This window comes from Alloyangia pacifica, from assembly GCF_003111685.1.
Taxonomy (GTDB): domain Bacteria; phylum Pseudomonadota; class Alphaproteobacteria; order Rhodobacterales; family Rhodobacteraceae; genus Salipiger; species Salipiger pacificus_A.
Map to the genome: position 1 here is coordinate 782,240 of NZ_CP022189.1, position 57,671 is coordinate 839,910.

Consider the following 57,671-nt stretch of genomic DNA (forward strand, 5'->3'; position numbering starts at 1 on the left):
GAAGTTGTCGACCATGCGGTTCAGCGTCAGCGTGCCGACGCGGCGCACCGGGACGACTTCCTCGGGGATCAGCTTGGTGGCGTCCAGCACGTCGAAATCGAAGCTGTCGGCGAAGTCCTCGTCGAAGACCTGCAGACCGAGATCCCACTGCGGATAGTCGCCCTTCTGGATCGCGTCCCAAAGATCGCGGCGGTGGAAATCGGGGTCGGCGCCGTTGATCTTGACCGCCTCGTCCCAGAGAACCGATTGCATGCCCAGCCGGGGCTTCCAGTGGAACTTGACGAAGCTCGACTTGCCCTCGGCGTTCACGAGCCGGAAGGTATGCACGCCAAACCCTTCCATGAAGCGGAAGGACCGCGGGATGGTTCGGTCCGACATGATCCAAAGCGCCATGTGCATGGCTTCCGGCATCAGCGAGATGAAGTCCCAGAAGTTATCATGCGCCGTCTGCGCCTGCGGGAACCCGCGGTCGGGCTCCTGCTTGGCGGCATGGATCAGGTCCGGGAACTTCATCGCGTCCTGGATGAAGAACACGGGGATGTTGTTGCCGACGAGGTCCCAGTTGCCTTCCTTGGTATAGAACTTCACCGCGAAGCCGCGAACGTCCCGGGCGAGGTCGGGGGACCCCTTGTTGCCGGCGACGGTGGAGAAGCGCACGAAGACCTCCGTCTTCTCGCCCACTTCGGTGAGCACCTTGGCGCGGGTGAGGTCCGAGAGGTCCTCGGTCAGTTCGAAGGTGCCGTGAGCGCCATAACCCCGGGCGTGCACGACCCGCTCGGGAATGCGCTCGTGGTCGAAGTGAAAGATCTTTTCGCGGAAGACCTGATCTTCGATGAGGTGCGGTCCGCGCTGTCCGACCTTGAGCGTGTTCTGGTCGTCCGAGATCGGCATGCCGACTTGCGTCGTCATTGTCTCGTTGCTGTCACCGGCCACCTGGTGGGTCTCGCCGCCGTTGCCTTTGCGGATATCATTTTCGTCTTTCATGGTCATTCCTTTGGGGCTCAGTCTTGCATTGCGTGAAGGCGGGGTCGGTCCGCCAGATCGGTGTTCAGCAGCGCCGCCCACTGGGCGGTCACCTGGGACAGCCGGAACTCTGCCCGTCCGGTGGCAAGGGGGCGGCGCCCGATGGCGCTGCGCCACTCGGCGATCCTTGCGGCGATGGCTTCCGGGTTGGCGGTGTCGATGCATTGCCCGGGGTCCGAGGCGACCTCGTCATTCGCGCCAAGGCCGCGCTGCAGGAGCGCCGGGCAGCCGACGGCATTGGCCTCTGCAATGACCAGTCCGAAGGTCTCGGCAAACTGGTCCTGCGGATAGAACAGGCACAGCGCCCGGCGCATCCAACTGACCAGCCGGGGCTTTTCGAGCCGCCCGAGCGGGATGACCCCGGTCGGGACAGGACCGGCCGGCCAGGCCAGATATCCGGGATCCGCCACGGCAAGGCGCAGAGAGGGGATGCGGTGCTTCAGCGCCTCGAACCGACGGAACACCTGACCCAGCCCCTTGTGGGGGGAGGAGGCGAAGAGCATCAGGCCCGGATCGCGGGGCGTGTCGTCCGGGACAAGATCATCGTTAATCGGGTTGTGGATATGGCCGATGGACGGCGCATCGGGCCCGAGAAAGGCGCGCAGCCAGTCGGCATGGGCGGCAGAGACGCATATCACCTCTACTCCGGCCTCGCGCAGGGCAGGGGCCAGCGCCCGGTTGTGACGGCCGGGAAAGACGTGCTGCCAGACGATGACCCGGGCTGCGGGATGCAGCCGTGCCAGCCGGGGCGCGATCTTCCAGGAGTTCACAACGACGATGGTCGCCGGCGCTTCGGGCAAGGGCCGCCTCACGTCGAAACCGGCGTAGCGGACGCGGCCGGACAGCTCGTCGTGCTCCTGTCGCGCGGATTGGCGCACGGTGACGCGGAGGCGGGGGGCCAGGCTTTCGGCGATGCGCACCAGGGTCGCTTCAGTTCCACCAAGCCCGGCCAGATGTCCCGGCATCCCGCTATAGGCACGCGGCGCGAGCACATCGACAAAGGTGATCCCGCCGCTCATGCCACCTGCTCCCGAAGGGGGGTCATCCCGCTCAGCGCAGCGCGGTCGCAGAGGGCGGGGTTGGTGCAGGACCGGATTGTGATGCCGGACAGATCAATGGGCACCGGATCGACCTCGCGCGTGGCGAACCAGCGGCCGACCGCGTCCCAGACCCGCTTGCGATCCGCGATGCGGCGCGGGCTGTCGTAATCCGTCGCACCCAGCTGGGTCAGGCTGTCGGGTGTCTCGATCTTGGTCAGCAGGATCTCGGGGATGACCCAGAGCACCTCTCCGGCCATGATCAGCCGGTTGCGGAATTCGCGGTCCTCCTCGATGCAGTCCAGAAAGCCGCCCAGCCGGTCGAAGACCGACCGATGGAACAGGCCTGAATTCACATGCGTCCAGTCCCCCGGCACCCCGGCGGCCATCTGCAAGTTCGGAAAGAAGTCGTCAACGAGGCTGAGGGTTCGGCGGATCTCGACTCGCTCGCCATCAGGCAGGATGAGTTCATGATGGGACAGCACGCCGCCCACCTGGATGCGCGTTTCAGGCTCGCGGCCCGCCAGGCGCCAGTTGAGGCAGGGATGCGCGCCGATGGTTTCGTTCCCGAGCACGCGCGCCTGCCGCATGACCTTGTCGCGGTGGGGCAGGTCATCGGAATCGTGAAAGGTGATGGCGTCCGTTGTGCTGAGCGCGATGCCCACGTTCTTTGCCTGCGCGGTGCCGATGTTGCCCGCAAGGCTGACGCCGACGAAACCGGGGTGATCCGCGTAGCGCGCGATGATCGCCCGGGTCTCGTCCTGCGATCCATCATCGACGACCATCACCGTGGTCTTGGGATGCGACTGCCCGAGCGCCGCCTCGATGGCCTGTGGCAGCACGAGGGCGCGATTGTAGGTCGGGATGACGATTGTGACGCTGGGTGTCATTGGGCGTTCCTCAGGCGGGGTGAAGGGCGGAGCGGTAGGCGATCAGGCGGCGGCGCGTGGCGAGAGCCAGCGGATAGGGCAGCGCCATCAGGACGGCGCCGAGCGCGGCGGCGGCAGGCAAATGCGCGATGGTCAGCAGGGCGCCACCGCAGAGGGCCAGCGCGGGCAGCATCGGCCCGACGGCATCGGAAGCCTGAGTGATGTCCTTCTCGGTCCGCTGGAAGCTGCCGGACCGGCCCATGAGGGCGTCCACCGTCCCGAGCGCCGAAGGCAGGATCATCGCGCCGCGCGCCGCCAGCGCCACCCCGAAGGCCTTGAACGGCGGGCGGCCACGCACGACCATAGCGATGACCATGGGCAGGCAGACCGACAGGTAAACCAGCACGAGGCCGATCCCCGACAGCGTGACCAGAAAGCGGCTTGCCTCGGCGTGGTGTCCCAACGACAACGCGGCGCCGCCGCCAATCAACGTGGCGGTACAGGGCAGCGCGAGGTTTGCCCACGCGGTGAGCTGCGCGAAGACCTGAAGCGTCGTGCGCGCCGGAAGCCCGCCGAATACACCCCGCGCCGTGTCCATGTTGCCGGCGGCCCAGCGATACCGTTGCAGGCTCAGGCCGCCAAGATCGAGGGGCAGCAGACCACGTCCGACGACCCTGTCCACGAACCGCCCGCGATACCCCGCACGGTGCAGGCGCAGCCCAAGCTCCGCATCTTCGGTGATGCTCCGCAAGCTCCATCCGCCGACAGCCTCGAGGGCGGGCCGACTTATGACGCTGAGTGTTCCGGTCAACAACATCGCCCGTGCCAGGTTCGCCTGCCGTGCGTGGCGCAGGAAATAGTCTGCCAGTTCAAGCGACAGCCCCTGCGCCGGGCCCGCGTCGCCATGATAGGCCTGCGGGAACTGGACGAAGTCGTCACCGCTGCGCTGTAGCTCCTGCGCCGCGATGGCGAGGAAATCCGGCGTGACCTCGTAGTCTGCATCGACGATGACCACGTGGGTGGCCGCGGGATTTGTGCGCGCGAGCGCGATGTTGAGCGCGCCTGCCTTGGCACCGGTGACGCCCTCTTCATGGTAGAAGCGAAACGCGGGGCCAAGTGCATCGCATAGCGCGGCGATCGGGCGCCAGAGTGCCGGATCGGCGGTATTGTTATCGAGCACGATGACCTCGAACTCAGGCGCATCAACCTGCAATGTGAAGGCGCGCAATGTGCGCGCGACGATGGCGGGAGGTTCGTCATGGATCGCCAGATGCACGGAGAAGTGCAGCCGCTGGGGTGTCACAAATCGCGACGGCGCATCGGTCCGTCGGCGCTTCAGGCCAAACCCGGCATGAAGGTTGAGCGCCCCGAGAACGACCTGGACCAGCATGGCCAACACAACCACCGGAATTGCCAGTGTCGGCAGCAGCATGGCAAGCGCCATCAGACCGAAAAAGGCGCTACGCCCGTCGGGTGGTGACATGGTTTGGTTCCTTGTGAGGCAGGCCACCGGCGAGTGCGGCGCTGTGATGAAAACAGCGGACGCGACCCGGGGTTCCGGCAACATTTGTTATCCCGCGCTGCTCTGCGTGCGATCCTTCGGCGTCGGCAGGGGTCTTTTAGCGTTGCGCGTCCCATCCGGTTTTCGGTGCCGTGACACGCTCGCAACGACTTTCCACTTGCGACGATCACAGCGGCGACCACGCCCTGAAATCGGGCGCCGGGAGGGTCTCTGCAAATTGGGCTGGCCGGCGACCTCCGCGGTGCTCAGCGCGCGCGGCGGATTTGGGGTGACCCGACTTGGTTGGCTATTTATTCAGCGCTTTGGCCGGTCAGCCAACGCGAGAACGTGCTCATCGCCGGTGTGGCTGGCCGGTCAGACGGCCAGGCGAGGTAGTAACGTCCGACCGAAACGGTGACCCCGAACGGCTGTGCCAGACGACCTTGCGTGATGTAACTCTCGAACATCGAGATTGGCAGCAGCGCCGCGCCGACGCCCGAGGTTGCTAGTTCGGCGAGCGCCACCGAGCTGTCGAAGACCGGCCCGGTGACGGGCGGGCAGGGCACGCCCGCGGCCTCGAACCAGCCCGGCCATTCGGCGCTTCGGTAGCTGCGCAGGAGTGTGACCTGCCCGAGGTCCGAAGGATGCAGGAGCCGTGACGCGAGGCTCGGCGCGCAGAGGGGCGCCATCGGTGCTTCTGCCAATGGGATCGCATCGTGTCCCGTCCAGCCTCCGGTGCCGAAGCGGATCGCCATGTCGAGCCCTTCGCGCAGGATCTCCACGCGGTTGTTGTTGGTCGAGATCCTGAGGTCGATCTCGGGATGGGCCTGCCGGAAGGCCTCGAGCCGCGGCATCAGCCAGCCCATTGCGAAGGTCGTGTTGACGCCGACCTTCAGCACCTCGATGTCGCGCCGTCCGCCGAGCCGGTCGAGCACCCGCGCCATCGCGTCGAAGCCATGTTCGAGCACGGGAAAGAGCAGGCGGCCCTCGTCGGTCGGCACCAGTCCTTGTGATGTCCTCAGGAACAGCGCCGCGCCCAGCAGGTCCTCGAGCCGCGCGACCTGGTGGCTGACGGCGGCTTGGGTGACGCGCAACTCGATCGCGGCCTTGGTGAAGCTGCCTTGGCGCATGGCAACCTCGAACACCCGGAGGGCATTGAGCGGCAGGTCAGGGCGATCCATGGCAGTACCTCAGCTAATGGAAGGTCATAAGATTTGTCGTTTGATGGCTGAGATCAAGCCGAAATATACAGGGCGTGTGACATCATGTGATGTCACACCCCAGGCGCCACTGGCGCAGATCCTGAAAGGAATTGTTTGATGCGGTTCACCGCTCCCGTCCTGTCGCGTGTCGCGACAGGGCTCGCTCTCGGCCTGTCCATGGCCACTGCCGCCTTCGCCGAGACGCCTGTCGAGGCGCTCTCGGACACCGTCGCCCGGATCGAGGAGCAGCTCGGAGCCCGCGTCGGCGTCTCGCTCGTGGACACCGGCTCAGGTTGGTCCTGGTTTCACCGCGGCGATGAACTCTTCCTCATGAACAGCACGGTGAAGGTGCCTGTCTGCGGCGCCATCCTCGCGCGCCGGGATGCGGGCACGCTGTCGCTCTCCGACGCGCTGCCGGTGCGCGAGGTCGAGCTGGTGCCCTACGCGCCCATCACGGAGACGCGGGTCGGCGGCACCATGACACTCGACGAACTCTGCCTCGCGGCGATCGACATGAGTGACAATGTGGCGGCGAACATCCTGATCGGGCATCTCGGCGGGCCGGAGGCTGTGACGCAGTTCTTCCGCAGCGTCGGCGACCCGACGAGCCGCCTCGACCGCCTCGAGCCCGAGCTGAACGTGTTCGCACCTGGCGATGCGCGGGACACCACGAGCCCGGCCGCCATGTCCGAGGCGCTGCGGGCGCTGCTGCTGGGCGACGCGCTGTCTCCGCAAGCGCGCGGGCAGTTGGCGGAATGGATGCGCCACGGCGGCGTGACCGGCGCATTGCTCCGCGCCGAGGCCGAGGACGATTGGCTGATCCTCGACAAGTCGGGCAGCGGACGCCATACGCGCAACCTCGTCGCGGTGATCCAGCCTGAAGGCGAGGCGCCCTGGATCGCGACGATGTTCGTCTCGGATACGGACGCGGAGTTCGAGGCTCGCAACGCGGCCCTGAAGGACCTGGGCGGGGCGGTGGTCGCTGTTGTTCGCGAGTGAAGCCTCTCCGGCGCGGCTACCGCTCTGAGCCAGAATGAGCGTTGGGGCGGGGGCGCGGCGCGACATCACGCGCTTGGGCAACTGCCAGTGCCGGAGGGGTGGCCATCAAGACCTGGTCAACCAGGGGCGCTCCATCACCTTCCTTCAAGCCACACCGCTGCGCTTCCACGGACCGCGTCCGGCAGCAGTTTCGAGGCATAGCGCGGCGGATGAAACTCTTACCTCGGTTCATCCCTACGGCCGCAGCACATGACCGTCCGGCGCCAGTTGGCGCTGGCGATGGCGCAGGAAACTTGCCAGCACTTTTCAGCGCCTCGACCACCGGGGCGCATCGAACAACTCAAAAAAGTCAGAATGGGACACGCTGCTCAGAGCTGGGCCGCGACACCCAAAATCAGTCGTTTCAGGGGGCGTCGCGCCCCTTGAATTCGTCGGCCTTCACCGCCCCGCGCTTCCCGCGCGGCATGTCCTTGCCGGTGGTGGTGTCGTGCCAGGTCTGTGCTTCCATTTCGGCGTTGATCTCGGCCCCCAAGAGGATCACATAAGCCGAAATCCACAACCAGAACAACAAGATGATAACACCAGCCAGGGATCCGAAAGTTTCTTGGTAGGACCCGAAATGCTCGGCATAGAGAGAGAAGGCGAGTGACCCGGCGAGCCAAAGCAGGCAGGCGACCAGGGCACCGGGGGTGATCCAAGCCCACTCCGCCGCCTTTCGGGAGGGGCCAAACCGGTAGATCAGCGCTATGCCGGAAACGACTAGGAAGAGCAGCACGCCCCAACGCACCCACGACGCAAAGGCTTCGAGCGCTGGACCAAACTGGAAAATCGCGAGAATGCCGGGCAGAACGACAAGCGCCCCGATGGCCAAGAGAAGTCCGGCAATCAGCAGCAGCGTGAGCGCCAGCGTGGTTAGCTTGAGGCGGATGAAGCCGCGCTCTTCTGTTTCGTCATAGGCGACGTTCAGCCCCTCGATCAGGTGGGCAACCCCTTGCGAGGCGGAGTAGAGCGCAAGTAGCAGACCCAAAACCGCCGCAAGACCAAGACCGCCACGCTGCGACCCCGCGACAGATTTGGCCTGCTCTATCAGGATCTCGGCTGCACGCTGCGGCAGCACCTCGGTAATCTGCTGGATCTGTGCAGTGACGTCGGCGGGGGTGATGAACAGCCCGGCGATCGCCATGAGGGCTGTGATTGCGGGGAAGATTGCCATCAGCGCATAGAATGCGACACCCGCCGAAACCAGGCTGATCCGGTCTGCAGCCAACTCGGATTTCACGCGCATCGCGATGGCTTTCCAGCCGGTCAAGCTGATCTGGCGTGGCCGTGTGGCAAAGGATCCGTCGTTTGGCATCCACTCATCCTTGATCATGTCAAATTCGCGCCGGTGCCACCCGGCACCGGCGCGAAGTCTCGGTCAGCTGATTTCAGCCCTGCTTCGGCGTATCCGATTTCGGCGTGTCCGAGATCACGTCCGGACGGCCCAGCTTCTGCGCCTCCGCTTCGTCCCGTACCCGATCCTCGAGGCGCTTGCCGGCCGATTTCGCGGCATCGGCAAGCGCGTGCTCGGCGGGCTTGTCGCCGGGGGTGCGCTCATCAGCCTCTGCGCGTGCCTCGCGGGCGATGCTTTGACCCTCGTCGAGGGCGGCATCGGCCACCGCTGCAAGCTTGTCTCGCTCCTCGTGGAAGATCGCTTCGGCCTCGGCGAACAACCCGTCGCTGTACTCGCCCATGAAGTCGTCCTCGGCCTTGGTGCGCGGTGCGGCTCCGCCAAGGGCGGCGCCGGCCGCGATGGCAAGGGCGCCAGCTACGAGGGGATGCTCGCCAAAGAAATCGGCGGCGCTGGCACCGGCACGTTGCACCTTCCGGCCCGCACGCTCGCGGGCGATCAGCGCACGTTCTCGTGCTTCGATGACCCTGCGCCGGGCGCTTTCCGACATGCGCTCGGTCCCCGAGGCGATACGGTTGTAGCCGTCTTCGAGCACCGACTGGGCCTGGGCCGACTTTGCCGAGATGGAGTCGCGGGCAGTGTGTCCAGCCTCGCCGGCCTTGGCGCGCGCTTCACCTGCGGTGGCGGCCGCGTTGTGACGCCCCTCCTCGAAGCCCGCCTTGAGGCGGGCTTGCGTCCGGGCGACGCGGTCACCGAAGGTGTCGCTCTCCTCCCCGTCGTCAAGGTGCAGATCGTCGTAGTAGCTGGGACGGTAGCTGGTGCCGTAGCCCGGTTTGCGCGCGGCCCAGTCGGATCCGGAAGGCGCGCGTTCGGTCGGCCCCGCGGCACGGCGCTTGCGGAGTTGGCGGCTCAGAGGATCCCCCGCGAGACGCTTGTCCTCCTCATCATAGGAGCGACCGAACACCATCCACGCGAGGCCGGCCGCGGTCAGCGTGAGCCCGATGGGGTTCTGCTTGGCCGACTTCGAGAACGCCTGTCCCATCTCGCTGCCATGGGTCTGCAGGTGGCGGCCCACTTGTGCCACGATCTCGTCCGCCGAAAAACGGCTCTGGAGTTCGGAGACGGAAGCGCTGAGGCCTTCGCGCTCGCGTTCGATCTCACGCTCGATTTCTGCCGCCGTCTTGCGATTAGCCATTGGTCGTCTCCCTGATTGCGGACACGTCACGACGGACGTTCTCGGTGGTGCGGGTCGGCGCAAGGCTGCTTGCCTTGAGCTTGCTCATCCCGCCCTTGATCATGATCAGCGCCGCAATGAGGGCGACGCCGCCGACGATCACGGCAGACCAGAAAGGATGAACGCCAGCTGCGGTCAGAGCGGCCACCAGCGCGGCGGCAATGACGTTGAGGCCAACGAGGGTGAAGACCACGCCGGCGACAATCACGCCCACCGCAGTCATGGCACCGTTGAGGTTCTCGCCCAGCTCGGCGCGCGCCAGTTCCATTTCCTTGCGCACCAAGGTGGTGACATGTCCGATGATGTTGCTCACCAGATTGGTGGTTCCCGTTGTCTGTTCGGTCGGCATCAGATGTCCTCCGGTTCCGGGCGGTGATAGGCTGGGGTGGCAGGGGTCGCCGCAGTCGGTGTCGGGGTGGGTTGCGCCGGGAAATCGCGGGCGCGGGCCGCATCCACGGGGCTGGTTGGCGGTGCGGGGCGCTGGGCGGGCTCCGGCGCCGGACCCGAACTGCCTCCGCTCTTGCCAGCCTTGGCGAAACGCGCGGCGGCAAGGCCGAGAACCGCGGCACCGCCGAGATAGGCGATCGGGTTGCGGCGCGCGAAGTCCGAAAGGCCGCTTGCCATTTCGCCCAGATCTTTGTCTCGGATCGACTCCGATGCATCAGCCAGCGTCGAGGCGATCTGCGACATGGTCCGTTCCTGCGGAGAGCCGCTGCGCATCTCCTCGGCGGCCTTGCGAAGCGCGTTCGACACGTCCGAGACCTCGTCTGCCATACGCCCGCGCTGCTGTTCCTCGAAGCCGCTGGCGCGCTCTTTCACTTCCTCTGCCGTGTCACGGGCCTTGGTTCGCAGATCATCACGCATCTCTCGCGCGGCACTTTCTGCGGCAGGTGTAGACGGAGTGTGTTGGGAAGGATCGGTCATCCTTGCCTCCTTCGGTTAGGTTGATCGGTGGCGCGCCGTCATTGCCTCACAACCCGCGACTGTTCGTCGCAGTTCCGTCATTTCCAATTATCTTCGCAGCACAGGTCCGAGCGGCTCCGGCGCAGCTTCTGCCGCGAGATTGATTGCCATCATGCCTGGGACATCATGCCCAAGGCGTTCGATGCGTCAGGTGAGCGCAGGGGTCTCAGGATCCCGATCCATCTAGTTTGATCGCCGAGTTTGATCGCACGGCGTGGCCCACCTTCGTCACACCCGAGCGATGGTTCGAGCGGCGGGCTCACGCGCGCGCCTCGGCTCTCTACGGGGTGCAACCGGCGTTCCGGGCGCGGCTTTGTGCGAGCCTTTAGCCCTCGCCATTCCTCTCGAGGATGTTGGCGCGGTGGGTCAGGCGGTCAAGCAGTGCTGTCAGAACCGGCGTCAGATCCAGGCGTCAGGTTCCGGCGCCGAAGTGGGCGATCACCCAGAGCAAGATTGCGGTGCCTGCCAGCAGTTCAAAGATCTGGGCCCTGCGCTGGCGCCGGGTGTTCTGGTGGCGCTCGCGTTCGATTTCGATCTTGGTCATGAAGCAATTCCTAAAAATGAGGTTTAAAAAAATATTTGGTCCGCGTGCGCGGAAGAAATCGGTGCGTCGGTAGATATTATATGATCTAATATATTGAGTTATTTAGAAAAACTATGAATACCTCTCTATTCGGATCGCTGCAATGGGTGATGGGCGAAGGGGCTCTGTTGCGACGTCCCATGCGTGGTCCACCGAAAGGGCCGCCCGCTCTCTGCGGTTGATCGGTCACGCAGGCCGGAGCGCTGCGTCGGCGAAGTGAGCGGCCCGCCCGGCGGTCAGTGGAGCGCGCGGGAGAGGGCGCGGCGCGATTCCGGCGTGGCCAGCTTGTCGTGGATGGCCTGAAACTCGACCCGGGCGCGGGCGCGCTGGCCAGAGTTGAGATAGGCATAGCCCCGCAGCAGCGCGATATCGCGCCGGACCACGCCGCTCAGCCGTTCGAGCTCGTCAAAATAGGCGATGGCGCGGCGGTAATCGTTGCGTTGGTAGGCGGAGACGCCGCGCTTGTCGAGGATCTGCGTCTCGACTTCCAGGCGTTGCTGATCCGAGAAATGGGTGGTGGCAGCGACGTTCGCGGCCTGGTCGACCATGTTCAGCTGCAGCATCACCAGCGCCATCCCGTAGCGGGCATCGCGTCGGCCTTCTGCCGTGGGCGACCGGCTTGCCGCAAGTTTGAAATCGTTCAAAGCCTGCATCGGACGCTTCGCGTTGAGCGCGCACCAGGCGCGCTGGGAGACGATCTCGGGGCTGGTGCCCTTGGCCGAGGCGGCGAGGCAGGTTGCCCAATCGGCACGTTGCGCGGCGGTGCGCGCCTGCGACAGCGCTGTTGAGGCGCCGCCGGACAGGGTGCGGCGCGGCGAGGGGGCAAGCGGAGGCTGCGCCGACGGTCGTTGGGTTTTGGTCGAGGAGAGTGCGCCAGCAGACGCATCGAAGGCGGCGGGGGCGCCGCTCGGCGTGGCGGAGGCAAGAGGGCGTGGCTGGGTCTGCAGCCCGGCGCGCAGACGGTTCTCGACCGAGGTCAGGCGCTGGGCGGAGCCCGGCGCGCCGGCGCGCGCCGCATCTGCCATGGCGGCGAGGTCATCGAGGCTGGCGACGGCCACGGATTTCTCAAGCGTGGCAACGAGGATGTTGGGATCGGAGCAGCTGCGGACGATGCCGTTGAGTGTCGTAAGGGCCAGCGCGGGCTCGCGCGCGGCCTGATACTGTTCGGCCAGAAGCCAAGCGTTGTTCACCCGCTCGCAGCGCAGCAGCTCGGGGGTGGCGCGTGCGATCCTGATGGCGGCCTCGGGCTCTCCTCGCGAGACCGCCTGATCGAAGCTCGACTGGGCTTCGGCGATCGACAGGGCCGCAAGCAACTCGGGCGAGTGGGCCCAGCCCGGGGTTGCGCGGCCGGTTTCCTCGATGAGGGTGCGGGCGCGAACGAAATTGCCCGAGCGGATCTCGCGGTAGATGCTGGCGACCGCCTCGTCGGGTGCGATCTGCTGCAGCGTGGCGAGATCCTCGGGAACCACCCAGTCGGGATAGCGAAGTTGCAGCCGGCGAACCTCGGAGCGGACGGCCAAGTCATTGGCCTCGTTCATGTAGAAGCGCAGCGCCTGGAGATCGCTGTCGGTGGGCGACTGGGCCTGAGCGGACAGCGCGCCGAGGGCTTGGGTCATGGCGAGAAGGGCGAGGGTAAAATGGAACTTTTTCATAACGGTACACACGTGGGTAGGGCTTCGGCCTGCGCGATCAGGGCGAAGAGTTGCAGGGTTGCCGGATAATAGGGGGCGCTTGGCGAGAAGGGCGGGATCCGCGAGCCGATCTCTTGGCTCGCGGAACAGGTCGCAAGCGCGGCGATGGCCCGGTATCCCGGCTCCGCGCTGGTCGTGAGAGCCTCTCCGGAGCCGCGGCTGAGCCGGGTGGCGGCGAGGCCCGGGGGGACGCGAGACTGGGCCTCGGCGAAGCGCAGCACCGCGGGGTGATCCCCCAGGCCCGACCAGATCAAATAGAGCGGCACGCGCATCGCCTCGTAGCCGGCATCGAAGGAGAACCCCTGGGCTGGCCCAAGGGCCTGCGGTGTCACCTCCACCCAGTCGGGGACAACGCCGTCGAGCGCGAGCTGGCGGGCCAGTTCAACCGCACCGCGGGCCGCCGCGGCGAGCACCGGTTGGTTGAACTCGGCCGCCAGCTCCTGCATCGCCAGCGGCATCGCGTAGCAGGGGTTGTAAAGGACCCCTGCCTCGGTCTCGAACCCACGGGCCGCGGGCAGCAGAAGCGGGTCGGCACCGGGACGGTGGACGATGCAGCTCCGGACGAGATCGAGCACGATGGCTTCCGCCGCGGTGCGGTACTCGGGGGCATCGAACCGCCGAGCCGCGCGCAGCAGGGCCCAAGCCCGGAAGAGGTCGCCGTCGCTGGCATTGTTTAGGTCGGGCACCCGTACCGGCGCGTCGGGAAGCCAGCGCCAGGCCATCAGGGCATCCTGCCGGATGGCGAGGTTGAGCCGGGTCCAGGCGTCCAGCCGCTCGAAGGTCGCCCGATCCCCCATCATCGCGGCCAGCAGCATGCCGTAGGCCTGCCCCTCGGAATGGCTCGACGTTTTCTGTAGCCGGTCGATCACGCGGCCGGTCGCGTCCATGTTGGCATCGCGCCAGGCCTCCCAGACATCGGAGAGGCTGCCCTCGAGGTTGGTTGAGGAGGTTCCGGCCAAGCCCGCCGCCGGCAGGGAAAGCGCGCCGAATAGGCCAGTTGCGGAAAGGGAGGCGAGAAGATCGCGTCGGTTCATTTCTTCCTCCGTCGCGTGATGATCATGACGCCCATTGCGAGGATCGCGGAGACCAGGGACAGCGCCAGCATGGGGACGATGAACAAGGGCGGTGCGAGGGAGGCGTAATTGCCGACCACCCTGCGCGCGTTGTCGAGGGTCAGCGGCTCGTGCAGCTTGAGCCTCCGTTTCGAGGAGTGCCAGCTCTGCCAGCCCGCGTCGGGCGTGAACAGCGACACCTGCCCGCGCGGGACGTCGAGACGCCCGCCACCGTCGATCAGAGACGCAACAAGCTTCTCGGGCGCGAGGTTGGGGCGGAGGATGAGCCAGATGTCCCCGGGGCGATCGAGGTCGGGCTGCAGCAGCATGGCGTCGGCGGCGCGCCCATCGAGCCAGGCGTCCAACTCGGATTGTGGGCCGCGCCAGATCGCGGCGAGCCGGTCGCGGAAGGCCCGGAGCGCCGTGCCAACCTTGTCAGTGTCGTGGAAAGCGCGCCACCAGCGCCCATTGTCGACCTTGGCCCAGGCGTCGAGCTCCTTCTCCTCGGGATGTGGCGCGATCAGCATCGCCTCCTGCAGCGTCGAGGTGGCGTCCTCGAGGATGGCCCCGCCGAGGGTCGACAGGTCGGAGGGGACGCCGATGGTCAGAGATGCGGCTCCCGGTGCCTTGGCACCATGGCCAACGAAGACCGAGGCCAGGCGCGGCAGAAGACCAAGCGGTAGGGCGTCTGCGGCGGCCTCGCTCAGCCGGACGCTTTCGGGGCTCAGCGCATCCAGCACCATGTCGAGCCGTGCGACGGACATGCTGGGCGCCGTGGGGATTTCCACCGTCGTCGTATCGAAGATTTCGAAGATCGGCGTGCTTCGCGGCGCGCAGGCCTCGTCCGGTGCATCGCCAGGAACCAGCGCCTCGAAGGTCAGCTGATTGACACCGGGGTCGAGCATGTTCGCCGCGAAGGGAATGCGCAGGGTCTCAACCCGTTGTCCTGCCTTGTCGTCCTCGTCGAGCGGAAGAAGGTGGACGGTCGCGTCGTTGATCTTCACCAGAAGCAGGGCACCCTTCGGCAGATCGCGGTCAAACCCATAGTCGAGCCGGAGCTCCGCACGCTGTGCCGATAGCACCAGCCAATCCCAGGGAAGCTGAAAGCGCACCGTCTCGCGGATGTAATTTCCCTGTCCGACCAGGCGCCCCGCGCCGAGGTCCGCTAGCGACCGTGGCACGCCGGGCTGAAGCAGCGGCACCGGGTTGGCGGGATGCCTGTCGCCGAAGGCGCTCAGCATCACCCCTGCGACCTGCTCGGGATGGGCGGCATTTGCCACAAGCACCAGCGCGCCATCTCCGCCACGGCGGAATTGCGGCAGGTCGGGAGGAGAGAATTCCTCGGGCAGCAGCGTCACCCGCGCCAGCGCCGGCGGGACCGTGGCAACCGCGTAGGGATCGGTGATCCGCATTTCCGGCGGCAGGCCTTCGAACAGGCTTTCGACCCGGGCCATGGCGGCGGCCATCGAAGCCACGTCGCCCGAGCCCCGGCTCTCCGCCACGACAAGCGGCTGTCCGCGCCCGAGTTGCGCCGCGACCGCTGCCAGGAAACCGGGGGCGTCCGCGCCGAAATCGCTCGGTGCGACCTTGATGCCGCTCTGCGACAGCAGGACATCGGTCCAGAGATCAAAGGCCGCGTCGGGGCCGCAAAACACGCGGTGAACCTGCTGGAAGCGCAGGGTCACGACGTTCCGCCCGGGCTTTAGTGCGCTGCCGGGAATGGCGAGGGCATCGGTCCCGAGCGCGTCGAAATTGTCGGGGATGACGGTGCCGATGGTGGTGCCGTTGACCTCGACCCGGATCTTTGACTGCTCTGGAAGAAGGTTGATCGAGCTGAGCGTGGTCAGCTCAAGCTCGGCGCCTTCCGCCTTGCGCGGCAGAAACAGGACGAAGCGCGCTTCGCCGAATTGCCCCTGCACGCGGTAGCCCTCGGTTTCGGCGCCTTGCGGCACCACCGGGCGCAGCGGCAGCAGGACCGGCAGCCCGTCGGCGTGCTCTTCTGCAATGGGCGCGGCGGCTGTCCAGTCCATCCTGGGGACCGCGCTCTGCGCAAGGCGCTCGGCCGGCGCAGCTGAAGCGTCCTGCGCCGGAAGCTCCGGCATGTCGTGCAGGAGAATCTGCTGGGCGCGGACAGCGTGCGCGAAGGCAGGTAGGAGCGCGGCGGCAAGAAGGGGAAGGATCCAGTGTTTCATGGCGTCACTCCTCGATCACAAGGTAATCTGCGGCACCGGCCACCGCGGCGGCCTCGAGCGGTGCCCGTGCCGGGCGGGGCTCCGGGCGGTCCATTGGCGCGACCACGAAGGCGGGTTCGCCACGCATGGCATCCTCGGTTGCTTCGCGGCGCCGGCGGGCTGGCTCGGTGAGAAAACCGATCACTGACTTCGGCACCGACATCAGGCTCTTGCCGGCGACGTAGGCGAGCCCGGCAATCAGTGTGCTTCCCTGGGGATAGACCTTGCGGAAGAAGTGCCACCGCAGGCTGTCGCCGTAGACCAGATGCGCGGTCAGCCGGCTTGCCGCGATCATCTGCGCGGGCGCGACGTCGAGCTCGATCAGCGTTCCTTCCACGTCGGAGCGCACGGCCTTCACCTTGAGAGGCAGGGGCGCTTCGAGCTCTGGGGCCTGCGGAAGGGTCGGTACGAGTTCGACCTTCAGGCCCGTCGAGGCCCCTTCGCGGAACACCCTCCCGTGGCGCGACCGCGTATCGTTGCCGAGATGCAGGGTAACGCTGCGGGGGGTGAAGGCGGCGATCTCGGCATGGACCTCCGCGGCCTGCTCGTCTTCGCCCGGCGCGGACTGGGACCAGCGCAGCATTGCCGGACTGGAGATCCCGCAGCGCGGCCGGTCGAGCTGATCCGGGCGTTCGAAGACCGCGCGCAGGGCGTAGGCGACCAGCAGGAAGTTGTAGAGGTTCCACGCGCCGACGATCTCGACCACCGCACGGTCGCCGGGGAAGGCGGCCCAGCGGTACGCCCCCGCAACCAGCCCCGCCAGCAGCAGCGCGGCGAGCGCCGCCAGCGGCGCATAGACTGGCGACAGGAAGGCGTGGTCCAGCGTCTCGTCCTTGGCGGTGACCTTGAAGGAGGCATCGCGCGGCCGCAGCACCGTATGCACCACCGCCTTGAGCAGATAGGGCGTCTGGGCGATCTCGTATACTTCCGAGATCTGCGGCCAGCGGACGCTGCCGAACAGCGCGTTCTGCACCATGAAGCCAATCAGCAGATAGGGCAGGATATAGGCCAGCACCTCCTGCGTCGTGACAACGTAGATTTCGAGACCGAAAAAGAGGTAAAGCAGCGGCATGAGGAGGAAGATCATGCGGATGGCCGGAAACAGCCAAAAGCTCATGGAGTTCAGGTAGCACAGGCGCTGCTTCAGTGAGAGACCGCTGCGGAAGATCGGGTTCTTCAGCATCAGCATCTGGATCATGCCGGTCGCCCAGCGACCGCGCTGCTGGATGAACGAGGCGAAGGTCTCGGGTTGCAGCCCGGCCACCATCGCGTGATCGAGATAGAGGCTCTCCCATCCGCGCGCGTGAATATCCAGCGCCGTCTCGGCATCCTCGGTGATGGTCTCGCCGGCGATGCCGCCGACCTCGTCCAGCGCCTGGCGCCGCAGCAGTGCCGCCGAGCCGCAGAAGAAAGCCCCGCCGAAGCGGTCGAGGCCCCGGTGGATCTGCGCGTAGAACATCTCGTTTTCGGAGGGCGAGGTCTCGGGCAACCCGAGATTGCGCTCGATCGGGTCGCGATTGGTGAAGAAATGCGGGGATTGCACGAGAAAGAGGCGTGGGTTCTCGACCATGTAGCCGACGGTGCGCGCCAGGAAGTCGCGGGTCGGTACGTGGTCCGCGTCGAGCACCAGCACCAGCTCGCCATCGAGGTGCTGCAGCGCGGCATTGAGGTTGCCGGCCTTGGCGCGCTCGTTGCGGGCGCGGGTGGTGTATTCGACGCCGAGTTCCTTGCAGAGCGCCTGAAGGCTCGCCCGCCGCTCGCGCGCCCGGCGGCGCGTCTCGAGGTCGGTGTGGTTGCAGCGCGCGTCGGTGCCACCGTCGTCGCAGAGCACGACCCGCTTCTTTTCCGCAGGGTAGTTGATCCGCGTCGCTGCCGCGAGGGTTACCGCAAGCAGCTCCTCGCTCTCGTTGTAGCTGGGGATGAGGATGTCGACCGTCGGCACATCTTCGAGGCGTACGGGGGCGGGCTTGGGCGGATCGACGGGATCGGAGTTGATCAGGGCGGTCAAAAAGAAGATGGCGACGGTGAAGCTCTCGGCCGCGAAGAGGACCAGCGCCGCGGCAAGCGAGACCGGGTCCTCGATGGCGGGCAGCGTTTCGAAGAGGCGCCACAGCCAGTAGCGGAGCACGAAGGTGCCAGCGATCGACAGGACGACGAAGCGCAGGGTCATGTTCGAGGTCACCCCGGGCTTCATCACGTAGATCAGACTGCAGGCCAGAAGCGACAGCAGCGCCTGCGTGGCGACGGAGGTCGGCACCGAGGCGAGGAACACCACCACGGCAAAAAGCGCGGCCCATGCGAAGGCGAGGGCCAAGGCCCCGGTTGCGGAAACGAGATCAAGGAGTTTCATGGCAGCGGTCCTGCGAGCGGCGACAACATCTTGGGGGCGGACTCTTCGGCGAGTCCCGTGGCGGCAAAGCTCGCGCCCTGCGGGGCAATCGGGGCGAGCGCCTCTTCCACGGTGCCGTAGACGCAATTGCGCATGGCGAGGTCCATGGCGCCTGCGCCGGCGGGAATGGTGCGGTTCGCCCCGTCGAAGCGGCGGAAGGCGAGCACACAGGTCAATCCTGAGTAATTGGTCCAGTGCGCCCAATCGATCTGGCCGAGCGCGTCGGTCTCCGTCGTCATGCCGCGGATTTCGGCGGCGGTGAACGGATAGGGGATGCCTCCGGCGGACTTCAGCAGTTCGAGCGGCTGGAACCGTCCGATGCTGGCGCGGCGGGTGCCATGCGAGCGGAGAAGAATGTAGTTCTCGCCCGAGATGGCGGTCGGGTTGGGCAGCAGGATGTGCTGTTCGTTGCGGCCGCGGAAACGTCGCTCCAAAACCACTTGGGCGCTTCGGGTCGACAGCCAGGCATCGGCCTGCGGTTGCAGCACGAAGGTCGCCTGCTGAAATTCCCTGTCGAACTCCGTCGGGGTGAGCGGGAAGGTATCGCAGGCTGCGATGAAGACCAGAGCGACGAACTCGAGTCGACATTTACGTCTCAATTGCGCAATGCGGCGCAACGATAGAAAATTGCCGGGCAAAACAAGGCACCCCTCAAACAAACACACCAATGTACTTCACAAATAGTCAGGTCAATATATGTCCGGAGGGTCAAAATACCCCGACGAGACGTTCACACTAAGAACACAATTCCCTGACGAATCCATGGGAAAAATTGGCGAGCAGCCAGATTTTTCCGAATGGTGCCCAAAGAACGAACACCCACGAGGGGCTGATCGGACAAATTATCGTCAAATTTGGTACAGCCTCGGGGCGGTGAGCGGACTGCCCGCTGCCGGTCGCTTCAAGCCGCCCTTAGGCGATTCGGCGGGGCGCCCCTGGGGCGACGCGCGGACTGGCCTCCCAGGCGGCTCAGTCCCGCCGCGCTGCGACCAGCTGTTCTAGTGGAAATAAATCGACGTGAGGATGACGAGCAACGTGGCCAGCGGAAGACCGAGCAGCAAGGGCAAGGGCAGGCGGTTGATCCGCGGAGTGGGCTGGTAGCAACTCCCGCACTCGACGGCGCCGAGGCGCATCTTGTGGCCGCAGGATCGGCAATTGAACAGGCGGCGGTTGCGTAGGCTCATGATGGCCCTCCAAGATACTCGTAAAAATAAGGAACAATTAAGGCGATTCTCGTCATGAGGTAGCGTCATCCGCATTGCAATGGCAAGCGAAATGCGCGGAAATAATCGGTTGCCGAAGAATGAAGGGATATCCCCTGTATTTCGGTCTCCGCAGCAGCGGCTTTCTGACCTGTGCGCGTCCTGCATAAATCGCGCACCCCAGCGCATTTCTGACCTCGCGCCCCGGGGTGGCGTGATCCGTGTCAAGGAATGTCGCGGCAATGCAGCTAGAGTCGCGGTGATCGAGGAGACATCGCCATGCCCCCAACGCCGCCGAAGCGGCGCGGCCTGCCGCCGCTTGCCCTTGCGCTCTGCTACGCCGCAGTGATCGCGCTGCCGCTGCTGCCGGCGTTGCTGACCGGACAGGGGCATGGCCAGGGCGCAATGCGGCTGGCGACCGGGGCAGGGGTGGTCGCTGCGGGGATGATCCTGTTGCAGATGATTACGAGCGGGCGCTTCGAGGCGATCTCGGGGCGGATCGGGATCGACATCACCATGGCCTTTCACAAGTGGGCGGCGCCGGTGGCGCTGTTGCTGGCGCTGGTGCACGTTCTGGCGGTGATCGGGCTGCCGGACGCCGACCGCCCGGGCCGACTCGCCCGGCGTGTCGATCTCGTCCTGTCAGCCCCCGGTCTTTGGGAGGCGCGGCTCGCGCTTATCCTGCTCGCCGTCCTGGTCTCTCTCGCGCTGCTGCGCGATCGGCTGGGAATGCGCTACCAGATGTGGCGGGCCGGGCACGCGCTCGGGGCCGTCACCCTCGTGGGGCTGGTGGTCTGGCACGCGGTGAACGACGGCAGGGCAGGGGCGCTCGGCGCGGCGCTCTGGATCCTCTTTGCGCTCGCCGTGACCCTTCCGGCGCTTTGGGTTTACGCCGTCCGCCTCATTCGGCCGAACCGGCAGGGCTGGACGCTCCGCGAGACACGGCCCGCCGGAGAGCGCCTCTGGCTGCTGAGGGTCGCACCGCCCGAGGGCGGCGGGCTGCGCTTCGAGCCAGGGCAGTTCGCCTGGGTCGCCTTCGGGCGCAAGCGCCTGCCGTTGCACGATCATCCGTTCTCGATCGCCTCCGCCCCCGGCGAGGCGGAGCTGCGCTTTCTCGTGCAGGAGGCCGGGGATTTCACAGACGGGATCGGAGCGCTCGCGCCGGGGACACGGGTCTCGGTCGACGGCCCGCATGGCAGCTTCGTGCCGCGCGGCGAGGGGCCGCTGGTTCTCGTCGCCGGCGGGGTGGGCATCGCGCCGATCCTGTCCATCCTGGCGCATCTCGCGCGCAGCCAGAGCCGCCGGCCGGTGCGGCTCATCTATGCGGCGCGGAACGCAGAGGCGATGGTGCCGCCAGATCTCTACCGTCCTGCCTGCGCGGCGCTCGGGGTGGCGCCGATCCTGATCTCCGAGCGGGCCACGGACGGCGGCGCGTTGCTGCAGGGCCCGCTGATGCGGGGGCATCTCGCGCAGGCGTTCGAAGGGCTCGATCCCGCTGCCTGCGAAGTGATGACCTGCGGCCCCGGACCGATGATGACCTTCGTCGCGGACACGGCGCTGGAGATGGGGGTGCCGATGCAGGCGATCAGCTACGAGCGCTTCAGCTACGCAGCGGGTCGCGCCTCGGCCAAGGATCGAAGGATCTTGGCGGGCTTCGCGGCGCTCTGGGGAGCGGTCGTGGCGATGGTGCTGGCCTACTGGCTGGCCTGATCCTCTAGCCAGGCGAGGATCGTGGCGCGGGTCACGGGGTCCTTAGCGTGATGATCGGCGAGGAAGCGGTCGAGCCGCGCCGCCCCCGTGGCGTCGCCCGCAGCAGGGATGGCCGAGGCGATACGTGCCGGGTCGCGATGGCACTTCGCGCAGTTGGCTGCCCAAGCCTGGGCCCCGGCGGAGAGATCGGCAGCAACAGCAGGGCGGGCGATCAGGACAAGTAGAACGAGAGCCGCGCGACGGCGGCGAGAGAGGAATGCGCGCATGAATTGCCTTTCCGGGGCGAAGGCTTGGAGTCAAATCCCCGAGATGATGCCGTTTGCGCCGATCCGCGGCAAGCATGGTGAGCGTAGACGCGCTCTGACCGCCAATTGATCTGGATCGTCCCGCGGCATCCACACTCTTGGTAGGCTGGACGAAATCTGATGAAGGGCACCTGCGGCCACCATGACGGACATGGAACTCCTGCAAAGGCTCGGGCTCGCGCTGGCGATCGGGCTTCTGGTCGGGCTCGAGCGTGGTTGGCACGGAAGGGCCGAACGCGAGGGCGCGCGGGTCGCCGGGGTCCGGACCTTTGCGCTCGTCGGTCTGACTGGCGGCGTGGCGGGCGCTGTGCTGCCGGTTTCCGGAGCTGTGCTGCCGGCCGCGGTGCTGCTGGCGCTGAGCGGCCTGCTCGCAGTGAGCTACTGGTTCACCCTGCGGGCAGAGGGCGATGCGGGGCTGACCACCGAGATCGCGATGCTTCTCGTCTTTTTGCTCGGCGCCACCTCGGTGCTGGGCGAAATGGCCCCCACGGCCGCGGCGGGCGTGATCTGCGCGCTGCTGCTGTCGCTGAAATCCCGGCTGCATGGCTGGGTGGCGCGCATGGACGGCGGAGAGCTTTCGGCGGTGCTCAAGCTCGCGCTGATCTCTGTGGTGGGGCTGCAGTTGATGCCGGACCGGGGCTACGGGCCCGGGGGAGTGCTCAATCCCTATGACCTTTGGTGGGCGGTCGTGGTGGTCGCCGGTCTCTCCTTCCTGGGCTACGTAGCGATCCGCCTCGGTGGGGCGAAGCTTGGCATGCTGCTGACGGGCCTCTGCGGAGGGCTCGCCTCGTCGACCTCGACGACGCTGGCCTTGTCACGTGTCGTGCAGGCGCAGCCCAGCCTTGCGCCGATGGCGGCGGTGGGCATCGTCGCGGCGGGTTCGGTGGCGTTCCTGCGCGTATTGGCGCTGGTCGCGGTCTTTGGCCCTGCGCTGCTCGGTGCGCTGGTGCTGCCCGTGGGGGTCATGGCCGGTGTCGGGCTGCTGGCAACCATAGGGCTTTCGGTGCGCGCGCCGACGGGCCCAGCGACGGACGAGCCGGTCGAGGGGCTCGCGAACCCGCTCGAGCTCGGGGCGGCGCTCGGCTTCGGCGGGGTACTCGCGGCGGTGCTGCTCTGGGTGCATTACCTTCGGCTCTGGCTCGGAGATGCGGGAGTCTACGCGGCAGCGGCGTTGTCGGGGCTGACGGATGTGGATGCGCTGACAATCTCGGTGTCGCGGCTCGTCGGGGCGGACCTCTCGGTGTTTCACGGGGCGGTTGCGATCTTCATCGCGGTTTCGGTCAACTCGGTCGTGAAGGCGGCGATCAGCCTGGTTGTCGGGAGCCGTGCGCTGGGGCTGCGGGTGCTGCCGGTCTACCTGCTGACGATTGTCGCAGGCGGAGCCGTGCTGATGCTCGGAGCGCCTGCGCCGCCCTAGACGGCGCGCCGCGCGCCGAGACGCCGGAGCCGCAGCTGCTTCTCGCCCTCCAGCAGCATTAGAAAGACGATCCCAATCCCGAAGGCAAGAAGCCCGTCGGCCAAGGGGACCGGCGCGGTGTGGAAGATGGGCTGCATCACTGGCAGGTAGGTGATCGCGCCTTGCGCGCCGGCCACGATCAGCACGCAGGCCCAGATGACCGGCGTGCCCCGGGCGGCCTTCAGGGTGAGCGAGCTGCCGTGGATGTTGCGGATGAAGAAAAGGTGGAAGATCTCGAGGATCACCATCGTGTTCATCGCGGTTGTCTGCGCAAGCGCCACGGGATGGCCGCGAGCGATGGCGTGGAAATACATCCCGAAGACGGCCAAGAGAAACAGCGCCGAAACGAGCACGATGTGCCAGACCAGCTTGCCCGAGAGCAGCGGCTCCGCGCGGGGACGGGGCGCACGGTGCATGGCGGCTTCCTCCGGTGGCTCGAAGGCGAGCGCAAGCCCCAGCGTACCGGCGGTGATCAGGTTGACCCAGAGGATCTGCACCGGGGTGATCGGCAAGGCCATCCCGGCAAAGAGCGCGACCACGACCGTCATCGCCTCGCCTGTGCTTGTGGGCAGGGTCCAGCTGATGACCTTTTGAATGTTGTCGTAGACCGTGCGGCCTTCGCGGATCGCCGCCACGATCGAGGCGAAATTGTCGTCGGCCAGCGCGACGGCGGCGGCCTGCTTGGCGGCCTCGCTGCCGGTCATCCCCATGGCGATCCCCGCGTCGGCCCTTTTAAGAGCCGGGGCGTCGTTGACCCCGTCGCCGGTCATGGCGACCGTCAGCCCCTGCGATTGCAGCGCGGTGACGAGGCGCAGCTTGTGGGCAGGCGAGGTGCGCGCGAAGATGTCCGTCCCGACGACTGCCGCGGCCAGCGCGCCATCGTCCATCATCTCGATTTCAGCACCGGTGAGCACCCGCGTGATGTTCTGCAACCCGATCTCGCGGCCGATGGCGCGGGCGGTCGCGGCGTGGTCGCCGGTGATCATCTTCACCCGGATGCCGGCGCTCCTGCATTCGGCGACGGCGGCGATGGCTTCGGGGCGGGGAGGGTCGATCAGGCCGATGAGGCCGATGAAGGTGAGCTGCCCGTCGAGATCGGCCTTGTCGAGTACGGTTTGCGCGGGCGGCACCGCGCGCTGGGCAATGGCAAGCACCCGCTGCCCTTCGGCGGCGAGCTGTTCAACCATCGCCTGCCAGTGGTCTCTGTCGAGTGGCGCCACGCCGCCGCCGTCGCTGCGCTGGTCGCGGCAGAGCGCGAGCACCGCCTCGGGCGCGCCCTTCAGGTGGATCTGCGCATGTCCCTCGTGATCGTGGTGCAGCGTGGCCATGTAGCGGTGCGCCGCATCAAAGGGGATGGCGTCGGTTCGGCTCCACTGGTGGAAGCCGGCCAGTCCGGCGCCAGTGATCTTGCCCGCCAGCGCCAGCAGAGCGCCTTCCATGGGATCGCCCTCGACCTGCCAGCCGGTCCCGGCGTCCTGCAGCAGCGCGTCGTTGCAAAGCGCAGCGGCGAGGGCGACCTCGGTCAGGACGGTGTGTTCGTCCGCTGAGACCCGGTTGTCCTGCCAAAGGATCGCGCCCTCGGGAGCATAGCCGTCACCGGCCACCGTATAGAGCCGCCCGGCGGCGGCGAGGCTGGCGACCGTCATGGCGTTGCGGGTGAGCGTGCCGGTCTTGTCCGAGCAGATCACCGACACCGAGCCCAGCGTCTCGATGGCGGGCAGTTGACGCACGATGGCATTGCGCCGCGCCATGGTCCGCACCCCGACGGCGAGCGTGATGGTTAGCACGGCGGGAAGCCCCTCGGGGATGGCGGCGACCGAGAGGCCGACGATCGCCATAAACAGATCGCCGAAGGGGAGGTGACGCACGAGGCTGCCATAGCCCAGCAGCACCGCCCCGGCGATGAGGATGATGCCGGTGAGCCAACGGGCGAAGCGGTCCATCTGCGCCAGCAGCGGCGTCCGCACGGTCTCGACGCGCGCGAGCATCCCGCTGATCTGCCCGATCTGCGTCGCGGGGCCGGTCGCGGTGACGACGCCTGTTCCGGTCCCGGCGGCGACCGTCGTTCCGGAATGCAGCATCGGGCTGCGATCGCCGAGCGCGCTGTCCTCGGCCACCGGGGCGGTGCTCTTCTCGACGGGGACGGACTCGCCGGTCAGCACGGCTTCTTGTACCTTCAGCGCATGCGCTTCGAGCAGCCTTAGATCGGCCGGCACCAGGGCCCCCGCATCGACGAAGACGATGTCGCCGGGCACCAGCCCGGCCACGTCGATGCTTTTCCGCTTGCCGTCCCGCAACACCAAAGTCCGCGGCGCCAGCATGCGGCGGATCGCGGCCATGGCATCCTCGGCGCGTCCCTCCTGCACAAAGCCGATGACTGCGTTGATCAGCACCACCGCGAGAATGACGCCGGTGTCCACCCAGTGGTGCAGCGCTGCGGTGACCATGGCCGAGCCGATCAACACGTAGATCAGCACGTTATTGAACTGCCTCAGGAAGCGCAGGACCGCGGGGCGCTGCGTCGGTTCGGGGAGCACATTCGCGCCATACCGGGCCTGGCGCCGCGCAGCCTCGGCGGCGCTGAGGCCCGAGGCCGCGGTCTCGAGCCGGTCGAGCGCGGCCCCGGGCGGAAGCGCGTGAAGCGGGGGACTGGTGTCGTGCGGCTGCATCGGAGCGATCCTTCCGGCAGAAAGAGAGGCGGTCGCCCGCCCGCAGAACGGCAGTCCGCGGCGAACGAGGGATTGGCTAGGCCAATGGTACCCCGCGGCGGCGCTTTCGCACCTCTTGTCTCGGACTCGCGAAGAAGACCCGCAGCGCGCGATCGACGATGATGTCGCTTGACCCGGTGATCCGCCGCGCGAAACTCGTCTAATCTTTCGGCTAATACGTCGCCCGAGGGCGTTTCTCCTTTCGATAGGGGCGCGCAGACTTCTGGCACGCTCCGCGGGCGCGGCGCGCAAGGAGGCTCAAAAAGTCCTTTGAGTTGAGTGCGCTCCGAGCGCATAGGGGCATCTGCCCCACGGCCCAGGCAGCCCATATCGTAAGAGTCCGCGGGGTTTCGTTATTGCAGAAAAATTTGCGCTCATTCGCATTACCATTGTGTGCGACGGAATTGAGAGTATTCGGAGGAGGGGCGAATTGTATTGGGCAGCTTTAGCACGCGCCGGCAGGATGCTCCAAAAAGGAGATTGGTCCGAAAAGACGATCGCCATGGTCGTGGACTACCTGGAGAATCTGGCTGAAACAGTCGCAGGCGCACTGGGGTCGGCTTCGGAGCAAAGCCCCTCTGCCATGGACGTGGAGATCGGGGGCACCGCGGAGGCGGGGGGCGAACACACCCGGGCGAGCGCAGATTTGACCGCGGAACTCAGCGACACGGATTATGGGTCTTTCGCGGTGGGCAGCGGGACGTTTTTCGCTGCCGCCGAGGGTGGGGCTGAAACCGCGGCGACGAACGCATATTGCGATGTCGAGGGCGCGGACTTCGTCTTCACCCGGACGACGACCACGACGGGCGAAAACTGGTCAGAAACCAAAACCCAACTGATCGCGGTGGACTTTGCCTGCATCGACACTGGCAGCACCCTGATGATCACGCCCCAGAGCAGCTACCTCCTCGATAGCTACCAGCAGGTCGAAAGCGGGAATGTCGCGACGGTGAATTTCGATGTGGCCGTCAGCGCGACGCATACCGATGCCGACGTCAGCACCGGCGCGATCGCGATCGAGGATACCTATTCGGGTTCGTCGATCAATGCATCGCTCGCCATCGGTTGAGCGCCGCTGGCGAGTCGATTGAGTCGGGTGGATTGAGGCCCGCAGGCCCTGCGACGGAGGGCGCTGGCACAACGCGATGAAGCAAAGTGCGGGCAGAAGGTGCCGGTCGCACGCGGCGGACTACCCTGCGGCCAAGATTCTGGATTTCGATGCTTAGGCCACGAAGCGCCACCTTGAACGTCGGTCAATGACCCTAGGTAACGCACGAAACACAAACGATAAGCGATGCACGTATCCAATCCCAATTCCACGTTGGGCCATCATGTCTAAAATTTCCGGGAGCCCGGCGCTCAGCGACAATCCGCCAAGGCACCGCTGAGAGATATATTCCGAGGCGTTCAAATTCATCGCGGTGCTATACTTGAAGTTGTAGTGAGCTCTTCAAGAATTTGCATATTTTCGAGAAAGAAGATTCTGAAATTCATCTTTAATGAGATCCCGCTCCACAAGGGACACAGCACGGAAGATTGATGCAGTGAGCATTTCAAATTCAAAGGAGCCCATCCTCTATATCGTGGATGAGATGCCCCTGACGCGCGCACAGCTTTCCCAATTTCTTTCGGGGTTTGCGCGGCTCCACGGTTTGCGGATCGAAGAGATCGCCGCAAGTGAAGCCGGCGACATCTTTCCGCAGGCGACGGGCGGCATGTGCGTGATCAATACCGGCGCCAGCACCAGCGATGAGATATGGTTCGGCATCGTTCGCACGCTCAGCCAGACGGCACGGTTTGGACCCGTCGTGCTGTTCTGCGAAGCTGCAAGCGCAGAATTCGTGCGCGGCGCGCTCCAGGCCGGGGCGCGGGGGGTGGTTCCGGCATCGACCAACCCGGCGGTTGCTCTGAAATCCCTGGACCTGACCCTGCACGGGGGCATCTTCGTGCCACCGTCGGTGCTTGATCTGCTGCAATCCTCGGAGCCTTCGAGAGAGCCGGGCGCCGCGCCGTCCGGCGATCCCGAGCAGTTGCCCGACCTGTCCGGGCGGACGTCCGGCGACCATGGCGCCGCGCCGCGCACCGTCGCGGCTGCCCCGCGTATGAGTCCGCGGCAGACACGGACCGAGCAGGCCGGAGACCCCGGCGACGCAGCAGAAAGCGACGAGCCTGACCTCGCCGATCTGACACCACGCCAGTTGGCCGTGCTGGACCACCTCGGCAAGGCCCGTTCCAACAAGGAGATCGCCCGCGTCCTCGACACCACCGAAGCGACGGTGAAGCTGCACGTCCGGCAGGTGATGCGCAAGCTCGGGGCGAAGAACCGCACGGAGGCCGCGCTGATCGCCGCGCGCCGCGAACTCGCCAAGCGTCCGGCGCCGCGGCTGCGGAGCGTGCCGGTCCCGGACCCGGCGACGCCTGCCCGCACGCCGATCTACCAACCGTTGCCGAACCAGCGCAACCTGCATGCTGCGGCGCTGCTCGCCGACGGCAAGAACCCGGCGCCCGGATTTTTCACCGCCGCTCGGGAAAAGGACGGCGATACCCGCGCGGCCGAACATCTGCGTCGCATCGAAAAGAGCGCGACCATGCACTTCCCCGGTGTCTTTCCCGGCCCGGGCCGCTTGAGCTGAGGGTGTCTCCGCGCTGGCGCGTCTTGCGCTCTGGTTGCCCTCGGCGTTGCTGAACGCGGCTGTGGGAGGCGTCAGACCGGCGTGCGTGCGGGCTCGCCGCGCGCCGTGATGGCGTGCAGGACCATCAGCCCGACCCCGAGCGCCAGTCCGAGCGTCATGAGCGGCACCGTCTTCCACAGGATGAGAACCGCAGCGACCAGCCGGAGCACCTGCTCCCAGCGGGCCAGGTCCCGGCGGTCGAAGCGGGTCAGCGCCGAGGCAAGCAGGTAGAGCGCGAGTATCAGCCGGGCGCCCAGCAAGAGCAGGGCGGTGATCTCGACCTCGCCGCTGTAGCCCTCGATCAAGGCCCGCCGGCCCATGTCGTCGGTGATCGTCACCGCTTCTTCGATCAGCAGCAGCTCGGGGTACCAGGCAAAGACGAAGGGGATCGCGAACATGACGATGCCCACGCGCACGGCAGCAAGCCCGGTGCGCATCGGCTCGGTGCGGGTGATCGAAGCCGCGGCGAAGGCAGCAATGGCGACCGGCGGGGTGATCGCCGAAGCCACGGCAAAGTAAAAGACGAACATATGCGCGGTGAAGAAGCTGACGCCAAGGCTCGACAGCAGCGGGCCGAGCAGCAGGGCGACGTTGACGTAGGCGGGCACGGTCGGCATGCCCATGCCGAGCAGGATGGCGCAAAGCATGGCGCAGACCAGCGCCAGCATCAGGTAAACGCCGCCGACGATGGGAATCTCGAGGCCGAAGAGATGCAGCACCTGCGCGCGCTCGAGCCAGGTGGTGACGGCGCGGGTCAGCTCTCCGGTCAGGCCGCTCTCGTTGAGGAAGGCCGAGATGATCGACACAGCAAAGAGCAGCAGAAACAGCCGCGATATGAGGATGCCGCCATCCGCGAGCGACAGCAGCACCTTCGAGGGTTTTGCGCGGGTCTCGGGATCGAGGAAGAGCAGCGGCAGCAGCACCGCGACCGCCCACCAGCCTGCCGAGACCGCGTCGCCGGTGGCATTGGTGATGATCTGGGTCACGAAGTCCGGCAGCAGCGCCGCCACCATGCTGTCCCCGATGGTGTCCTTGGAGCCGAGGAGCAGGAAAAGGATGGTCAGGATCGGCAGCACGATGATCACCAGGTTCAGCCAGTCCTGCCGGTGCATCACCAGGTCCTCGGGGATCTCGCGCATGGCCTCGATCCGGTCCTTGCGGGCCTGGAACATCACCGCGAGGAAGATCGAGAAAAAGAACGCCAGCGCCGGCAGGAAGGCGGCGGTGATCACCTTGGTGTAGGGCACCGCCGTCAGCGCCACGAGGACAAAGGCCGCAACCCCCATCACAGGTGGCATGATCTGCCCGCCCGAAGAGGCGGCCGCCTCGACGCCGCCCGCGAACTGCGGCGAGAATCCGTTGCGCCGCATCATCGGAATGGTCAGCCGCCCGGTGGAAAGCACATTGGTCACCGGCCCGCCGGTGATCGTACCGAAGAGGGCTGAGGAGACGATGGCCGCATGCGCCGGCCCGCCGCGCAGCCGGCGCGTCATCCGCACGGCAAGCTTGATCAGCGAGGTGCCTCCGGCCGAGGTGCCGAAAAGCGCGCCCAGCACCACGTAAGGGAAGACCTGGTTGACCACGATGTCCATGAACCGCCCCATGAAGCCATCGGGGGTGACAAAGACATTGGTGGCTTTCTGGATGGCAGCGGCGCGCACGTCACCGCCGTCGGCGCCGAGCTTGGTGAGCAGGAAGCTGTTGTCCGACAGATCGAAAATCCAGATCAGCGCGGTCGCAACCGTATAGAGCACGACGACGCTTGCCACCGCCACCAGCGGCAGACCCCAGACCCGCATGTTGTAGAGAAAGAACAGCGTGATGATGGTGAAGAGCAGTGGGATGATCCAGATACCGAAGCGGGCCTGGCAGGCGGGAACCTCGGCCTCGAAGGAGATGCCCGGGATCACTCCGGCCGAGCGCTCGGCGGCCTCCTGGATGAGCCGTGCGCGCTCGCCGGTGATCTGGTCGATGAGGCAGATCGAGTCCACCTCCACCAGAAAGCCCACCGCCGCGAGCAGGGCGGCGAGGATCAACCCCGCATCGAGCAGCGCGCCGAGCCAGGCGCGCTCCGGGTGGTCCCATTTCCACTCTCTATAGACGCTGGAGTCGAGCGCCACGATCAGCATCATCACCAGGAAGACCGGCGGGTAGAAATACTCCGGCGGAAAGCCTGACACCCGGAAAAACGGCCGTCCGGTCGCCTCGCGCGCCCAGTCCTGCAGGCCGGGGATCTCGGGCATCGTGTTGATCATGCCGACGATCACCAGGATCACGGCGAGGACCAGGGCGATCCGCTTGCCCAGAGGGTGGGTGATGTCTTGCTGCGTCATGTCACCGAGGCCTTGCTGGGGTGGCGCCGGCGGGGCCATCGGGGCGGCCCCGCCGGATTGAGGGGATCAGGGCCTGTTTAGGGGCGCAGGCAGTCGGCGATGCTGTGGCCCGCCTCCTCGAAAGCGCGGATGGCGCCGGGGTGCATCTTGATCTGCACCGCACCACAGGCACCCTGGCTTGTGCCGTCGATGTCGCCGAAACTCATTCGGGCAAAGGGGCCACGTGGCGAGCCGGTGATGAAACGCTCCTCGCCGCCGAGGTAGGCCTTGGTGATCTGATAGACGAGCTCCTCGTCCAGCCCGGCGGGCACGATCTGGCCGAAGGCGGTGGCGAAGCTGTCGAAGGTGTCGTCGTCGGTGACCACGGTGATGTCATTGCCCGCGTAGGCGGCGCGGAAGTCCTCGACCGGCACCGAATAGGGCGCATGGCCCGGTGCGGCGACGATTTGCTGGCCAAGCTCGCTGGCGAGAAGATCCGAGGGCACGTCGTGGATGGTGATCCCGCCCGCCGAGGCAATGGCGATCTGGCGACCCGAGGGCAGACCCTCGGGGATGGTCCAGACGTCCGCGCCGCCGCCGGTGATCGTCGGCACGGTGTCGGGCCAGTCGGTCTGGATGCTTTCATAGCCCTCGCCGTCCTTGAGGCCCGAGAGCAGCTGGATCATTGCCCGGCCCGACGTCAGCGCAGCGCCGCGCGGCGGGCCGTTCCAGATGCGCTTGCCCGACATGTCGCGAATGTCCTCGACCGGGTTGCTGTTGTAGTAGCCGAGGATCTGCGCCGAGCCTGCGTTGAAGAAAATCGCGCGAATGTTCGAGGCCAGCTCGGCGCCCCGCTCCGGGCCGACCCCGGCGTAGGGGCCGATGCCCCGCGACAGCAGGAAGGGCAGGATCAGCGGGGCAGGGGCCATGTCGAGCCGGCCCTCGGCAACCGCGAGCACCGAATTGGTCAGCGTCGCGCCCTCGGTGATCTGCATGGTCGCGACACCGGCGCTGTCGAGCACCGCGGCAAGCGTGGAATCGATGTAATGCGGCGTCGAGCCGGGCGTCGTGGTTTCGGCGGTTAACGTGGCCTGGGCCGCGGCAAGCACCGGCGCGAGCGCCAGAACGCCGCCCATGAGCATCTGTTTGAGCATGGTTCCTCCCTTTGGTCACCGCCCTCCTCCAAAGGCGGACGCCCCGCGGTTCCCGGGGACGTAGGAGAAACGCTCGCAGAATATATATGACTTGTCACGTATTATTTATTCGGGCTTTATCGGGGCAACGGGAGGCTCATCATGACCAATGCGAGCAAACGGGATGCCGCACGCATCGCGCAGCGCCGGGCGCGGGAGGACCACAACGTCTTTTCCCGCCTGCCGGCGATCTACGCCGCGTCGCGCTCGCAGGGGCAGCAATTCCTGCAGCGGGGTGGAGGGCTTTCGATCGTGGAATGGCGCACGCTTTGGGATCTCCACGAGGTCGGGCCGATGACCATCCGCGATCTCGCGGCGACCCAGCGGGCAGATCATTCACTGCTGAGCCGGGCGCTGCCCGAGATGCGGCGCAAGGGCTATGTGACCATGCGCCGGGATGAGGGCGACGGGCGGCAGACCATTGTCGAGATCGCTCCGCCGGGCCGCGCCGCCTATGCCCGTGCAGCGCCGGTGATGGCGCGCCGCCGCGCCGCCCTGCGCGAGGTATTTTCCGAAGAGGAAATCAGGATCTTCGTGGGTTATCTCGACCGGCTCGAGACCTTCCTGCGCAGACCCGTGGACGACGTGCTGACGGAGGAAAGCGCAAAGTGACCAAGCCCCCCAACGTTCTGTGGATCATGGCGGACCAGCTCCGCTTCGACTATCTCAGCTGCACCGGCCACCCTTACCTGCATACGCCGCATATCGACGCCCTGGCGGCGCGGGGGGTGCGCTTTTCCAACGCCTACGTGCAGTCGCCGGTCTGCGGCCCGTCGCGGATGTCGGCCTACACCGGTCGCTACGTGCGCAGCCATGGGTCGACCTGGAACGGCATGCCGTTGCGGGTCGGCGAGCCGACGCTGGGCGATCACCTGCGCGAGGTGGGCGCCCGCGCGGTGCTGGTGGGAAAGACCCACATGACCGCCGATGCCGAGGGAATGGCCTGGCTCGGCATCGATCCGGACAGCGAGATCGGGGTGCGTGTTTCGGAATGCGGCTTCGAGCCCTTTGAGCGCGACGACGGTCTGCACCCGGACAGCCCGCGGCAGAATTGGTCGGCCTATGACGACTACCTCGTGGCGCAGGGCTACAGCTCCGAAAACCCCTGGGAAGATTTTGCCAACTCGGGGCTCGACGACGATGGCGAGCTGCTGTCGGCCTGGCTGCTGAAGAACTCGCGGCTTGCCGCCAATGTCCCCGAGGAGCATTCGGAAACCGCCTATATGACCGACCGCGCGATGGACTTCATGCGCGAGGCGCAGGCAGACGGCCGCCCCTGGGTGTGCCACCTGTCCTATATCAAGCCGCACTGGCCCTATATCGTGCCCGCGCCCTACCACGACATGTATGACGAGAGCCATATCGTGCCGCCCGTCCGCTCCGAGGCAGAGCGCGAGACCGATCACCCGCTGCTGCGCGCCTACCACGGCGCAAGGGTCTGCCGCAGTTTCTCGCGCGACCCTGTCCGCGAGCACGTGATCCCGGCCTATATGGGGCTGATCAAACAGCTCGACGACAACCTCGGGCGGCTGTTCGCCTGGATGGACGCGGAGGGGCTGAGCGAGACCACCATCGTCGCCTTCACCTCGGATCACGGCGATTACATGGGCGACCACTGGATGGGCGACAAGGATTTCTACCACGAGATGGCGGTGAAAGTGCCGCTGATCATCGCCGACCCGCGCCCCGAGGCCGACGCCACGCGCGGCCTTGTGTCGGACGCGCTGGTCGAGATGATCGACCTTGCACCGACCTTCATGGCTGCGCTCGGCTGTCCGCCCAAGCCGCATGTGATCGAGGGCCGCGACCTGACGCCGATCCTGCACGGCACCGGAGACATCTCGCGCCGATATGCGATCAGCGAACACGATTATCACTGGTCCGACATGGCCCGCACCCTCGGCCAGCCGCAGGAAGAGGCGCATACGGTGATGATCTTCGACGGACGCTGGAAATTCATCCGCTGCGAGGGGTTCCGGCCGGTTCTTTTCGATCTGGAGACGGACCCCGGCGAGCTGGTGGACATTGGCGCCTCGGAGGCACCGGAGCATGTTCAGGTCCGCGCGCGACTGGAGGCGGCGCTGCTCGACTGGTCCCGGCGGCACCATACCCGTATCACCGCCACGCCCGCAGTGCTGGCGCGGCAGAAGGTTGCGGCGGAGACCGGCATCCTGATCGGTTTCTGGGACGAACAGGAGTATCACGAGGCAACGGGCAAGGCCTTTGACAGCCTGAGGCCCGTGGGCCGCCGGTAGCGGCTCGGCACCCGCGCAGGGTCTTGCGACCTGCGCAGGGTTCGCCTTGTCCGGGGGCCGTGGATGCGCTAGCCCGGCCTGCGGGTATAAGGGGAAGCGGCATGGCAAAGGCGATCGAAACGCTCGAGGTCGGCGAGCTGCGGTTTCTGACCACGCACCGCACGCTGGCGCTCGTGGCGCGCACGCTGAGCGGCAGTCTCGCCACGCTCTCCGAGAGTTTCGGCCCCACCGACATCTGGCTCGGCGCGCATCGCGCGCGGCGGATTCCACGGAGCCGGGGGCGGCGGCTCGTGGTGGTTCAGACCGAACAGATCCTCGACGCGGACGGCCGCGCCATCGAAACCAAGTTGACCCGCAGGCGCATCGCGCGGCTGGCGCTGCAGGCCGACCTCTTCGTCGATTGGAATCCCCAGAACCGGCCATTCTACGGCCTTCTGCCGCGGCTTCTGCCCCGGCGGTTCCTCTTCGGCCCCTATGTTTTCGGTCCGGGTCCGCGGGCGCAGAGCCCGGGCGAGGGACTGGTCTTTGTCGGCAATCTCAACGCCGAGCGGCAGGCCAAGCTCGCGCAGATCCGGGATGTCCGCGCGCTGCCGATGAAGGCGGGCATCGACGAGATTGACCAAGCCATTGCCTCGGGGGCGGCGATGCTCAACCTGCACTCGCTTCCCGGGGCCTATACCGAGGTGCCGCGGGTGCTGATGGCGCACCTCGCGGGCAAGCCGCTGGTCTCCGAGCCGCTCGCGGCGCCCTTCGCGGCAGGAGAGAGCTATCTTCTGCCAGACGCCCCCCTCACCGCCGAGGCCTTGGCCCAGGTCTGGCAGGGGCTGAACGCCGTGGCGGCGCGCTATCCGATCACCGAGATGCTCCGCACCCCGCGCCGGTGATCTGGGCGCAGGTGCGAGGAGGCAACTCCCATTTCATGAAAAAGGGCCCCGCGTGAGGCGCCACGTTTCATCCTGAGATGCGGTCTCGCGCCGCCGAAGATCGGCTCTTCGAGCGGCGCATCGACTCATGTTTTGTAGCCCGCACCCGCGAACCAGGCGCGGGCCCGCATGTCCTACGCCTCCACGCCCATGGGCAGGTGACGGCGGCGCTCGCCGGTCGCGGCGAAGAGCCCGTTCGCGATGGCCGGTGCGACAGGCGGCACCCCCGGCTCGCCCACGCCGGTGGCGTGCACCGAGAAGGGATGCGGCACGATGTGGGTGACCACGGTTGGGAAGTTGTCGGAGCGGACGACGTCGTAGTCGTAATAGTTCGACTGCATCACTGCCCCGTCCTCGAAGGTGATCCCCGAATGCAGCGCCACGGTCATGCCCATGACCGCCGCGCCCTGCAACTGGCTCTCGATGCGCTCGGGGTTCGCGGCAAAGCCGCAGTCGATCGCCATGTACATCTCGGGCACGGTGATCCGCCCGTCCGCCACCTTTACCCGCGCTGCGCAGGCCACGTAGGAGACGAAGCTTCGGTGCACCGCGAGGCCGATGCCCTCGCCTTCGGGCAGTTCGTTGCCGTAGCCGATGCCATCGGCGGCGATATTGAGGACATCGGCGAGCCGCCCGGTCTCGATTGGGAATTCGGCGATGGGCTCTCCGTAATTCCAGAAATCCTCGGGCAGGCCGGCCGCCTTGAGGTCGAGGCTGCGCGGCGCGCCGATCAGCTCGAGCCACATCTGCCGCTGGTCCTTGCCGAGTTCATGCGCCAGTTCACCCACGCAGGAGCCGATGGCCCAGGCGTGCGGGATGTTCGAAACCGAGCGGAACCAGCCGATCCTCGTGTGTGCCAGCGCCTTGCCGTGCTCGCATCGGATATTGGGCAGATCGAAGGGCAGGTCGGTCATCCCCATCGCCAGCTCGAGCGGCAGCACGTTGCCCTCGTCGGGGGCGAAGGTCGACAGGATCGACGGCGCCACCGAGCGGTGCCGCCAACCCGTGACCCTGCCGCTCTCGTCGAGCGCGACGTCGATGCGCTCCGCCGAGGTCGTGTGGTAGAAGGAGTGTTTCACGTCGTCCTCGCGCGTCCATTGCACGCGCACCGGGGCGCCGATCTCCTTCGAGAGAAGCGCGGCTTCGGCGACATAGTCAGCCTTGGATTTCCGGCCGAAGCCGCCGCCGAGCAGCGTGACGTTCACCCGCACCATCTCCGGGTCGAGCCCGACCGCCTTGGCGGCATCCTTGCGCGTGGTGTAGGGGCTTTGCACCGGCGCCCATATCTCCAGGCCCTCGGCGGTATAGTTGGCGATCGCCGCCGGCGGCTCCATCGGGATATGGGCGACATGGTCCTGCGTGTAGGTCGCGGTGAAGGTCTTCGCGGCACCGGCAAGCGCCGCCTCGACGTCGCCCTGGTCGCGGGCAACGGTGCCGGGCTGCTCGGAGGTCGCGACCATTTCGGCCAAGTAGGGCTCGGAGCTGTATCCGCCGTGCGGCCCGGGCTCCCATGCGATCTTCAGCCGTTCGCGTCCCTGCGTTGCCGCCCAGGTGTTGCTGGCCACCACGGCGATCCCGCCGAGAGGGGCGAACTGGGTCGGCATCGAGGCATAGGGCAGCTCGTGCACGCTTTCGACTCCGGGCACTTTCAGCGCTTCGGCGGCGTCGAAGGAAAGCGCCTTGCCTCCGACCACCGGAGGGCGTGCGATCACCGCGTATTTCATCCCGGGCAGGATCACATCGGCACCGTAGACCGCACTGCCGGTGGTGATGTCGTGAAGGTCGGTGATCTGCACCTCGCCCCTGCCGACGTAGCGGAACTGGTCTTCGGTCTTGTAGGTGACCTCCTCATGCGCGGGCACCGGCTGGGCCATCGCCGCAGCGGCCAGCGCGCCGAAGCCGAGGCTCTGGCCCGAGGGGCCCTTCACCTCATGCATCTCGACGGTAACTTGCGCCGGATCGACGCCCCACTCCTCGGCGGCGGCGCGGGCGAGCATGGTGCGCACCGCGCCGCCGATCTTCCGCGCCATCTGTATGTGGTGGCGCATCGAGCGTGAGCCGTCGGTGTCCTGGTTGCCATATTTCGGCTCATCGCCAGGGGCCTGCACGACTTTCACGCGGGACCAGTCGGCTTCCATCTCGTCGGCCATGACCATCGGGATCGACGTCCGGCTGCCAGTGCCCATCTCGGAGCGATGGGCGACCAGCGTGACCGTGCCATCCGGGTCGATCGACACGAAGACCAGCGGATCCTCGACGATCCCGTGCTCCATGCCCGAGCCACCGGTGTCATAGGTCTCGAAGGCGCGAGCGGGCATCGCATAGGCGGCCAGCGCAAAGGCGCCGGTGGTGCCCAGAAAGCCGCGGCGGGTCACCTTGGCGAGCCGCACGCTGGCGGCGCCTGTGTCGAGAAGCGGTTCAAGATATTTCAGCATGGCTCAGATCCCCGTGCTGGCGTGGCGGACGGCATCGACGATGCGCTGGTAACAGCCGCAGCGGCAGACGTTGCCGGACATGGCGGCGAGGATCTCCGCGTCGGTCGGCTTCGGGGTCTCGCCAAGAAAGGCTGCGGCCTGCATGATCTGGCCGGGCTGGCAGAAGCCACATTGCGGCACGTTGAGATCGCGCCAGGCGACCTGGACGGGGTGGTTGCCCTCGGGGTCGAGCCCCTCGATCGTTGTGACCGCCTTGCCCTCGACAGCGCGCAGGCTGGTCTGGCAGGCGCGCACCGCCTTGCCCTCGACATGCACGGTGCAGGCCCCGCAGAGCCCGGCGCCGCAGCCGTATTTCGTGCCGGTGAGCCCGGCGATGTCCCGGATGGCCCAGAGCAGCGGCATGGTGGGATCTTCGTCGAAGACCTGCTCGACGCCGTTCAACGTAATCGTGGTCATTTCTTCCTCCCGCGGTGCAACTTGGCAGCCGGAATGAAACGGGCGATCGAAGAAGAGGGAGACGCTCAGTTCAGAATCGCCGCCTGGTTGCGCAATGCTAGCATAAAACGGGCCCTCACTCAGCAAGCGGACAGTCCGTGGCGGCCATTGCTGACGGCCCTTTCGAGTCTCGCCATCCCGCGGTCGCCATTCCCTCGCAGAAAAATGACTGTTTCAGTAGGGAATGATTGTTGATTCATTTAGTCAAATAACTTAGGCCCGCCGCGAGTTCGACCTGCGTACAGGATAGTTCGATGATGCACCGTCTTGCCGGCCCCGCGGCCCTGATCTTCACCCTTCACGCCGGTGCAGTGCTGGCCGATCCCGTGACCTTTACCGATATCGCCGGGCGCGAGGTCACCGTCGAAGCGCCTGTGGAGCGCATGATCCTCGGCGAGGGGCGGCAGGTCTATTTGCTCGGCATTCTCGACCGCGAGGACCCTTTCGAGCGCGTCGTCGGCTGGCGTCAGGACCTGCTGGAGGCGGACCCCGCCAGCTACGACATCTACGCAGAGAAATTCCCGCACCTGAAAGACCTGCCCACCTTCGGCGGTTTCAAGGACGGCACATTCGACGTCGAGCAGGCTGCAGCGCTGAAGCCGCAGCTGGTGCTGATGAACCTCGAAGCCAAGGCGGCGACCGAGGACGCGGGCTACGACGAGAAGCTGGCCAAGCTCGGCATCTCGATTGCCTATGTCGATTTTCGCGAGGATCCGATGGCCCATAGCGTCGAGTCCATGCGTATCATGGGTAAGGTGACCGGCAAGGAAGCGCAGGCGCAAGAGTACATCGACTTTGTCGAAGCGCAGATGGCCCGGGTGACCGACACGCTTGAGGGTGCCGAGTTCGACCGGCCCAAGGTCTTCGTCGACCGCGCGGGCGGCTACTCGGACGATTGCTGCATGACCTTTGGTCCCGGCAACTTCGGCGACTACGTCGAGATCGCCGGGGGGACCAATATCGCGGGCGATATCCTGCCCTCGACCTTTGGCACTCTGAATCCCGAGCAGATCATTGCCGCCAATCCCGACCAGGTGATCGTCACTGGCGGCCAGTGGGACGCTTACGTTCCCGGTGGCAACTGGGTCGGCATGGGGCCGGGCTCTGACATGGACGTGGCGCGCGGCAAGCTCGAGGCGCTCACCCAGCGCACCGCGATGACCGGCATCAATGCCGTCGAGACCGGCCAGTTCCACGCCATCTGGCACCAGTTCTACGACAATCCGTATTACTTTGTTGCCGTGCAGAAGATCGCCACATGGCTGCATCCCGAACTTTTCGCGGACCTCGACCCCGAGGCGACGCTGAAGGAGCTTCACACGAAGTTCCTGCCGGTGGACTACACGCCAGGCTACTGGGTCTCGCTGAGCGATGACTGATCTCGGGACCGCAACCGGATCGAAGACGGGGCGCGATTTCTATCACGCCCTCGTGCTTCGCAGGCAGTTGATCCTGCTGGGCCTCGGCCTTGCCCTCGGGCTGGCCTTCTGCGCCGATCTCGCGCTTGGCCCGGCGCGCTATGCGCTGGCCGATGTGGCCCGCACGCTGGTCAGCCCCGGGTCGGTGGATGAGCGCATGAAGGTGATCGTCTGGGATATCCGCATGCCCGTGGCGCTGATGGCGCTGGTGGTCGGCGCGAGCCTGTCGGTCGCCGGCACGCAGATGCAGAGTATCCTCAATAACCCGCTCGCAAGCCCCTTCACGCTGGGCATCTCGGCGGGGGCGGGCTTCGGCGCCGCGCTGGCACTGGCCTTTGGCGTGGCGCTCTTTCCTTTCGCTGTGGATTACATCATTCCGGTCAACGCCTTTCTCATGGCGATGCTGACCGCGCTGGCGATCTACGCGCTGAGCCTGCGGCGCGGTGTGACCAGCGAGACGATTGTCCTGCTCGGTATCGCGCTTGTCTTCATCTTCAACGCGCTGATGTCGCTGATCCAGTTCTTTGCCAGCCAGCAGGCGGTGGCGGCCGTGGTCTTCTGGACCATGGGCAGCCTCACCAAGGCGACCTGGCCAAAGCTCGCCATCGCCTCGGCCGCGCTGGCGCTCTCGCTGCCGCTCCTGACTCGGCGGGGCTGGGCGCTGACCGCCATGCGGCTCGGCGATGCCAAGGCCGAGAGCATGGGGGTGCGCCCGGGCCGGGTGCGGCTCGAGGTGCTGATGATCGTCAGCCTGCTGGCCGCGATCTCGGTCTCCTTCGTCGGCACCATCGGGTTCATCGGGCTCGTCGGCCCGCATATCGCGCGGATGCTGTTGGGCGAGGATCAACGCTTTCTGCTGCCCGGTGCGGCGCTGTCGGGCGCGCTGATCCTGTCGGTAGGCTCGGTGCTGTCGAAGATGGCCATCCCCGGCACGGTGATCCCCATTGGCATCGTCACCGCGATCGTCGGCATCCCCTTCTTCCTCTATCTCATCCTCAGCCGGAGGGGCAGCGCATGGTAGGCCTCGAGCTGCGGGATCTGGGCGCCAGCTACGGCGGGCGCGAGGTGCTGTCGGGCATCACCACGCCCAAGCTGACCGGCGGGCAGGTGGTTTCTCTGCTGGGGCCGAACGGGGCGGGCAAGTCAACGCTCTTTCGCCGTATCTTCGGCATTTTGAAGGGGGCGGGCGAGGTCCGCATCGAGGGTGCCTCGTCACCCCGTCCCATCGCCTACATGCCGCAGGATGACGGCGGGCGCCCGGCGCTCTCGGTTTACGAGGCGGTGCTGCTGGCGCGCATGCAGGGGCGGCGGCTGCAGGTCTCGGGCGAGGATCATGCCGAGGTCGACCGGGTGATCGCCCTGCTTGACATGGGGCGGCTGCGCGGTCGTCCTGTGGGCGACCTCAGCGGCGGCCAGCGGCAGATCGTCGGCGTGGCGCAGGCGCTGGTGCAGCGTCCGCAGATCGTGCTGATGGACGAGCCGACCTCGGCGCTTGACCTGTCGCGGCAGATCGGCCTGCAGACGCTCATGCGCAGCCTCGCACGCGAGCAGGGGTTGCTGGTGATGATCGCCCAGCACGACCTCGGTCACGCGCTGCGCTTCACCGACGCCTGCCTGGTGATCGCCGAGGGCGGACTTGCGGCCTGCGGGCCGACGGGCGAAGTGATCACGCCCGCGCTTCTACGCGACATCTTCGAGGTCGAGGCACGGGTCGAGCGCTGCTCGAAGGGCATTCCGCAGCTCATGGTGGATCACCGCCTCGGGGATCTGGGCGTGAGTGCTGGACGGAATCTCTCCAAAAGCGCTGGATAAAATTTCTCCAGTTTGGCGCTGTTGCCGATGGTCCGGGGGGCATGCCCCCCGGACCATCGGCAACGCAGAATTATCCTTGCTGATGCCAATGGAACGGCGCGCAGGTGGTGGAACTGAGGGAGATCGTGATGATCTTGGAATTGAAACGGCAGGGCCTCGGCGTCAGCGCGATCGCGCGGCAGACCGGGCTGGATCGCAAGACGGTGGGGAAATACCTCGAGCGCGGGCTCGAGGTGCCGGACTAGGGGCCGCGCGAGCCGGAAGCGCGCCTGGCGCAGGAGTATCGCAAGTGCCTGGCCGACAGGTTGTCCGCCTGGCCGGGGTTCTCTGCCCGGCGGTTGCACCGCGCGATCAAGGCGACGCTCTCCGAGGAGGCCCGGCACCGGATCGAGGCGCTTCAGTGGTGCTACGACCCTGAGGGGCTCTTCCGAAGTGCCCGTGTCGACGCGGATCTCTCCGTGGCATGAGAGCGCCGCCCCGCCTTTGCGCCGGGCGGATGCCGAAGGGGCGAGCCCTGCAGTCACGACATTCGAGCGCCCCGGCAGCGTCGGGGCTTTTGCTCTTCGACAGGGCAGATCGAGTGCGGGACCCCTCATCTGCCACCGACCAGAGGCCATTTCGATGTTCCGCCTTGACCGAGGTCAACGGGAAGAGCGCGCGCGCGTGGTCTCATGCGGGGATCCCCGAGACGGACGACGCCAGGGGATCGAAGCACGTCAGGCAGACCAAGGGAGGGCTGGGTCATGGCGACGCAACTGAAGGTCGTATCGGTGGAGCGGGTTTCGGTAGGTGGCGACGGCGAGCAGGGCGAAGGCGCGAGCATTCGCGGGGTCTTCAGCGCGGACGGTGCCAAGCTGCTGATGCAGTCCGGCGCAGGCTTCGTCCCCGATGATCGGAATTCCTACGGCGACATCTATCTCAAGGAGATGGCCAGCGGCGCGATTGAGCGGCTCACGCTTGATCCGGGCATCGCGGACCCCGAATCGGGAGGCTACGAGCCCGCGATTTCCGCCGATGGCACCCGCGTGGCCTACACGTCGACCTTCGCTGTCACGATCGGCGGAATTACAGGTCCGCAGGAGACGGTGGTCTTCAAGGACCTGATCACCGGCGTGGACAAGCTGATCTCTGCCAGCGCCGCCGGTGAGCCGGGGAATGACGCCAGCTTCTACGCGCATTTCTCGCCCGACGGGACGCAGATCGCCTTTACCAGCTACGCCACCAACCTGGTGCCGGGCCTTCCCATGGTCGGTGATGCGGTCTTCCTCAAGGACATCGCCAGCGGTGATATCCGGATGCTCTCGAGCAACGCCGCGGGCGAGGCTGCCAACAACTACAGCGTCGGGGTCGGTTTCACGCCGGACGGTTCGAACTTCGCCTTCTCGAGCCTTGCGGACAACCTGATCGAAGGTGACGGCAACGGCGTGCGCGACATCTTCACAAAGGACCTGACCACCGGCGCGGTGCGGCGCCTTTCGGTCGGGGCGGATGGGACCGAGGGCAATGGCGATAGCTCGGAAGGCAGTTTTTCGCCCGACGGCAGCAAGCTGCTGTTTGCCAGTCGCGCGACGAATTTCGTCGCCGGCGACCGCAACGGTTCGCAGGACCTCTTCATCAAGGACCTCGTGACCGGAGAGATCACGCTGGCCTCCATCGACAGCCTCGGCAATCAGTGGGAGGCCGACAGCTATGGCGGGGTGTTCTCTCCGGACGGCACGAAGATCGCCTTCTACAGCGATACCGTCGGGCTCGCGGTGCGCGATGACAACGGCGCGCAGGATGTCTTCGTGAAAGACCTCGTCTCGGGCGCGCTCACCGTGCTGTCGGCCAATGTCGCGGGCGAGATCGGTGACGCGCAGAGTTTCTGGCCGCAATTCGTGCCGGATGGGTCGGGCGTGCTGTTCACGAGCTACGCGACGAACCTCGTCCCGGACGACACAAACGGCGAGCGTGATCTCTTCATTGCCCGCTTCGAGGAGCAGCAGCTCGGAGGGCCCGTGCAATGGAGCAAGGCCGAGGGCGGCAATGGCCATTGGTATGAATTTGTCGAGGGGCCGCTGACTTGGGCCGAGGCCCGGGCCGACGCCGAGGGTCGCAATCACCTTGGCCTGCCGGGCTACCTGGCGACGATCACCTCGGAGGAGGAGAATGCCTTCGTGCTGTCGATGACGCCGCCCAATGTCTGGGTTGGCGGGTCTGATGCGGCGCGCGAGGGGATCTGGAGCTGGACCGGCGGTCCCGAGGTGGGGCAGGTGTTCTGGAGCAGCTCCGGCGGCGCAACCGGCTACGTCGACTGGGGCGGGGCCGAGCCGAACGACGCGGGCGGCGAGGACTACCAGCTGGCCCATGCGCTTTATCCGTCTGGCACCTGGGCCGACGCCGGGGTGCCGCCGAACCCCAACTCGCGCTTCGGCTACGTGGTCGAGTACGGCGCGCAAGACCAAGGCTTCGCCGAGATCGCGCCCGGCCGAACCGAGGCCGAAACGCTCGGCATCGAAGGCGGCTTCGCGCCGTCGCACAATGTCTGGGCCTCGGGCGGGGCCTATCTGCAAGCCACGGGGTCCGGCGAGGCGATCGCCACCGGCAGGTTCTCGGGGCCCAAGGGCACCTACAGCCTGACGATCGGCTATTTCGACGAGACCGATGGCGCGAGCCGGATGCGCGTCCTCGTGAACGGCGTCCAGGTCGACGACTGGCTCTGGAACGGGACCTGCGGCGACACCATCGTCACCGGGGCCGGCGCTGCCGAGCGCGTCATCGAGGACCTTGATCTATCCCCGGGCGACAGGATCGAACTGGTCGGCACGCCCAGCGGGGGCGAGCCGCTGCGGACCGACTATCTTATCCTCACGGACAGGCTGCTCGATGTGGTCGGAAGCGAGGGTGCCGACCGGCTGAAGGGAAGCGATGCAGACGAACGGCTGCTGGGGTTCGGCGGCTCGGATCGGATCGAGGCGCTCGGCGGCGAAGACCTGATCTTCGCCGGTGCCGGGGCGGACACGGTCCGCGCCGGAGAGGGCGACGACACGATCTTCGGCGGGCCGGGGCTCGACGTGATCTATACCGGACCAAGGGCCGACGTGGTCGTGCTTTCCGATCTCAAGCATTTCGACAAGCTCTACGATTTCGAGGTCGGCGTGGACAGGTTGCGCGTCGAGATTGACGGCGTCGAGACCGATGATCTCTACGTCAGGAACTGGCGTCTGATGGCACGGAGCTGCGGCGAGGACGTTCTGCTCGCTTATATTCCCGATGCCTATACTACGCGCGCCAGTGTCGCCGACCTGTTGCAGCCCGAGGTTCCCGCGAATGGCACAACGCTGCACCGCCTCGAGTTCGGCACCGACCAGAAGGGAGAGCTCTCGTTCCTCGAGGATGTCGACCGGTTCCGTTTTGAAGCGGAGGCCGGGAAGTTCTATGTCTTCACGATGACCGGTGATCCGGCGTCGGACCGGCCGATTGCCGCGCCGCGGCTCGATCTGCATTCGGCGGAGGGGGCGTTCCTTGGCAGCAGCAACGACAGCGGCGCGCCGGTGGCGCAATTGCCTTTCCTCGCGACGGGAAACGAACCGCTTTTTGTCGACGCCTATGATCTCTACGGCGGAGAGATCGGGGGCTACATCCTGTCGGTTGGTCTGGCCGAAGATCTCGACCGCATCGCGGGGAATGCAGGCACCGATGCGGTGCTGGGGGTGACCGCGGCGGTTGAGAGCGATCTTGGCTACCCCGGTGACATCGACTGGTTTCGCGCGGAGATGGCGCCGGCCTCGCTCTACCGCGCGGAACTTTCCAGTGCGCCGGGAACGAACCCCTACCTGGCTTTTGTCGACGCATCGGGCGCGGTGCTCGCGCGCGGCTACGGCGGCACATTGGCCACGGTCTACTTTCGCGCCCCGGCTGAGACGCCGGTCTTCGTGCAGGTCGATGCGGATTCCGGCCACGAGGCTGGAACTGGAGTCGGCCCCTACCAGCTGACGCTAGCGCGCGCGCATGCGATCGACGCGATCCCCGAAGATGCCTCGACCTCGACCACGCTGGATGTGGGAGAGACCCTACGCAGCGATATCGCATATGCCGGGGACGAGGATTGGGTGCGTGTGTCGCTCGAGGCCGGGCGAAGCTACCAATTTGACCTGAGCGGCGTCGCGGACCGGGACGACCCGCTGAGCTATCCGGAACTCGCGCTCTACGACAGCACCGGCAGGCTGCTTGCGGCGGACGAGGGCGACGCCGGGAGCGCCGCGCACCTGTCGTACATGGCCGAGGCGGATGCGCTGGTCTTTGCGGCGGCGCGCAGCGTCTATGCGTATTTCACCGGAGATTACGCGCTCGGGGTGTCGTGACCGGCAGCGGCGACGGCCCATCGGTCGGTCGCAGCGGGCTCCCTGCTGCGGGCCTGCCGCGGGCCCGGCCGCGAAACACCCATACGGTGCAAGGGGCAGCCCTCGGCGATCGCCTGCAGGCGATCAAGGAGGACCGCAGCTCTTACAATCATGACAGCGGGATCGGCCGCTGCTCCTCAATAGCTTCCATGGCAAAGTAGGAGGTCACAGTCTCTAGTTCGACCTTCGAAATGAGTTGCTTGTAACATTCGTCATAACTGGACATGTCACGCGTCACGATCTTCAGCAAGTAATCGTATTCGCCTCCAATGCGGAAGAAATCGACCACGTCCTTGATCGTCGAGACATGTTTGCGGAACTGGTCGAGCCAGCCTGCCGAGTGATGGCGCGTACGGATCATCACGAAGACAACCAGCCCGGCGCCGAGCCGTTCGCGGTCGAGAAGGACCGTGTAGTTGCGGATCACTCCAGCCGCTTCAAGCGTCTTGAGGCGCCGCCAGCAGGCGTTTTGCGACAGACCCACCCGATCAGCGAGTGCCCGCTGCGACTGCGAAGAGTCGCGCTGGAGTTCCTCCAATATGCGGCAATCGATTTGATCGAGTTTGTGGTCCATTTTTCGATCATACGAGCGAAAATTTCACCATAAAAGGTAAAAATAGGTGGTGAGTTTCCAGATTTGTTGGTCAAGTATCAACCTACGTGTTCTGAGAGGTTGCGGGCGGCGCATGCTCTAGTACTCGGATCATGGGAGTGGTGGGAAATATACGAAAAACAATGGCATAACCGGACGTTTGCAGTTGCTTTTCTTTCGCATAAATTGAAGGCGTTTGAGCTGGGGCTCTGGTCGACATTACCTTGGGCTTGGAGTTAGCTGCATGTCTGAAGTAAACCGAGAGACAAAGGGGCAGGGTCATAGCCGGAATGTCGTATGATATCTCCGAGGAAATGCACTTCGTTTGCTTGGCGTCTTCGGCTCGGTTCTATCTTTGGCAATCGCATCGGGGCCCTTTGACATGATCGCGCGGAGTTCGCCACTTCGACTGCGGAACTTCCGCTATCTCTTCATCGCTCACATCCTGTCGCTGGTCGGAGTGGGGGTGATGACCGTTTCTCTCTCGCTCACCGCCTTCGAGGCCGGGGGCACGGAAGCTGGGGGCACCATTCTCGGCGGCATTCTCGCGCTCAAGATGATCTCCTATGTGCTGATCGCGCCGCTGGCCGAGACAGTGCTGTCGCGCCGGCCCCGCAGGGCGACGTTGGTGACCATCGACATCCTGCGCCTCGGCATCGTTGCCCTCATGGGGTTGGCTTTTTCGAGCTGGCAGATCGCGGTTTTGGCCTTCTTGTTCTTCGCAATCTCTTCGGGGTTCACGCCGCTCTTCCAGTCGGTGCTTCCGGACCTGCTCGAGGACGAGGACAGCTACTCCCGCGGTCTGGCGCTGTCGCGCATTGCCTACACGCTGGAATCGATCCTCAGTCCGGTCATCGCGGCTGCGGCGCTGAAGGTGCTGACTGCGGACGATCTTTTCTTCCTCGCCTCGGGCTGCTTCCTCGGCTCGGCGGTCTTCCTCTTCACCACACGCTTCCCGGCGAGCCACGTTTCGCACAAGGCGCCTTTCCTTGAGCGTGTCTCGAAGGGCCTGCGCATCTACGCGCTCACGCCGCGGTTGCGCGGGCTCTTTATGCTGAACTTCGCGCTGTCGTTGTCCATGGCCTGGGTGTTGGTCAACACGGTGGTCTTTGCCGGGGGGCGCCTTGGAGATGCCGAGCATTACTACACGCTGTTGATGACCTGCTATGGCGTCGGGGCTGCGATTGGCGCGGTGACCGTGCCGCGGCTGGTGCGACGCCTCGATGAGCGCCGCTGCATGGCTGCGGGGGTCTTGCTTTTCGCCACGCTCGGGATCTTTCTGAGCCTCGTGTCGGCGCCGCCGGTGGCCGGGCTGATGTTGCTCTGGAGCGGTTTCGGGCTGGCTTCCTCGCTGGTACTGACCCCGGGTGGGTTGGTGCTGGCGCGCTCAGCCCGGAGCGGCGACAGGCCGGCGGTCTTTGCCGCGCAGTTCTCGCTCAGCCACGCCGGCTGGTTGCTAGCCTACCCCGTCGCGGGCTGGCTCGGCGCTTCGATCGACCCGGCCCACGCGATGGGTATACTCTCGCTGGCGTCGATCGCCGTGACCCTGCTCGCGTTGCGCGTCTGGTCCGCCGCCGATCCGCTGGTCCGCGCGCACAGCCACCCCGACCTGCCTGCCGACCATCCGCATCTGCGCGACCATCCGGGGCAGGGCGCGGAGCAGGTCCACGCGCATGACTTCCACATCGACGAACTGCACCGACACTGGCCGCAGCGCGCCTGATTCACGACTTCCAGACTATAGGGACAGAACCATGACCGAACACGCCACCCCCGCCATCGACGGACAGGGCCTCGCCGCCCTCGAGGCGCGGCTGCAAGAGGACCTCGAGTTCCTCTGCTACCCGGGAAAATCCTGGGTGCCGGCCCGGGAGGTGCATGGCGAGAAGGTTCACGACGTGGTGATCATCGGCGCAGGCATGTGCGGCCTGGTCTCCTGGCTGGCGCTACGCATGGGGGGCATCGACAATGTGCGTGTGCTTGACCGCAGCCCGGCAGGGCTGGAAGGGCCGTGGCTGAACTATGCGCGCATGGTCACCTTGCGCTCGCCCAAGACGCTGACCGGCCCGGCCTTCGGGTTGGGCGCGCTGACCTTTCAGGCGTGGTTTCGCGCGCAGTTCGGTACCAAGGCTTGGGAGCAGCTCGACAAGATCCCGCGGCCGCAGTGGATGGAGTATCTGCGCTGGTATCGCAGGGCGCTGAACGTGCCGGTCGAGAACGAGGTCAGCGTCGACCGGGTCGAGCCCGAGGGCGACCTGCTGCGCCTGCACCTGAGCGGCGCACCCGAGAAATCCATCCTGACCCGCAAGCTGATCTCGGCGACCGGCCGAGACGGCACCGGCAAGCCCAATATCCCTGGCTTCATGGCGGGGCTGCCGCGAAAGCTTTGGGCGCACAGCGCCGACGACATCGATTTCAACGCGCTGAAGGGAAAGAAAGTCGGGGTGATCGGCGTCGGCGCCTCTGCCGTCGACAACGCCGCCGAGGCTCTGGAGCATGGCGCGGCCGAGGTCCGTCACCTGATCCGCCGCAAGGACATGCCGACGATCAACAAGATGATGGGCATCGGCTCCTACGGATTCACATGTGGCTATGCCGATCTGCCTGACGCGTGGCGCTGGCGCTTCATGCAGTACAGCTTCGCCACCCAGACCCCGCCGCCACATGGATCCACGGTGCGCGTGAGTCGCCATCCAAACGCGCATTTCCACTTCGGCAAGGCCACGAATTCTGTCGAGCAAGTGGGGGATCAGGTGCGGATCAACTTCTCCGACGGCAGCAGCTACACCGCGGAATTCCTGATCCTCGGCACCGGCTTCGTCACCGACCCCGAGATGCGCCGCGAGTTCGGCGAGGCGGCCAACGCGATACAGCTCTGGCAAGACGTCTACACGCCGCCGGAGGATGAAAAGAGCCCCGATCTCGGCCGTTTCCCCTATCTCAACCCGGATTTCACCTTCCGCGAGAAAGTGCCCGGCACCGCGCCTTGGCTCGGCAACGTCTATTGCTTCAACTACGGCGCCACCGCCAGCTTGGGCAAGGTCAGCGGCGACATCCCGGGCGTCTCGGAAGGCGCGGCGTGGCTGGCGCGCGAGCTCTGCGCGAAACTCTACGCCGAGGATGTGGCCAAGCACTGGCAGATCCTGCAGGATTACCAGACGCCGGAGCTGAACGGCGAGGAATGGACGCCCAGCGAGCTGCCGGGCGAAGACAAGACGACCAAAGGACTTGTGGCATGAGCGACCTCTCGACCCTGACCAGCACCGCCATGGGCGGTGTGACGGAAGGAGGGCCCGCCGCCGCCGCGGCAGAGCTGCGTGGCAACATCTTGGAAATGACCCAGACCGCCGAGGAGGCCGTGCTCGCGCCCGCAGACTGCGGCGCCTGGCCGGCCGACCTGCGCGCGGCGCTGGCCGCCCGTATCGCGCGGCTGAACGGACAGGAAGAGACCGCGCGGCGCTATGCCGCGCGCATGGCGGGCCAAGACTATGCCGCGCTGGCCGATCCCTCGGAGGACGGGGCGGTGATGGGACTGGCGCGGGTCGTCGCTTTCATGGATTCCGTTGCCATGCTGCCGCGCGACGTGACGGCCGAGGACATCTCGGCCCTGCTCTCCGCGGGGGTGTCCGATGCCGACATCGTTCGGCTCTGCGAACTCAACGCCTTTCTGGCCTACCAGCTGCGGCTGGTCGCGGGGCTCAAGCTGATGACGGGAGCGGGCGCATGAGCAAGGTCATCCACAAGTTCACCCGCAACGTGCCGCATTGGCAGCCGCGCGTGACCCCGGTCGAGCTCGAGGAGGCAACGCCCGAGCAGCTCGATGCGCTCCAGGTTACACCGTCAAACACAAAGGTCTCGGACTACGTGCTGACACTGGCGCATGACGTCGAGAGCCTGAAGGTGCGCTCGCCGCTGTTCAACGCGATCATGTACGACAAGCAGGGCCTGAGCCGCGCCGAGCGCGAGGTCGGCGCACTGGCCGCCTCGATGGTCAACCGCTGCATCTACTGCGCTGCCGTGCATGCTTCTCGCCACGCGCAGATCCTCAAAGACACAACGGTTACCGACGAGCTCTTCCTGAAGGGCGAGAAGGCCGATCTTGGCCCGCGCGACCGCGCGATCTTCGACTTTGCCCGCAAGCTCTCGGCGGCGCCCTCCGAAGCGACGCCCGAGGACATGGCGGCGCTGAGAGAGGTGGGGCTAGACGAGGCGGAGATCCTCGATCTGATCCTGTCGACTGCGCTCTTCGGCTGGGCCAACCGGCTGATGCACATCCTGGGCGATCCGGTGCGCCAAGAGGTGGACGCATGAGCCTCTCTATCGGGATCGCCGGGGCGGGCAGCATCGCCTTCGGCACTGCCGCGGTGCTGGAAAGCCGCGGCCACAAAACCGCGCTCTGGTCTCCCTCGGGTCGTGGCACCGATGGGCTGGGGCAGGGGCTGACCGCCTCTGGCGCGCTGTCGGGGGTTTTCCAACCAGAGGTGGCGGACAGCGCCGAGGTGCTGGTCGCGGGCCGCGACGTGGTGCTGATCGCCGTGCCGGGCTACGGCCACAAGGCGGTGATGGACGCCATCGCGCCACACCTGTCCGAGGGCCAGCAGGTCATCGTCTCGTCGCATGCCTCCTTCGGCGCGGTCTACCTGTCCGAGCTGCTGGCCGCGCGTGGCCTGACGCTACCGATCACGGCCTGGGGCACCACGGCGCTCACCGGGCGCCGCACCGGCGTTGCGGAGTGCAACGTCAACACCATCCGCGCAAAGATCGATATGTGCACTGTACCGGCCGACGCGCAGGCCCAGGCACTCCGGACCTGCCAGGCGCTGTTTGGCGATGTCTTCGTGCCGCGCGACGGGCTTCTGGCCATCGCCCTGTCGAACCTCAATCCGCAGAACCACATGGGCATCGCGCTCGGCAACATGACCCGCATGGAACATGGGGAGGTCTGGTCGCAGGCCGGCAACGTCACGCGCAACGTGGGGCGGTTGATGGAGGCGCTTGACGCTGAGCGTCTGGCCATCGCCGAGGCGCTGGGGCTGAGCGTGAAGACCATCTTTGAGCACTACCACCAGAGTTACCACGTGCCGGTCGCGTCTATCCACGAAATGAACGCTGCGCTGGTCGCGGCGGGCACCGGAGGGCAGGGCCCGGCCACCGCCGACAGCCGCTACATCACCGAGGACGTGCCCTACGGGCTGGTGCCGACGGTCGTGCTAGGCGACCTGATCGGCGTGCCGGCGGAGCTGCACCGCTCGGGGGTCAAGCTGTTCTCGGCCATGTATGGCCGAAACTTCGAACAGGAAAACGAGCTGTTGTCTGCCCTATCGCTGGGCGATCTGAGTCTTGACGAAATGCGGGAGCTGGCCCTGTCGGGGCGGCGTCCGGGCCCGGAGCAGCACCGGGCCAGCGCCGGCTGACGAGCTGGCGTGGCCACAAAGACGCTGGCCGACGGGCCGGCGCCGATCTCAACCAGACGGGCCTCAAAGACCCGCATTCCACCAACTAGGAGCGAACTCTCATGTCGAAACTGATCCTCAACCGCCGCCGATTCATGGGCACCGCGGCCGCCACAGCTGGCACGCTGGCCAGCCCGGTCTACCTACGCCGCGCCTACGCACAGGGCGGCGAGGTGAATATCTGGACCTACACCGACTTCATACCCGAGGACTTCAAAAAACAGTTCGAGGACGAGACCGGCATCAAGGTGAACGTCCGCCTCGTTGATGACCAGGGCAAGCAGTTCAACCTCCTGGCCGCCGAGGCGCCGAACCCGACGGTGGACATCCTCACCGTCGCAGGCCATCGCTTCCTGCAATTCATTGCATCGGACCTGCTGTCACCGCTCGACACAGACCGGCTGAGCAACTGGGGCACGATCAACCCGATCTACTCGGAAAGCGACTGGTCGACGATCAACGGCAACAAGTGGGGTGCGCCGATCCTGTCGGGCATGGAGGTGCTAGCCTATAACACCGACATGGTGCCAGAAGAGGACGTGCAGTCCTGGGAGCCGTTCTTCTCGGACAAATACGCCGGCCAGACCGCCTATGTTCTGCAGGACATGATGTCGATCGTCATGCTGATGAAGGGCTACGACGGCAACATGGTCGAGTATCTCAACGACCCCGAGCGGGCCGCCGAGATCGTCGCCGAGGCGCGTGACTTCCTGATTGAAAAGAAGCCGCTGGCGCGCAAGTACTACGACGGCGGCGCCGAGGTGCAGCAGATGTTCGTCAACCAGGACATCACCATGGCCTGCGCCTGGAACGGCCCGATCGCCGCACTGATGGCCGAAGGCTTCCCGGTGTCGATGACCATCCCGAAAGAGGGCAGCTACGGCTTCGTCTATACCTACAACATTGCCAATAACGCGCCGAATGCGGACAATGCCTACACCTTCCTCAATGCCGTGTTGGCGTCGCCCGAGGTCGGGGCCGCGATGACCAAGGCGTCGGGTTTCATTTCGACATTCAAGGGCGCCGACCAGTATCTCACCGACGCCGAGAAGGCCGCGACCTCCTTCACCGACGAGGAACTGGCGGGCATGAAGTTCTTCCGCGCTGAGGCGAACGAGATGAAGTACGGCCTCGTCGACCCTGCCGTCGAAGCTATCAAGGCCGCCTGAGCACAAAGACCGGGGCTGCGGGGTCAAAACAGGGCCACGCAGCCCGACGCACGCGCTTCGTGCAGAGAGGAAACGCCATGACCAACAACGCCGTAGATGCTGGGGCACGCCGCTCCGCCGCGGCGGGAGACGCAGCCGACCGCCGCCCATTCTGGGGCCGGCTGGTCAATTGGGGGCCCTATCAGGCACTCGTCTCGCTGCTCTTCGCTTCGCCCCGCAGGCAGTTCGTGCTGCTGGCACTGATCCCGTTGATCTGGATCGTCACCCAGCACCTCGGGCCGATGCTTCAGATGCTGCAGGTCAGCCTGCTGGACGCCTATCCCATCGCACCGGGACAGGAAAACCACTACACGCTGGCCAATTACGCACGCTTCTTCCAAGAGAGCGTGTTCATGATGCCGTTCCTGCGGACGATCACCTATTCGGCGGTGCTGACGCTGGTGACTCTGATTATCACTTATCCGGTCGCCTATTACCTGGCCCGCTACGTCAAGCGCGAGAACCAGCTTGCGCTGCTTTTGCTGTTGCTGATCCCGTTCTGGACCGGCGAGATCGTGCGCACCTACGCGATCATGATCCTGCTTGGCAACAATGGAGCGATCAACCTCGCGCTCAAAACGCTGGGCCTTATCGACCGGCCGATCCCCTTCATGTACACCGGCTTCTCGGTCAGCGTCGGCCTGATCTATCTCACTGCGCTTTACATGCTCCTGCCGCTCTACTCGGCCTTGGAGAAGCTGCCGCGAAACCTGTCCGAGGCCGGCGCCGACCTCGGCGCGGGCGCCTGGACGCGGTTCAGGCGCATCACACTTCCGCTGTCGCTGGAAGGCATCGGCTCGGGCGCCACGCTCGTGTTCCTCATCTCCACCGGTTACTACGGCACACCTGTGCTTCTGGGTGGGCCCAACACCACGGTCTTTGCCGAGACCATCGCGGGCTTCTTCCACGTAGCCGGTGATCAGTGGCCCACGGGCGCGGCTTTCGCCGTCATCATGTTCTTCGCCGCGCTGGTGCTCACCGGGATCTTCGCCCGCCTTATTGCAGCGCTTCGCAAGGGAGACAGCAAATGACCCGCTCCGGACGCGTCTGGCTTTCCGTTTTCTTCTGGGCTTTCGTGGTCTACCTCTTCGTGCCGCTGCTGCTGATGATCCTGATGGGGTTCAAGGACAGCAAGTTCATCGGCTTCCCGATCAACAGTTGGACGTTCGATTGGTATCTCAGCGTGTTCGACGACGGCACGGTTCTGTCGAGCTTCGTCTATTCGCTGGTCATCGCGGTGGGCTCGACCGTGGTCTCGGTGGCCATGGGCACCTGGCTGGCGGTGCTGCTGAGCGGACGAAAGTTCGTCGGCCGCTTCGCGGTATACGCGTTGACCATCCTACCGGCGCTGGTGCCCGGGATTATCTCGGCCATCGCTTTCCGCGTGTACGCGCGCCAGCTCGGCATCGAGCCCGGGGGCTTCGCCATCATGTGGTCGCACGCGGTGCACAACGTGCCTTTCGTAGCGCTGGTGGTGATGGCGCGGCTCTCGACCCTGCCGAAGAGCTTTGGCGAGGCGGCGCGTGATCTCGGCGCCGATCCCTTCGTCACCTTCACCCGGGTCACGCTGCCCTACCTGATGCCCGCCATCATCGGGGCGTCGATCTTCTGTCTGCTGCTGAGCTTCGACGATTTCGTCCGCTCGTTCTTCCTCGGCTCCTACGACCCGACTCTGCCAGTTCTGATCTTCGCCAAGCTGCGCTCGGGCATGTCGCCGGAAATCAACGCAATCTCTACCGTGGTGCTAATCCTGACCGCGGTCTTGGGGGTCTGGGCCGAGCGCTCCAGCCGCCGCATGAACAGGGAGCACTGACATGCTGTCCGAAAAGGAACCTATCGTCCGCCTCGAAGGCGTCTCCAAGGCCTACGGCAAGGCGCAGGCGCTGCACCCGTTGGACCTGTCGATCGCGCCGGGCGAGTTCGTCACCTTCCTCGGCCCGTCAGGCTGCGGCAAGTCGACCACGTTGCGCATCCTCGGCGGGTTCGAGAAGACCGACACCGGGCGGATCATCCTCGAGGGACAGGATGTCACCGCGCAACCGCCGGAAAAGCGCAAGGTCAACATGGTGTTCCAGGACTATGCGCTTTTCCCGCATATGACCGTGGCACAGAACATCTCCTTCGGACTAGAGCTGAAAGGGCTGAGCAAGGCCGAGATCAAGCGGCGGCTCGACGAGGTGATGAGCTTTCTGGAACTCGGGCCCTTCGCGAGCCGCTACGCATCGCAGCTCTCGGGCGGACAGCGCCAGCGGGTGGCACTGGCGCGGGCGCTTGCGCCCGATCCCGCATTGTTGCTGCTCGACGAGCCTCTCGGCGCGCTCGACGCGAAGCTGCGAACGCAGGTTCAAATGGAGCTCAAGTCGATCCAGCGTCGCACCGACAAGACCTTCCTCTTCGTGACCCACGATCAGGACGAGGCCCTCACCATGTCCGATCGCATCGTGGTGATGAACGGAGGCCGAATTGAGCAAGACGGCACGCCCGAAGACCTTTATTTCCGCCCTGAGACGCGTTTCGTGGCGGAGTTCATCGGGGCGACCAATCTGCTCGATGGCACCGTGCGCGGAGTGGACAATGCCTCCAAGGAGATCGTGGTCGACTGGCGCGGAATCGAGTTGAGGGGCCGGGCGCCGGCAGAGGTGCCCGGCACGGGGCAGGAGGTCAGTGCCTCGCTTCGGCTCGAGAAGATTCGGCTGGCGGCCGAAAAACCCCTCACCGGAAACGCGGTCATGGGGAGGATCGTTGACCGGACCTTCCTCGGCAGCCGCGTGGCTGTCGACATATTGGTAGAAGAGGCCGGTGCCGCACGGCTTCGCGCCTATACCGACACCGACACGACGATGAAACTGGGCGATTCCATGGTCTGGCTGGGCTGGGACAGCGCAAGCCTCTCAGTTCTTCGTCAGTGACCCCGACCTACTTGTAAATATGCGTGGCCCGGTCTTTGTGCCGGGCCACTCCATTCATGCGAGCCAGCCGCGTCACCCTGCCGAGGGCAGCCTCGATCGCTGCCGCCCACGGTATCGGAACAGCCCATTTTAGAAAGAAGCGGTGCCTCGCTCAGGCAAGGAGCGCGCGGCGTATATACGTCCTGTCTTTCGCTAGGATCAAGATCACCGCTGACCCGCGCAGGGATCGGTCATTTTGAACGTTGTCGGCTTGGTGCGTGATGCGCCACCAGGATCGTTCCGCGGCCAAGCGCCATGAACCAGTGCTGGCAAAGCCTGTTTGTCTTGGGGTGCCACAAAGTGACGGTTCAAACCAATCTTTTCCGGTGAGCGATGTTACATATTAATTGCTGAATTAATTTCTGCGGTTCAGAGTCATCAATTTCATTGCAGGTCGCGGTCGTGGCAACAACCGCCCAAGGAGTCACGCGCTTCGTTCCGCCTAATTTATTTTCTTCACGGAAATTCTGCCAGGGAGGACCGAGATCGAATGGTTCGGAGGCTTGCAGGGCTTGGACTATACCACCAATCCGCGCGTCTCCGGGGCTCTTAAGTCCGAGCGTCGTATGACCTTTCTTCTGATGTCGGTGTCTTCGATGGGCCGATAGGGCTTTGTGACCTGACGCTTGGTTATATGGATGCGACCTTTGGGGTTTCCTTCCTGCAGCTGCTTCTGAACGGCGAGAAGATCGCCGCCTTCAACTGGGGCTCGGACCAGAGCGCCGCGCTCGCGAGCCGCCCGAGCGAGACGGAATTCACCTTGGAAGGGTTGGTTCTCTCGCGCGCTGACGTGATCGAACTGGGTGGCCAGGGCGAGGGCGGCGCGCCGCTGCGGGTAGACTATCCCGAGTTGACCCTCATGACCCTGCCGGGTGCGACCGATATCTGGCTCGAGGAGGTCAACCCAGACGGTGTCGGCAATCGGGTGCTGATCGGGCGCAACGATGGGACCGGTCGTTGCGCGGTAGCAGATCCCGGCGTCCGTTCGGGCGGTCGAGGTGGTGACGCCCGAAAAGTGTGGATCCCGCATGGGCGCCACGATTCCGCCCGGTCCGTCGCGTCGATCCGACGTGCTGGTCCGTGTGTCGTTGGCGCGCTTCGCTCAATGAGCGGAGGCCAGCGATGCTGCGCTGGCGATACTTCGCGGAGACCTCTCAAAGCCGCCTTGTGGCTTCCCGGCGGTGGATAGCGCGAAGGTGCGCGTCGTCGTCTGAGCAGCAACTTGCTGTGCCCTGGAAAGCTATCGACCGATCGAGGAGGATGCTGCATGAGCAAGCATTCCACTTAAGCGTCTGTTACCACTGTCTTTCTGGGAAAAAGTGGTGCCCGGGGGCGGAATCGAACCACCGACACGAGGATTTTCAATCCACTGCTCTACCCCTGAGCTACCCGGGCACGGGAGAAGGCATCGCCTTCGGGTGAGGGGGATTTAGCCGAGGCATTCGGGAGTGTCCAGAGGCTTTTGCGGAAAAAATTTGCATGCCCTAGCGTCGCCCCAGATCGCTCTTTCTTCGCCGTCGGCGGCGCGGTACCAAATGCGCCATGCCACGCAAGATGACACAGCTTTCCGACTTCCTCCGCCATGGCTGCGACACGGTCATCGACGTGCGCAGCCCGGCCGAATTTGCCGAGGACCACGTCCCCGGCGCGATCAACCTGCCGGTCCTCGACAACGAGGAGCGGGCGCGGGTCGGCACCATCTACAAGCAGCAATCGCCCTTCCTCGCGCGCAAACTCGGGGCGGCGCTGGTGTTCCGCAATGCGGCTGCGCATATCGAAGGACCGCTGGCGCATCACGAGGGTGGCTGGAAGCCGCTGGTCTACTGCTGGCGCGGCGGGCAGCGGTCGGGCTCCTTTGCCTGGATGCTGCAGCAGATCGGCTGGCGCGCCGAGGCGGTGGAGGGGGGCTATCGCACATATCGTCGTCTGGTCACCGAGGCGCTTTACGACTCCGCGCTGCCGTTCAAGCTGATCCAGCTCGGCGGGCACACCGGCACCGCCAAGACCGCGCTGCTGCCGAGGCTCGCG

At 65.9% G+C, this 57,671-nt stretch carries 46 protein-coding genes and 1 tRNA gene (2 of these 47 running past the window's edge); 23 read left to right on the forward strand and 24 right to left on the reverse strand.

The features are described 5' to 3' along the window. From CEW88_RS03795 to CEW88_RS03815, 5 genes are all read right to left on the reverse strand, one after another. Nucleotides 1-984 carry the beginning of a catalase gene (locus tag CEW88_RS03795; protein WP_438839469.1) on the reverse strand. 1,068 nt of this gene lie to the left of the window's left edge, so only the first 984 of its 2,052 coding nucleotides appear in the window; it begins with the start codon at nt 982-984; its stop codon lies beyond the left edge, outside the window. 17 nt (nt 985-1,001) lie between these two features. Beyond that, nucleotides 1,002-2,042: a glycosyltransferase family 4 protein gene (locus CEW88_RS03800; RefSeq protein WP_108964753.1), complete on the reverse strand. Its 1,041-nt coding sequence runs from the start codon at nt 2,040-2,042 to the stop codon at nt 1,002-1,004. Continuing rightward, nucleotides 2,039-2,950: a glycosyltransferase family 2 protein gene (locus CEW88_RS03805; RefSeq protein ID WP_108964754.1), complete on the reverse strand. Its 912-nt coding sequence runs from the start codon at nt 2,948-2,950 to the stop codon at nt 2,039-2,041. The genes CEW88_RS03800 and CEW88_RS03805 overlap by 4 nt, the downstream gene beginning before the upstream one ends. A 10-nt stretch (nt 2,951-2,960) precedes the next feature. Continuing rightward, nucleotides 2,961-4,412: a glycosyltransferase family 2 protein gene (locus CEW88_RS03810; RefSeq protein ID WP_159099546.1), complete on the reverse strand. Its 1,452-nt coding sequence runs from the start codon at nt 4,410-4,412 to the stop codon at nt 2,961-2,963. Nucleotides 4,413-4,741: 329 nt separating this feature from the next. After that, entirely contained in the window at nt 4,742-5,611 is an 870-nt protein-coding gene (locus tag CEW88_RS03815) for a LysR family transcriptional regulator (RefSeq protein WP_108964756.1), read from the reverse strand. A 138-nt stretch (nt 5,612-5,749) separates the two neighbouring features. On the opposite strand from CEW88_RS03815, the gene blaRCP reads away from it, so the two are divergent. Next, nucleotides 5,750-6,631 carry an RCP family class A beta-lactamase gene (gene blaRCP / locus CEW88_RS03820; protein ID WP_108964757.1) on the forward strand — a complete coding sequence of 294 codons (882 nt, stop codon included), beginning with the start codon at nt 5,750-5,752 and terminating at the stop codon, nt 6,629-6,631. 403 nt (nt 6,632-7,034) lie between these two features. Here blaRCP and CEW88_RS03825 read toward each other — a convergent pair whose 3' ends face one another. From CEW88_RS03825 to CEW88_RS03870, 11 genes are all read right to left on the reverse strand, one after another. Further along, entirely contained in the window at nt 7,035-8,003 is a 969-nt protein-coding gene (locus tag CEW88_RS03825) for a YihY/virulence factor BrkB family protein (protein ID WP_254694428.1), read from the reverse strand. 55 nt (nt 8,004-8,058) lie between these two features. Continuing rightward, complete coding sequence (locus tag CEW88_RS03830; protein ID WP_108964759.1) at nt 8,059-9,216, reverse strand: DUF3618 domain-containing protein; 1,158 nt, start codon at nt 9,214-9,216, stop codon at nt 8,059-8,061. Then, nucleotides 9,209-9,604, reverse strand: coding sequence for a phage holin family protein (locus CEW88_RS03835; protein WP_108964760.1), 396 nt, complete (start codon nt 9,602-9,604; stop codon nt 9,209-9,211). Before CEW88_RS03835 ends, CEW88_RS03830 begins: the two co-directional genes overlap by 8 nt. Then, the gene (locus CEW88_RS03840; protein WP_108964761.1) at nt 9,604-10,119 is read right to left on the reverse strand and encodes a hypothetical protein; all 516 of its coding nucleotides are present in this window, start codon (nt 10,117-10,119) and stop codon (nt 9,604-9,606) included. Before CEW88_RS03840 ends, CEW88_RS03835 begins: the two co-directional genes overlap by 1 nt. A gap of 511 nt (nt 10,120-10,630) precedes the next feature. Next, the gene (locus CEW88_RS25095) at nt 10,631-10,762 is read right to left on the reverse strand and encodes a hypothetical protein (RefSeq protein ID WP_302664668.1); all 132 of its coding nucleotides are present in this window, start codon (nt 10,760-10,762) and stop codon (nt 10,631-10,633) included. A gap of 275 nt (nt 10,763-11,037) precedes the next feature. Then, entirely contained in the window at nt 11,038-12,453 is a 1,416-nt protein-coding gene (locus CEW88_RS03845) for a hypothetical protein (protein ID WP_108964762.1), read from the reverse strand. Next, the gene (locus CEW88_RS03850) at nt 12,450-13,526 is read right to left on the reverse strand and encodes a glycosyl hydrolase family 8 (RefSeq protein WP_108964763.1); all 1,077 of its coding nucleotides are present in this window, start codon (nt 13,524-13,526) and stop codon (nt 12,450-12,452) included. Before CEW88_RS03850 ends, CEW88_RS03845 begins: the two co-directional genes overlap by 4 nt. Continuing rightward, entirely contained in the window at nt 13,523-15,736 is a 2,214-nt protein-coding gene (locus tag CEW88_RS03855; protein ID WP_108964764.1) for a cellulose biosynthesis cyclic di-GMP-binding regulatory protein BcsB, read from the reverse strand. Before CEW88_RS03855 ends, CEW88_RS03850 begins: the two co-directional genes overlap by 4 nt. A gap of 4 nt (nt 15,737-15,740) precedes the next feature. Next, the gene (bcsA, locus tag CEW88_RS03860; RefSeq protein ID WP_108964765.1) at nt 15,741-18,125 is read right to left on the reverse strand and encodes a UDP-forming cellulose synthase catalytic subunit; all 2,385 of its coding nucleotides are present in this window, start codon (nt 18,123-18,125) and stop codon (nt 15,741-15,743) included. Further along, a complete protein-coding gene (locus CEW88_RS03865) occupies nt 18,122-18,802 on the reverse strand; it encodes a hypothetical protein (RefSeq protein WP_159099547.1) in 681 nt (226 codons plus the stop codon). Before CEW88_RS03865 ends, bcsA begins: the two co-directional genes overlap by 4 nt. A 360-nt stretch (nt 18,803-19,162) precedes the next feature. Further along, nucleotides 19,163-19,348 (reverse strand): hypothetical protein, encoded by a 186-nt coding sequence (locus CEW88_RS03870; protein ID WP_108964767.1) that lies wholly within the window; start codon nt 19,346-19,348, stop codon nt 19,163-19,165. 297 nt (nt 19,349-19,645) lie between these two features. Between CEW88_RS03870 and CEW88_RS03875 the strand changes: the two genes are divergently transcribed. Beyond that, the gene (locus tag CEW88_RS03875) at nt 19,646-21,076 is read left to right on the forward strand and encodes a ferredoxin reductase family protein (protein ID WP_108964768.1); all 1,431 of its coding nucleotides are present in this window, start codon (nt 19,646-19,648) and stop codon (nt 21,074-21,076) included. On the opposite strand, the gene CEW88_RS03880 is transcribed toward CEW88_RS03875, so the two are convergent. Further along, nucleotides 21,061-21,342 carry a hypothetical protein gene (locus tag CEW88_RS03880; protein ID WP_108964769.1) on the reverse strand — a complete coding sequence of 94 codons (282 nt, stop codon included), beginning with the start codon at nt 21,340-21,342 and terminating at the stop codon, nt 21,061-21,063. The two genes, CEW88_RS03875 and CEW88_RS03880, sit on opposite strands and share 16 nt — an antisense overlap. A gap of 181 nt (nt 21,343-21,523) precedes the next feature. On the opposite strand from CEW88_RS03880, the gene CEW88_RS03885 reads away from it, so the two are divergent. After that, nucleotides 21,524-22,798 (forward strand): MgtC/SapB family protein, encoded by a 1,275-nt coding sequence (locus CEW88_RS03885; RefSeq protein ID WP_108964770.1) that lies wholly within the window; start codon nt 21,524-21,526, stop codon nt 22,796-22,798. Here the strand turns inward: CEW88_RS03885 and CEW88_RS03890 are convergent. Beyond that, nucleotides 22,795-25,506: an HAD-IC family P-type ATPase gene (locus tag CEW88_RS03890; protein WP_108964771.1), complete on the reverse strand. Its 2,712-nt coding sequence runs from the start codon at nt 25,504-25,506 to the stop codon at nt 22,795-22,797. The genes CEW88_RS03885 and CEW88_RS03890 overlap by 4 nt on opposite strands. A gap of 541 nt (nt 25,507-26,047) precedes the next feature. On the opposite strand from CEW88_RS03890, the gene CEW88_RS03895 reads away from it, so the two are divergent. Next, nucleotides 26,048-26,614, forward strand: coding sequence for a hypothetical protein (locus CEW88_RS03895; protein ID WP_108964772.1), 567 nt, complete (start codon nt 26,048-26,050; stop codon nt 26,612-26,614). 523 nt (nt 26,615-27,137) lie between these two features. After that, nucleotides 27,138-28,178 carry a response regulator transcription factor gene (locus CEW88_RS25175; protein ID WP_368074603.1) on the forward strand — a complete coding sequence of 347 codons (1,041 nt, stop codon included), beginning with the start codon at nt 27,138-27,140 and terminating at the stop codon, nt 28,176-28,178. 71 nt (nt 28,179-28,249) lie between these two features. On the opposite strand, the gene CEW88_RS03905 is transcribed toward CEW88_RS25175, so the two are convergent. Beyond that, the gene (locus tag CEW88_RS03905) at nt 28,250-30,550 is read right to left on the reverse strand and encodes a TRAP transporter permease (RefSeq protein WP_108964774.1); all 2,301 of its coding nucleotides are present in this window, start codon (nt 30,548-30,550) and stop codon (nt 28,250-28,252) included. Between the two features lie 77 nt (nt 30,551-30,627). Beyond that, nucleotides 30,628-31,683 (reverse strand): TAXI family TRAP transporter solute-binding subunit, encoded by a 1,056-nt coding sequence (locus tag CEW88_RS03910; RefSeq protein ID WP_108964775.1) that lies wholly within the window; start codon nt 31,681-31,683, stop codon nt 30,628-30,630. Between the two features lie 141 nt (nt 31,684-31,824). On the opposite strand from CEW88_RS03910, the gene CEW88_RS03915 reads away from it, so the two are divergent. The 3 genes from CEW88_RS03915 (at nt 31,825) to CEW88_RS03925 (ending at nt 34,861) form a co-directional block, all read left to right on the forward strand. After that, nucleotides 31,825-32,334: a MarR family winged helix-turn-helix transcriptional regulator gene (locus tag CEW88_RS03915; RefSeq protein ID WP_108964776.1), complete on the forward strand. Its 510-nt coding sequence runs from the start codon at nt 31,825-31,827 to the stop codon at nt 32,332-32,334. Next, entirely contained in the window at nt 32,331-33,977 is a 1,647-nt protein-coding gene (locus CEW88_RS03920; RefSeq protein ID WP_108964777.1) for a sulfatase-like hydrolase/transferase, read from the forward strand. The genes CEW88_RS03915 and CEW88_RS03920 overlap by 4 nt, the downstream gene beginning before the upstream one ends. 101 nt (nt 33,978-34,078) lie before the next feature. Then, on the forward strand, nt 34,079-34,861 hold the full coding sequence (locus CEW88_RS03925; RefSeq protein ID WP_108964778.1) for a hypothetical protein: 783 nt from the start codon (nt 34,079-34,081) through the stop codon (nt 34,859-34,861). 173 nt (nt 34,862-35,034) lie between these two features. Here the strand turns inward: CEW88_RS03925 and CEW88_RS03930 are convergent, their stop codons facing one another. Both CEW88_RS03930 and CEW88_RS03935 read right to left on the reverse strand, forming a co-directional pair. Further along, nucleotides 35,035-37,335: a xanthine dehydrogenase family protein molybdopterin-binding subunit gene (locus tag CEW88_RS03930; RefSeq protein WP_108964779.1), complete on the reverse strand. Its 2,301-nt coding sequence runs from the start codon at nt 37,333-37,335 to the stop codon at nt 35,035-35,037. 3 nt (nt 37,336-37,338) lie between these two features. Further along, nucleotides 37,339-37,791 carry a (2Fe-2S)-binding protein gene (locus CEW88_RS03935; protein WP_108964780.1) on the reverse strand — a complete coding sequence of 151 codons (453 nt, stop codon included), beginning with the start codon at nt 37,789-37,791 and terminating at the stop codon, nt 37,339-37,341. Nucleotides 37,792-38,084: 293 nt separating this feature from the next. On the opposite strand from CEW88_RS03935, the gene CEW88_RS03940 reads away from it, so the two are divergent. The 4 genes from CEW88_RS03940 (at nt 38,085) to CEW88_RS03955 (ending at nt 45,403) form a co-directional block, all read left to right on the forward strand. Further along, nucleotides 38,085-39,209, forward strand: a complete 1,125-nt coding sequence (locus CEW88_RS03940) for an ABC transporter substrate-binding protein (RefSeq protein WP_108964781.1) — start codon at nt 38,085-38,087, stop codon at nt 39,207-39,209. Next, nucleotides 39,202-40,269, forward strand: coding sequence for a FecCD family ABC transporter permease (locus CEW88_RS03945; RefSeq protein WP_108964782.1), 1,068 nt, complete (start codon nt 39,202-39,204; stop codon nt 40,267-40,269). Before CEW88_RS03940 ends, CEW88_RS03945 begins: the two co-directional genes overlap by 8 nt. After that, nucleotides 40,263-41,060: an ABC transporter ATP-binding protein gene (locus CEW88_RS03950; protein ID WP_108964783.1), complete on the forward strand. Its 798-nt coding sequence runs from the start codon at nt 40,263-40,265 to the stop codon at nt 41,058-41,060. The genes CEW88_RS03945 and CEW88_RS03950 overlap by 7 nt, the downstream gene beginning before the upstream one ends. A gap of 743 nt (nt 41,061-41,803) precedes the next feature. Continuing rightward, the gene (locus tag CEW88_RS03955) at nt 41,804-45,403 is read left to right on the forward strand and encodes a PD40 domain-containing protein (RefSeq protein WP_159099549.1); all 3,600 of its coding nucleotides are present in this window, start codon (nt 41,804-41,806) and stop codon (nt 45,401-45,403) included. Nucleotides 45,404-45,551: 148 nt separating this feature from the next. Here CEW88_RS03955 and CEW88_RS03960 read toward each other — a convergent pair whose 3' ends face one another. After that, nucleotides 45,552-46,016: an Lrp/AsnC family transcriptional regulator gene (locus tag CEW88_RS03960; protein WP_108964785.1), complete on the reverse strand. Its 465-nt coding sequence runs from the start codon at nt 46,014-46,016 to the stop codon at nt 45,552-45,554. A 400-nt stretch (nt 46,017-46,416) separates the two neighbouring features. Here CEW88_RS03960 and CEW88_RS03965 point away from each other — a divergent pair, with 400 nt between their 5' ends. The 10 genes from CEW88_RS03965 to CEW88_RS24425 all read left to right on the forward strand — a co-directional run bounded on the left by CEW88_RS03965 (nt 46,417) and on the right by CEW88_RS24425 (nt 56,832). Next, nucleotides 46,417-47,757, forward strand: a complete 1,341-nt coding sequence (locus CEW88_RS03965) for an MFS transporter (protein WP_108967523.1) — start codon at nt 46,417-46,419, stop codon at nt 47,755-47,757. A gap of 31 nt (nt 47,758-47,788) precedes the next feature. After that, nucleotides 47,789-49,273: an NAD(P)-binding domain-containing protein gene (locus CEW88_RS03970; protein WP_108964786.1), complete on the forward strand. Its 1,485-nt coding sequence runs from the start codon at nt 47,789-47,791 to the stop codon at nt 49,271-49,273. Continuing rightward, the gene (locus tag CEW88_RS03975) at nt 49,270-49,761 is read left to right on the forward strand and encodes a hypothetical protein (protein ID WP_108964787.1); all 492 of its coding nucleotides are present in this window, start codon (nt 49,270-49,272) and stop codon (nt 49,759-49,761) included. Before CEW88_RS03970 ends, CEW88_RS03975 begins: the two co-directional genes overlap by 4 nt. Further along, a complete protein-coding gene (locus CEW88_RS03980) occupies nt 49,758-50,345 on the forward strand; it encodes a peroxidase-related enzyme (RefSeq protein WP_108964788.1) in 588 nt (195 codons plus the stop codon). Before CEW88_RS03975 ends, CEW88_RS03980 begins: the two co-directional genes overlap by 4 nt. Next, nucleotides 50,342-51,448 (forward strand): NAD/NADP-dependent octopine/nopaline dehydrogenase family protein, encoded by a 1,107-nt coding sequence (locus CEW88_RS03985; protein WP_108964789.1) that lies wholly within the window; start codon nt 50,342-50,344, stop codon nt 51,446-51,448. Before CEW88_RS03980 ends, CEW88_RS03985 begins: the two co-directional genes overlap by 4 nt. Before the next feature lie 101 nt (nt 51,449-51,549). Next, nucleotides 51,550-52,656 carry an ABC transporter substrate-binding protein gene (locus CEW88_RS03990; protein WP_108964790.1) on the forward strand — a complete coding sequence of 369 codons (1,107 nt, stop codon included), beginning with the start codon at nt 51,550-51,552 and terminating at the stop codon, nt 52,654-52,656. Between the two features lie 77 nt (nt 52,657-52,733). Next, nucleotides 52,734-53,726, forward strand: a complete 993-nt coding sequence (locus CEW88_RS03995; protein WP_108964791.1) for an ABC transporter permease — start codon at nt 52,734-52,736, stop codon at nt 53,724-53,726. Continuing rightward, nucleotides 53,723-54,508, forward strand: a complete 786-nt coding sequence (locus tag CEW88_RS04000; protein ID WP_108964792.1) for an ABC transporter permease — start codon at nt 53,723-53,725, stop codon at nt 54,506-54,508. The genes CEW88_RS03995 and CEW88_RS04000 overlap by 4 nt, the downstream gene beginning before the upstream one ends. A 1-nt stretch (nt 54,509) precedes the next feature. Then, complete coding sequence (locus tag CEW88_RS04005) at nt 54,510-55,604, forward strand: ABC transporter ATP-binding protein (protein ID WP_108964793.1); 1,095 nt, start codon at nt 54,510-54,512, stop codon at nt 55,602-55,604. Nucleotides 55,605-56,277: 673 nt separating this feature from the next. Continuing rightward, nucleotides 56,278-56,832, forward strand: coding sequence for a hypothetical protein (locus CEW88_RS24425; RefSeq protein ID WP_159099550.1), 555 nt, complete (start codon nt 56,278-56,280; stop codon nt 56,830-56,832). Nucleotides 56,833-56,963: 131 nt separating this feature from the next. On the opposite strand, the gene CEW88_RS04015 is transcribed toward CEW88_RS24425, so the two are convergent. Then, nucleotides 56,964-57,038, reverse strand: a tRNA-Phe gene (locus CEW88_RS04015). A 147-nt stretch (nt 57,039-57,185) separates the two neighbouring features. Here CEW88_RS04015 and mnmH point away from each other — a divergent pair. Continuing rightward, nucleotides 57,186-57,671, forward strand: the beginning of a protein-coding gene (gene mnmH, locus CEW88_RS04020; protein ID WP_108964795.1) for a tRNA 2-selenouridine(34) synthase MnmH. The gene runs 573 nt beyond the window's last position; 486 of the gene's 1,059 nt are visible here — the first part of the coding sequence; the start codon lies at nt 57,186-57,188; its stop codon lies beyond the right edge, outside the window.

Bases quoted from the DNA above. Each gene is read 5' to 3' on its own strand.
- CEW88_RS03800 (WP_108964753.1), bottom strand. From the start codon at position 2,042: ATGAGCGGCGGGATCACCTTTGTCGATGTGCTCGCGCCGCGTGCCTAT.
- CEW88_RS03805 (WP_108964754.1), bottom strand. From the start codon at position 2,950: ATGACACCCAGCGTCACAATCGTCATCCCGACCTACAATCGCGCCCTC.
- CEW88_RS03810 (WP_159099546.1), bottom strand. From the start codon at position 4,412: ATGTCACCACCCGACGGGCGTAGCGCCTTTTTCGGTCTGATGGCGCTT.
- CEW88_RS03815 (WP_108964756.1), bottom strand. From the start codon at position 5,611: ATGGATCGCCCTGACCTGCCGCTCAATGCCCTCCGGGTGTTCGAGGTT.
- blaRCP (WP_108964757.1), top strand. From the start codon at position 5,750: ATGCGGTTCACCGCTCCCGTCCTGTCGCGTGTCGCGACAGGGCTCGCT.
- CEW88_RS03825 (WP_254694428.1), bottom strand. From the start codon at position 8,003: ATGATCAAGGATGAGTGGATGCCAAACGACGGATCCTTTGCCACACGG.
- CEW88_RS03830 (WP_108964759.1), bottom strand. From the start codon at position 9,216: ATGGCTAATCGCAAGACGGCGGCAGAAATCGAGCGTGAGATCGAACGC.
- CEW88_RS03835 (WP_108964760.1), bottom strand. From the start codon at position 9,604: ATGCCGACCGAACAGACAACGGGAACCACCAATCTGGTGAGCAACATC.
- CEW88_RS03840 (WP_108964761.1), bottom strand. From the start codon at position 10,119: ATGCGTGATGATCTGCGAACCAAGGCCCGTGACACGGCAGAGGAAGTG.
- CEW88_RS25095 (WP_302664668.1), bottom strand. From the start codon at position 10,762: ATGACCAAGATCGAAATCGAACGCGAGCGCCACCAGAACACCCGGCGC.
- CEW88_RS03845 (WP_108964762.1), bottom strand. From the start codon at position 12,453: ATGAAAAAGTTCCATTTTACCCTCGCCCTTCTCGCCATGACCCAAGCC.
- CEW88_RS03850 (WP_108964763.1), bottom strand. From the start codon at position 13,526: ATGAACCGACGCGATCTTCTCGCCTCCCTTTCCGCAACTGGCCTATTC.
- CEW88_RS03855 (WP_108964764.1), bottom strand. From the start codon at position 15,736: ATGAAACACTGGATCCTTCCCCTTCTTGCCGCCGCGCTCCTACCTGCC.
- bcsA (WP_108964765.1), bottom strand. From the start codon at position 18,125: ATGAAACTCCTTGATCTCGTTTCCGCAACCGGGGCCTTGGCCCTCGCC.
- CEW88_RS03870 (WP_108964767.1), bottom strand. From the start codon at position 19,348: ATGAGCCTACGCAACCGCCGCCTGTTCAATTGCCGATCCTGCGGCCAC.
- CEW88_RS03875 (WP_108964768.1), top strand. From the start codon at position 19,646: ATGCCCCCAACGCCGCCGAAGCGGCGCGGCCTGCCGCCGCTTGCCCTT.
- CEW88_RS03880 (WP_108964769.1), bottom strand. From the start codon at position 21,342: ATGCGCGCATTCCTCTCTCGCCGCCGTCGCGCGGCTCTCGTTCTACTT.
- CEW88_RS03885 (WP_108964770.1), top strand. From the start codon at position 21,524: ATGACGGACATGGAACTCCTGCAAAGGCTCGGGCTCGCGCTGGCGATC.
- CEW88_RS03890 (WP_108964771.1), bottom strand. From the start codon at position 25,506: ATGCAGCCGCACGACACCAGTCCCCCGCTTCACGCGCTTCCGCCCGGG.
- CEW88_RS03895 (WP_108964772.1), top strand. From the start codon at position 26,048: ATGGTCGTGGACTACCTGGAGAATCTGGCTGAAACAGTCGCAGGCGCA.
- CEW88_RS25175 (WP_368074603.1), top strand. From the start codon at position 27,138: ATGCCCCTGACGCGCGCACAGCTTTCCCAATTTCTTTCGGGGTTTGCG.
- CEW88_RS03905 (WP_108964774.1), bottom strand. From the start codon at position 30,550: ATGACGCAGCAAGACATCACCCACCCTCTGGGCAAGCGGATCGCCCTG.
- CEW88_RS03910 (WP_108964775.1), bottom strand. From the start codon at position 31,683: ATGCTCAAACAGATGCTCATGGGCGGCGTTCTGGCGCTCGCGCCGGTG.
- CEW88_RS03915 (WP_108964776.1), top strand. From the start codon at position 31,825: ATGACCAATGCGAGCAAACGGGATGCCGCACGCATCGCGCAGCGCCGG.
- CEW88_RS03925 (WP_108964778.1), top strand. From the start codon at position 34,079: ATGGCAAAGGCGATCGAAACGCTCGAGGTCGGCGAGCTGCGGTTTCTG.
- CEW88_RS03930 (WP_108964779.1), bottom strand. From the start codon at position 37,335: ATGCTGAAATATCTTGAACCGCTTCTCGACACAGGCGCCGCCAGCGTG.
- CEW88_RS03935 (WP_108964780.1), bottom strand. From the start codon at position 37,791: ATGACCACGATTACGTTGAACGGCGTCGAGCAGGTCTTCGACGAAGAT.
- CEW88_RS03940 (WP_108964781.1), top strand. From the start codon at position 38,085: ATGATGCACCGTCTTGCCGGCCCCGCGGCCCTGATCTTCACCCTTCAC.
- CEW88_RS03945 (WP_108964782.1), top strand. From the start codon at position 39,202: ATGACTGATCTCGGGACCGCAACCGGATCGAAGACGGGGCGCGATTTC.
- CEW88_RS03950 (WP_108964783.1), top strand. From the start codon at position 40,263: ATGGTAGGCCTCGAGCTGCGGGATCTGGGCGCCAGCTACGGCGGGCGC.
- CEW88_RS03955 (WP_159099549.1), top strand. From the start codon at position 41,804: ATGGCGACGCAACTGAAGGTCGTATCGGTGGAGCGGGTTTCGGTAGGT.
- CEW88_RS03960 (WP_108964785.1), bottom strand. From the start codon at position 46,016: ATGGACCACAAACTCGATCAAATCGATTGCCGCATATTGGAGGAACTC.
- CEW88_RS03965 (WP_108967523.1), top strand. From the start codon at position 46,417: ATGATCGCGCGGAGTTCGCCACTTCGACTGCGGAACTTCCGCTATCTC.
- CEW88_RS03970 (WP_108964786.1), top strand. From the start codon at position 47,789: ATGACCGAACACGCCACCCCCGCCATCGACGGACAGGGCCTCGCCGCC.
- CEW88_RS03975 (WP_108964787.1), top strand. From the start codon at position 49,270: ATGAGCGACCTCTCGACCCTGACCAGCACCGCCATGGGCGGTGTGACG.
- CEW88_RS03980 (WP_108964788.1), top strand. From the start codon at position 49,758: ATGAGCAAGGTCATCCACAAGTTCACCCGCAACGTGCCGCATTGGCAG.
- CEW88_RS03985 (WP_108964789.1), top strand. From the start codon at position 50,342: ATGAGCCTCTCTATCGGGATCGCCGGGGCGGGCAGCATCGCCTTCGGC.
- CEW88_RS03990 (WP_108964790.1), top strand. From the start codon at position 51,550: ATGTCGAAACTGATCCTCAACCGCCGCCGATTCATGGGCACCGCGGCC.
- CEW88_RS03995 (WP_108964791.1), top strand. From the start codon at position 52,734: ATGACCAACAACGCCGTAGATGCTGGGGCACGCCGCTCCGCCGCGGCG.
- CEW88_RS04000 (WP_108964792.1), top strand. From the start codon at position 53,723: ATGACCCGCTCCGGACGCGTCTGGCTTTCCGTTTTCTTCTGGGCTTTC.
- CEW88_RS04005 (WP_108964793.1), top strand. From the start codon at position 54,510: ATGCTGTCCGAAAAGGAACCTATCGTCCGCCTCGAAGGCGTCTCCAAG.
- CEW88_RS24425 (WP_159099550.1), top strand. From the start codon at position 56,278: ATGGATGCGACCTTTGGGGTTTCCTTCCTGCAGCTGCTTCTGAACGGC.